The organism is Mesorhizobium erdmanii USDA 3471, assembly GCF_000472705.1.
In the GTDB taxonomy this organism is placed as follows: domain Bacteria; phylum Pseudomonadota; class Alphaproteobacteria; order Rhizobiales; family Rhizobiaceae; genus Mesorhizobium; species Mesorhizobium erdmanii.
Genome location: NZ_AXAE01000017.1, coordinates 1 through 54,880 on the forward strand (window position 1 = coordinate 1; position 54,880 = coordinate 54,880).

At 63.0% G+C, this 54,880-nt stretch carries 58 protein-coding genes, 1 pseudogene and 1 riboswitch (1 of these 60 cut by a window edge); of the genes and pseudogenes, 38 read left to right on the plus strand and 21 right to left on the minus strand.

All coding sequences use genetic code 11. From position 1 onward, the window contains the following. Positions 1-389: 389 nt before the first annotated feature. Both ubiA and A3AU_RS0114085 read right to left on the minus strand, forming a co-directional pair. A complete protein-coding gene (gene ubiA / locus A3AU_RS0114080) occupies positions 390-1,373 on the minus strand; it encodes a 4-hydroxybenzoate octaprenyltransferase (RefSeq protein WP_027053408.1) in 984 nt (327 codons plus the stop codon). A 58-nt stretch (positions 1,374-1,431) separates the two neighbouring features. Continuing rightward, positions 1,432-2,343, minus strand: a complete 912-nt coding sequence (locus A3AU_RS0114085; RefSeq protein ID WP_027053409.1) for a LysR family transcriptional regulator — start codon at positions 2,341-2,343, stop codon at positions 1,432-1,434. 89 nt (positions 2,344-2,432) lie between these two features. Here A3AU_RS0114085 and A3AU_RS0114090 point away from each other — a divergent pair, with 89 nt between their 5' ends. Together A3AU_RS0114090 and purD are read left to right on the plus strand one after the other, a co-directional pair. After that, positions 2,433-3,254: a phytanoyl-CoA dioxygenase family protein gene (locus A3AU_RS0114090; protein ID WP_027053410.1), complete on the plus strand. Its 822-nt coding sequence runs from the start codon at positions 2,433-2,435 to the stop codon at positions 3,252-3,254. Positions 3,255-3,534: 280 nt separating this feature from the next. Continuing rightward, complete coding sequence (purD, locus tag A3AU_RS0114095) at positions 3,535-4,812, plus strand: phosphoribosylamine--glycine ligase (protein WP_027053411.1); 1,278 nt, start codon at positions 3,535-3,537, stop codon at positions 4,810-4,812. Positions 4,813-4,817: 5 nt separating this feature from the next. Here purD and A3AU_RS0114100 read toward each other — a convergent pair whose 3' ends face one another. Continuing rightward, positions 4,818-5,927, minus strand: a complete 1,110-nt coding sequence (locus tag A3AU_RS0114100; protein ID WP_027053412.1) for a glycoside hydrolase family 25 protein — start codon at positions 5,925-5,927, stop codon at positions 4,818-4,820. 138 nt (positions 5,928-6,065) lie between these two features. Beyond that, positions 6,066-6,302 carry a hypothetical protein gene (locus tag A3AU_RS0114105; RefSeq protein WP_027053413.1) on the minus strand — a complete coding sequence of 79 codons (237 nt, stop codon included), beginning with the start codon at positions 6,300-6,302 and terminating at the stop codon, positions 6,066-6,068. A gap of 214 nt (positions 6,303-6,516) precedes the next feature. On the opposite strand from A3AU_RS0114105, the gene A3AU_RS0114110 reads away from it, so the two are divergent. Together A3AU_RS0114110 and A3AU_RS0114115 are read left to right on the plus strand one after the other, a co-directional pair. After that, complete coding sequence (locus tag A3AU_RS0114110; RefSeq protein WP_027053414.1) at positions 6,517-8,286, plus strand: acyl-CoA dehydrogenase family protein; 1,770 nt, start codon at positions 6,517-6,519, stop codon at positions 8,284-8,286. 32 nt (positions 8,287-8,318) lie between these two features. Continuing rightward, positions 8,319-9,071 (plus strand): crotonase/enoyl-CoA hydratase family protein, encoded by a 753-nt coding sequence (locus tag A3AU_RS0114115; protein ID WP_027053415.1) that lies wholly within the window; start codon positions 8,319-8,321, stop codon positions 9,069-9,071. Between the two features lie 12 nt (positions 9,072-9,083). Here the strand turns inward: A3AU_RS0114115 and pdxH are convergent, their stop codons facing one another. Then, positions 9,084-9,701 carry a pyridoxamine 5'-phosphate oxidase gene (pdxH, locus tag A3AU_RS0114120; protein WP_027053416.1) on the minus strand — a complete coding sequence of 206 codons (618 nt, stop codon included), beginning with the start codon at positions 9,699-9,701 and terminating at the stop codon, positions 9,084-9,086. 40 nt (positions 9,702-9,741) lie between these two features. Between pdxH and A3AU_RS0114125 the strand changes: the two genes are divergently transcribed. From A3AU_RS0114125 to A3AU_RS0114145, 5 genes are all read left to right on the plus strand, one after another. After that, positions 9,742-10,203 carry an RT0821/Lpp0805 family surface protein gene (locus A3AU_RS0114125; RefSeq protein ID WP_027053417.1) on the plus strand — a complete coding sequence of 154 codons (462 nt, stop codon included), beginning with the start codon at positions 9,742-9,744 and terminating at the stop codon, positions 10,201-10,203. Positions 10,204-10,310: 107 nt separating this feature from the next. Next, positions 10,311-11,252: a DnaJ C-terminal domain-containing protein gene (locus tag A3AU_RS0114130; RefSeq protein ID WP_027053418.1), complete on the plus strand. Its 942-nt coding sequence runs from the start codon at positions 10,311-10,313 to the stop codon at positions 11,250-11,252. A 104-nt stretch (positions 11,253-11,356) separates the two neighbouring features. Beyond that, complete coding sequence (gene fabI, locus A3AU_RS0114135; protein WP_027053419.1) at positions 11,357-12,175, plus strand: enoyl-ACP reductase FabI; 819 nt, start codon at positions 11,357-11,359, stop codon at positions 12,173-12,175. Between the two features lie 41 nt (positions 12,176-12,216). Then, positions 12,217-12,804, plus strand: a complete 588-nt coding sequence (locus A3AU_RS0114140; RefSeq protein WP_027053420.1) for a histidine phosphatase family protein — start codon at positions 12,217-12,219, stop codon at positions 12,802-12,804. A 73-nt stretch (positions 12,805-12,877) separates the two neighbouring features. Next, entirely contained in the window at positions 12,878-13,870 is a 993-nt protein-coding gene (locus A3AU_RS0114145; RefSeq protein WP_027053421.1) for an IS481 family transposase, read from the plus strand. Here the strand turns inward: A3AU_RS0114145 and A3AU_RS0114150 are convergent. After that, complete coding sequence (locus tag A3AU_RS0114150; RefSeq protein WP_027053422.1) at positions 13,867-14,127, minus strand: DUF1344 domain-containing protein; 261 nt, start codon at positions 14,125-14,127, stop codon at positions 13,867-13,869. The genes A3AU_RS0114145 and A3AU_RS0114150 overlap by 4 nt on opposite strands. Before the next feature lie 183 nt (positions 14,128-14,310). Between A3AU_RS0114150 and aroC the strand changes: the two genes are divergently transcribed. Together aroC and ribB are read left to right on the plus strand one after the other, a co-directional pair. Next, positions 14,311-15,411 (plus strand): chorismate synthase, encoded by a 1,101-nt coding sequence (gene aroC, locus A3AU_RS0114155; protein WP_027053423.1) that lies wholly within the window; start codon positions 14,311-14,313, stop codon positions 15,409-15,411. A gap of 116 nt (positions 15,412-15,527) precedes the next feature. Next, positions 15,528-16,628, plus strand: a complete 1,101-nt coding sequence (ribB, locus tag A3AU_RS0114160; RefSeq protein WP_027053424.1) for a 3,4-dihydroxy-2-butanone-4-phosphate synthase — start codon at positions 15,528-15,530, stop codon at positions 16,626-16,628. Between the two features lie 52 nt (positions 16,629-16,680). Here the strand turns inward: ribB and A3AU_RS0114165 are convergent, their stop codons facing one another. Then, positions 16,681-17,904, minus strand: a complete 1,224-nt coding sequence (locus tag A3AU_RS0114165; RefSeq protein ID WP_027053425.1) for an MFS transporter — start codon at positions 17,902-17,904, stop codon at positions 16,681-16,683. Between the two features lie 116 nt (positions 17,905-18,020). On the opposite strand from A3AU_RS0114165, the gene A3AU_RS0114170 reads away from it, so the two are divergent. Together A3AU_RS0114170 and A3AU_RS1000000138930 are read left to right on the plus strand one after the other, a co-directional pair. Continuing rightward, complete coding sequence (locus A3AU_RS0114170) at positions 18,021-18,629, plus strand: TetR/AcrR family transcriptional regulator (RefSeq protein ID WP_027053426.1); 609 nt, start codon at positions 18,021-18,023, stop codon at positions 18,627-18,629. 90 nt (positions 18,630-18,719) lie between these two features. Beyond that, positions 18,720-19,703, plus strand: coding sequence for a hypothetical protein (locus tag A3AU_RS1000000138930; RefSeq protein ID WP_027053427.1), 984 nt, complete (start codon positions 18,720-18,722; stop codon positions 19,701-19,703). A gap of 119 nt (positions 19,704-19,822) precedes the next feature. Here the strand turns inward: A3AU_RS1000000138930 and bluB are convergent. Further along, positions 19,823-20,494, minus strand: a pseudogene (gene bluB, locus A3AU_RS1000000140330) (5,6-dimethylbenzimidazole synthase); the annotation flags it as partial. A 3-nt stretch (positions 20,495-20,497) separates the two neighbouring features. After that, a riboswitch (cobalamin riboswitch) is annotated at positions 20,498-20,695 on the minus strand. 126 nt (positions 20,696-20,821) lie between these two features. Between bluB and A3AU_RS0114185 the strand changes: the two are divergent. The 6 genes from A3AU_RS0114185 to A3AU_RS0114210 all read left to right on the plus strand — a co-directional run bounded on the left by A3AU_RS0114185 (position 20,822) and on the right by A3AU_RS0114210 (position 25,915). Beyond that, positions 20,822-21,748 carry a histone deacetylase family protein gene (locus tag A3AU_RS0114185; RefSeq protein ID WP_027053428.1) on the plus strand — a complete coding sequence of 309 codons (927 nt, stop codon included), beginning with the start codon at positions 20,822-20,824 and terminating at the stop codon, positions 21,746-21,748. Positions 21,749-21,751: 3 nt separating this feature from the next. Then, on the plus strand, positions 21,752-22,003 hold the full coding sequence (locus A3AU_RS0114190; protein WP_027053429.1) for an exodeoxyribonuclease VII small subunit: 252 nt from the start codon (positions 21,752-21,754) through the stop codon (positions 22,001-22,003). A gap of 43 nt (positions 22,004-22,046) precedes the next feature. Further along, on the plus strand, positions 22,047-22,313 hold the full coding sequence (locus A3AU_RS0114195; protein WP_027053430.1) for a DUF2277 domain-containing protein: 267 nt from the start codon (positions 22,047-22,049) through the stop codon (positions 22,311-22,313). A 9-nt stretch (positions 22,314-22,322) separates the two neighbouring features. Continuing rightward, on the plus strand, positions 22,323-23,243 hold the full coding sequence (locus tag A3AU_RS0114200) for a pirin family protein (protein WP_027053431.1): 921 nt from the start codon (positions 22,323-22,325) through the stop codon (positions 23,241-23,243). Between the two features lie 295 nt (positions 23,244-23,538). Continuing rightward, a complete protein-coding gene (gene dxs, locus A3AU_RS0114205) occupies positions 23,539-25,452 on the plus strand; it encodes a 1-deoxy-D-xylulose-5-phosphate synthase (protein ID WP_027053432.1) in 1,914 nt (637 codons plus the stop codon). Between the two features lie 175 nt (positions 25,453-25,627). Then, a complete protein-coding gene (locus tag A3AU_RS0114210) occupies positions 25,628-25,915 on the plus strand; it encodes a hypothetical protein (RefSeq protein WP_027053433.1) in 288 nt (95 codons plus the stop codon). Here the strand turns inward: A3AU_RS0114210 and A3AU_RS0114215 are convergent. Then, positions 25,912-26,313, minus strand: a complete 402-nt coding sequence (locus tag A3AU_RS0114215; RefSeq protein ID WP_027053434.1) for a GFA family protein — start codon at positions 26,311-26,313, stop codon at positions 25,912-25,914. The two genes, A3AU_RS0114210 and A3AU_RS0114215, sit on opposite strands and share 4 nt — an antisense overlap. A 153-nt stretch (positions 26,314-26,466) precedes the next feature. Between A3AU_RS0114215 and A3AU_RS0114220 the strand changes: the two genes are divergently transcribed. From A3AU_RS0114220 to A3AU_RS0114235, 4 genes are all read left to right on the plus strand, one after another. Continuing rightward, complete coding sequence (locus tag A3AU_RS0114220; RefSeq protein WP_027053435.1) at positions 26,467-27,231, plus strand: TlyA family RNA methyltransferase; 765 nt, start codon at positions 26,467-26,469, stop codon at positions 27,229-27,231. Then, positions 27,228-28,466 (plus strand): class I SAM-dependent RNA methyltransferase, encoded by a 1,239-nt coding sequence (locus tag A3AU_RS0114225; protein ID WP_027053436.1) that lies wholly within the window; start codon positions 27,228-27,230, stop codon positions 28,464-28,466. Before A3AU_RS0114220 ends, A3AU_RS0114225 begins: the two co-directional genes overlap by 4 nt. 140 nt (positions 28,467-28,606) lie before the next feature. Further along, positions 28,607-30,949 carry a caspase family protein gene (locus A3AU_RS0114230; protein WP_027053437.1) on the plus strand — a complete coding sequence of 781 codons (2,343 nt, stop codon included), beginning with the start codon at positions 28,607-28,609 and terminating at the stop codon, positions 30,947-30,949. A 260-nt stretch (positions 30,950-31,209) separates the two neighbouring features. After that, positions 31,210-31,461 carry a hypothetical protein gene (locus tag A3AU_RS0114235; RefSeq protein WP_245235484.1) on the plus strand — a complete coding sequence of 84 codons (252 nt, stop codon included), beginning with the start codon at positions 31,210-31,212 and terminating at the stop codon, positions 31,459-31,461. A gap of 176 nt (positions 31,462-31,637) precedes the next feature. On the opposite strand, the gene A3AU_RS01000000135415 is transcribed toward A3AU_RS0114235, so the two are convergent. Next, a complete protein-coding gene (locus A3AU_RS01000000135415; RefSeq protein ID WP_081709538.1) occupies positions 31,638-32,276 on the minus strand; it encodes a transglutaminase-like cysteine peptidase in 639 nt (212 codons plus the stop codon). Here A3AU_RS01000000135415 and A3AU_RS1000000140335 point away from each other — a divergent pair. Beyond that, the gene (locus A3AU_RS1000000140335) at positions 32,218-32,415 is read left to right on the plus strand and encodes a hypothetical protein (protein WP_245235489.1); all 198 of its coding nucleotides are present in this window, start codon (positions 32,218-32,220) and stop codon (positions 32,413-32,415) included. The two genes, A3AU_RS01000000135415 and A3AU_RS1000000140335, sit on opposite strands and share 59 nt — an antisense overlap. 112 nt (positions 32,416-32,527) lie before the next feature. Here the strand turns inward: A3AU_RS1000000140335 and A3AU_RS0114245 are convergent, their stop codons facing one another. From A3AU_RS0114245 to A3AU_RS0114260, 4 genes are all read right to left on the minus strand, one after another. Next, positions 32,528-32,917 (minus strand): type II toxin-antitoxin system VapC family toxin, encoded by a 390-nt coding sequence (locus tag A3AU_RS0114245; RefSeq protein WP_027053439.1) that lies wholly within the window; start codon positions 32,915-32,917, stop codon positions 32,528-32,530. Next, positions 32,904-33,179: an AbrB/MazE/SpoVT family DNA-binding domain-containing protein gene (locus tag A3AU_RS0114250; protein ID WP_027053440.1), complete on the minus strand. Its 276-nt coding sequence runs from the start codon at positions 33,177-33,179 to the stop codon at positions 32,904-32,906. Before A3AU_RS0114250 ends, A3AU_RS0114245 begins: the two co-directional genes overlap by 14 nt. A 77-nt stretch (positions 33,180-33,256) precedes the next feature. Next, positions 33,257-34,669 carry a metalloprotease TldD gene (gene tldD, locus A3AU_RS0114255; protein ID WP_027053441.1) on the minus strand — a complete coding sequence of 471 codons (1,413 nt, stop codon included), beginning with the start codon at positions 34,667-34,669 and terminating at the stop codon, positions 33,257-33,259. A 144-nt stretch (positions 34,670-34,813) separates the two neighbouring features. Then, on the minus strand, positions 34,814-35,374 hold the full coding sequence (locus A3AU_RS0114260) for an invasion associated locus B family protein (protein ID WP_027053442.1): 561 nt from the start codon (positions 35,372-35,374) through the stop codon (positions 34,814-34,816). A gap of 376 nt (positions 35,375-35,750) precedes the next feature. Between A3AU_RS0114260 and coxB the strand changes: the two genes are divergently transcribed. The 12 genes from coxB to A3AU_RS0114325 all read left to right on the plus strand — a co-directional run bounded on the left by coxB (position 35,751) and on the right by A3AU_RS0114325 (position 45,640). Further along, entirely contained in the window at positions 35,751-36,635 is an 885-nt protein-coding gene (coxB, locus tag A3AU_RS0114265) for a cytochrome c oxidase subunit II (protein WP_027053443.1), read from the plus strand. 38 nt (positions 36,636-36,673) lie between these two features. After that, a complete protein-coding gene (gene ctaD / locus A3AU_RS0114270) occupies positions 36,674-38,326 on the plus strand; it encodes a cytochrome c oxidase subunit I (protein ID WP_027053444.1) in 1,653 nt (550 codons plus the stop codon). 69 nt (positions 38,327-38,395) lie between these two features. Then, positions 38,396-39,340 carry a heme o synthase gene (locus tag A3AU_RS0114275; protein ID WP_027053445.1) on the plus strand — a complete coding sequence of 315 codons (945 nt, stop codon included), beginning with the start codon at positions 38,396-38,398 and terminating at the stop codon, positions 39,338-39,340. Then, positions 39,337-39,501, plus strand: coding sequence for a hypothetical protein (locus tag A3AU_RS1000000139845; protein WP_027053446.1), 165 nt, complete (start codon positions 39,337-39,339; stop codon positions 39,499-39,501). Before A3AU_RS0114275 ends, A3AU_RS1000000139845 begins: the two co-directional genes overlap by 4 nt. After that, entirely contained in the window at positions 39,501-40,133 is a 633-nt protein-coding gene (locus tag A3AU_RS0114285; protein WP_027053447.1) for a cytochrome c oxidase assembly protein, read from the plus strand. The genes A3AU_RS1000000139845 and A3AU_RS0114285 overlap by 1 nt, the downstream gene beginning before the upstream one ends. 1 nt (position 40,134) lies before the next feature. Beyond that, positions 40,135-41,013 carry a cytochrome c oxidase subunit 3 gene (locus tag A3AU_RS0114290; RefSeq protein WP_027053448.1) on the plus strand — a complete coding sequence of 293 codons (879 nt, stop codon included), beginning with the start codon at positions 40,135-40,137 and terminating at the stop codon, positions 41,011-41,013. A 237-nt stretch (positions 41,014-41,250) separates the two neighbouring features. Next, a complete protein-coding gene (locus A3AU_RS0114300) occupies positions 41,251-41,637 on the plus strand; it encodes a DUF983 domain-containing protein (protein WP_027053449.1) in 387 nt (128 codons plus the stop codon). Beyond that, entirely contained in the window at positions 41,634-42,389 is a 756-nt protein-coding gene (locus A3AU_RS0114305) for an SURF1 family protein (protein ID WP_027053450.1), read from the plus strand. The genes A3AU_RS0114300 and A3AU_RS0114305 overlap by 4 nt, the downstream gene beginning before the upstream one ends. A 118-nt stretch (positions 42,390-42,507) precedes the next feature. Beyond that, the gene (ispH, locus tag A3AU_RS0114310) at positions 42,508-43,518 is read left to right on the plus strand and encodes a 4-hydroxy-3-methylbut-2-enyl diphosphate reductase (RefSeq protein WP_027053451.1); all 1,011 of its coding nucleotides are present in this window, start codon (positions 42,508-42,510) and stop codon (positions 43,516-43,518) included. 5 nt (positions 43,519-43,523) lie between these two features. Next, positions 43,524-44,486 carry a homoserine kinase gene (locus A3AU_RS0114315; protein ID WP_027053452.1) on the plus strand — a complete coding sequence of 321 codons (963 nt, stop codon included), beginning with the start codon at positions 43,524-43,526 and terminating at the stop codon, positions 44,484-44,486. Then, entirely contained in the window at positions 44,483-45,016 is a 534-nt protein-coding gene (rnhA, locus tag A3AU_RS0114320) for a ribonuclease HI (RefSeq protein ID WP_027053453.1), read from the plus strand. Before A3AU_RS0114315 ends, rnhA begins: the two co-directional genes overlap by 4 nt. A gap of 39 nt (positions 45,017-45,055) precedes the next feature. Continuing rightward, positions 45,056-45,640, plus strand: coding sequence for a histidine phosphatase family protein (locus A3AU_RS0114325; protein WP_027053454.1), 585 nt, complete (start codon positions 45,056-45,058; stop codon positions 45,638-45,640). 4 nt (positions 45,641-45,644) lie between these two features. On the opposite strand, the gene A3AU_RS0114330 is transcribed toward A3AU_RS0114325, so the two are convergent. The 3 genes from A3AU_RS0114330 to A3AU_RS0114340 all read right to left on the minus strand — a co-directional run bounded on the left by A3AU_RS0114330 (position 45,645) and on the right by A3AU_RS0114340 (position 47,696). Beyond that, positions 45,645-46,124 (minus strand): DUF2938 domain-containing protein, encoded by a 480-nt coding sequence (locus tag A3AU_RS0114330; RefSeq protein ID WP_027053455.1) that lies wholly within the window; start codon positions 46,122-46,124, stop codon positions 45,645-45,647. Positions 46,125-46,220: 96 nt separating this feature from the next. Continuing rightward, positions 46,221-46,703 carry a peroxiredoxin gene (locus A3AU_RS0114335; protein ID WP_027053456.1) on the minus strand — a complete coding sequence of 161 codons (483 nt, stop codon included), beginning with the start codon at positions 46,701-46,703 and terminating at the stop codon, positions 46,221-46,223. A 186-nt stretch (positions 46,704-46,889) separates the two neighbouring features. After that, positions 46,890-47,696 (minus strand): protein-disulfide reductase DsbD domain-containing protein, encoded by an 807-nt coding sequence (locus A3AU_RS0114340; protein ID WP_027053457.1) that lies wholly within the window; start codon positions 47,694-47,696, stop codon positions 46,890-46,892. Between the two features lie 171 nt (positions 47,697-47,867). Between A3AU_RS0114340 and A3AU_RS0114345 the strand changes: the two genes are divergently transcribed. After that, positions 47,868-48,476 (plus strand): YqgE/AlgH family protein, encoded by a 609-nt coding sequence (locus A3AU_RS0114345; RefSeq protein ID WP_027053458.1) that lies wholly within the window; start codon positions 47,868-47,870, stop codon positions 48,474-48,476. A gap of 21 nt (positions 48,477-48,497) precedes the next feature. Here the strand turns inward: A3AU_RS0114345 and A3AU_RS0114350 are convergent, their stop codons facing one another. Genes A3AU_RS0114350 through thrC form a run of 4 tightly spaced genes read right to left on the minus strand, consistent with a single transcriptional unit; the run spans position 48,498 to position 54,707 of the window. Continuing rightward, positions 48,498-51,386: an EAL domain-containing protein gene (locus tag A3AU_RS0114350; RefSeq protein WP_027053459.1), complete on the minus strand. Its 2,889-nt coding sequence runs from the start codon at positions 51,384-51,386 to the stop codon at positions 48,498-48,500. Positions 51,387-51,389: 3 nt separating this feature from the next. Continuing rightward, positions 51,390-51,989, minus strand: a complete 600-nt coding sequence (locus A3AU_RS0114355; RefSeq protein ID WP_027053460.1) for a GNAT family N-acetyltransferase — start codon at positions 51,987-51,989, stop codon at positions 51,390-51,392. 13 nt (positions 51,990-52,002) lie between these two features. Further along, entirely contained in the window at positions 52,003-53,295 is a 1,293-nt protein-coding gene (locus A3AU_RS0114360) for a M16 family metallopeptidase (RefSeq protein ID WP_027053461.1), read from the minus strand. 14 nt (positions 53,296-53,309) lie between these two features. Continuing rightward, a complete protein-coding gene (thrC, locus tag A3AU_RS0114365; protein WP_027053462.1) occupies positions 53,310-54,707 on the minus strand; it encodes a threonine synthase in 1,398 nt (465 codons plus the stop codon). Positions 54,708-54,836: 129 nt separating this feature from the next. Here thrC and A3AU_RS0114370 point away from each other — a divergent pair, with 129 nt between their 5' ends. After that, positions 54,837-54,880 carry the beginning of a hypothetical protein gene (locus A3AU_RS0114370; protein WP_027053463.1) on the plus strand. The gene runs 688 nt beyond the window's last position, so 44 of the gene's 732 nt are visible here — the first part of the coding sequence; its start codon is at positions 54,837-54,839; its stop codon lies beyond the right edge, outside the window.

Here is a 54,880-nt window from a genome sequence, read left to right on the forward strand (position 1 = left end):
ACGCTGGCAGGCGAGCCGATTGCCATCGAAGAGACTGAGAACGGCGAATGGGCGATGCGCTTCTATGCCCATCCGCTCGGCTTCATCGACCACAAGCACATGAAACTGGTTCGCCGAAGCGCCACACCAACCAAACCGCCTGGCGCGGCGGCGAACCCATCATAAGGGGGAGAACTGTTACCCATGTATCCGGTTCAAACTGGTACCCATCTATCGGCTGGACACCGGCAGGGCGATGAGGGGCGGCGCCGGCCTAGGTGTTTAGACACCTCAAAGCCTGATCGGATGCATGCCACAATGCATTTCATTTGCCTCCGAGGTGGGCGCTGCCCCTCATCCGGCTGCCGCCACCTTCTCCCGTATAGTGTGTTTGGACCGGAGAAGGGAGCCTACACCAGCGGCTTCAGCGCCACCCACAATGCACCGCCGATCAGGCCGAGGAAGATCAGCCAGCCGACCTGGTTGTTCGATCGGAACAGCCGCAGGCATTGGTCCGGATCGTTGATGTCCAGGATCGTGATCTGCCGGGCCATATGGGCGCCGGCGGCGATCAATCCCGCCAGCGCCACCACTGGCGCCTGCGCGGAGGCAAAGGCGATGGCGAAGCAGATCAGCGTGCCGCCATAAAGCCCGACCAGCCACGACTTGGTGTTATCGCCGAACAATCGTGCCGTCGAGCGCACGCCGACAATGGCATCGTCTTCCTTGTCCTGATGCGCGTAGATCGTGTCGTAGCCGATCACCCACAGGATCGAGCCGATATAGAGCATGATGGCGGGACCATCGAGATCGCCGAACTCGACCGCCCATCCCATCAGCGCGCCCCAGGAAAAGGCAAGGCCGAGAAACAGTTGCGGCCAGTTGGTTATCCGCTTCATGAATGGATAGATGGCGACGATCGCCAGCGAACAGACGCCGAGCAGAATGGCGAAGCTGTTGAACTGCAGGAGCACGGCAAGGCCGACCAGCGCCTGTAGGACGAGAAACAGCCAGGCCCGCCGGCGCGTCGCCTGGCCGGACGGCAGCGGGCGCGACCGGGTCCGTTCGACCTGGTTGTCGATGTCCTCGTCGACGATGTCGTTGTAGGTGCAGCCGGCGCCACGCATGGCGATGGCGCCGACCAGGAACAGCACGAGATACCATGGCGCCGGCAGCAGCGACAGCAGCGGGTCGCCGGGGCGGGGATAGGCGCTTGCGGCGAGCGCCGCCGACCACCAGCACGGCCATAGAAGCAACTGCCAGCCGATCGGCCTGTCCCACCGCGCAAGCTGCGCGTAGGGCCAGATCGAACGCGGCAGCACGCGGTAGACCCAATGGCCGTTCGGCGCATCGGCGACACGGCCCTGGGTGGCTTTCGACTGGATAGGTTCCATTGCCATGGAGTGGCAGCAGCGGTGGAAACCGTCAAGCGGCAAGCGGACCGTCAACCCGTCAGGCGGTGAAGATGTCGCGCGTGGAAAACCAGGTCTTTGCGGTCTCGACGAAAGCAAGCACTGTCTTCGACACGCGCTGATGCGTGTCGTAGGTGAGGATGATGCGCTGCATCGGCAGCGGATCCGACAGCGGCTTGCAGATCAAGGGCAGCCCGTCATAGCTGCGGTCGCCGCTTGGCCTTGTGTAGCTGACGGCGACACCAAAACCGTTCGCCACCATGCTGCGCTGGAGCTCGAACGAACTTGTCGCCCTGTCGGCGACCGGCGAGAGGCCGCGGCCGCGGAACAGGTCGAGCATATGCTGCCAGCTGTGCGGCTGGTCCGTCGTGATCAGCGGATAGGCAGCCAGATCCGCCAGGCTGACCGATGGTTGGTTCGTCAATGCGTGGCCCGCCGGCAGCAGCGCATGCGGCCGAAGTTCACGCAGCAGGATGCGGGCGAAATGTGTCGGCAGGCTCAGATCATAGGTGAGGCCGAGATCGATGGCGGCATCGCCGAGCCGCCGCCCGAGCGTCTCGAACGTCTCGTCGCGAACGACGACTTTCACCGCGGGATAGCGTTCCGAAAAGGCGCGGATCAGCGCAGGTGCGAAGAACGGCGCCAGGTCCTCGAAGCAACCCAGCACCAGTTCGCCGCCAACAGCCGATTTGCTTGAACCAAGGCCAACGAGTTCGTCCGTTTCGGTGAGAACCTGTCTCGCCTTGGCCACGAAGGCGCGACCGAACGATGTCGGCGATACGCCGCTTCCGCGCTGGCGGACGAACAGCTTCTGGCCGAAATTCTTTTCGACCGCGTCAATCGCAACCGAAATCGAAGGCTGCGAGACGTTCAGCATCTTTGCCGCGCCGGTGACGCTGCCGTGACGTGCCACGGCGACGAGATAACGCAACTGTGTGAGAGTGACATTCATAGGATTGCCCTATGTACCAAATGAAAAGTTATTATTTTACTGAATGAAAGAGGATTGCGATAGTCGGTTCATTCCACGAGGAGAACGCCATGGCTTCCCAAACTGCAGCCCGTGCGATCAAAACCGATATCATCGACGCGGACACAATCGCCGACTACCAGCGTGACGGCGCGGTTTGCATCCGCGGCGCCTTCAAGGGCTGGGTCGATGTGATTGCCGCCGGCATCGAGCGCAACATGCAGAACCGCAGCGCCACCGCATCGGACATCGCCAATGGCAGCGGCAGTTTCTTCGACGACTACTGCAACTGGGAGCGCATCCCGGAATTCGTCAAGGTCGTGCGGGAATCGCCGGCCGCTGAACTTGCGGCGGCGGCGATGCAGTCGCGCACCGCGCAATTCTTCCATGACCACGTGCTGGTCAAGGAGCCCGGTACGCAGAAACCGACTCCCTGGCATCAGGACATCCCCTATTATTTCGTCGACGGCCAGCAGACGGTGAGCTTCTGGATTCCCATCGACCCGGTGAAGGAGGCGACGCTGCGCCTGATCGCCGGCTCGCACAAATGGGACAAGATGATCCTGCCGGTGCGCTGGCTCGACGACAGCAATTTCTATGCCGGCGAAGGCGACTATCTGCCGGTGCCGGATCCCGACAAGGACCCGTCGATGAAGGTGCTCGAATGGGAGATGGAGCCGGGCGACGCCATCCTGTTCGACTTCCGCACCGCGCATGGCGCGCGCGGCAATCCGACCGCGGCACGGCGCCGGGCGCTGTCTCTGCGCTGGGTCGGCGACGATGCCCATTATGTCGAGCGGCCGGGCCGCACCTCGCCGCCCTATCATGGCCACGGCATGCAGCCGGGCCAGAAATTGCGCGAGGACTGGTTCCCCGTGGTCTTTCCCGCCTAAATCGAGTTGCCAGAAAATCGGCGGCGATGGCTGTCGCCGATTTTTGGCCGGGATAACGTTCCCGTGCGCAAATCCGATCAAAACACCCTGATGCCTTGACCCGTCGCCCGGAGCGCAATAGCGGGTTCTCCAAGAGACTGTTTCGAAATTCGCTCTGGCGAGTCATATGGTGGTGGTTTCGAGAACCGTAGCGCAGCGGACATCTGGTCCGTGAGCAACGGAAGCGCAGAAAACGCATCAGATGGCCGCCAGAGTAGAATTTCGGCATCAAGAGGTGGCCATGAACGTTCTTCTTCTGGGCTCCGGCGGCCGCGAACATGCGCTTGCCTGGAAGATCGCCGCTTCGCCGCTGCTGACCAAGCTTTATGCGGCGCCCGGAAACCCAGGCATCGGCGGCGAGGCCGAACTGGTGAAGCTCGATATCGCCGATCATGCCTCCGTCACGGCCTTCTGCCGTGAGAAGAAAATCGACCTCGTCGTGGTCGGTCCGGAAGGGCCGCTGGTCGCCGGCATTGCCGACGATCTGCGTGCCGAAAACATCCGCGTCTTCGGACCTTCCAAGGCCGCCGCGCGGCTGGAGGGTTCGAAGGGTTTCACCAAGGACCTCTGCGCCCGGTATGATATCCCGACCGCCGCCTATGGCCGTTTCGGCGACCTGGCCTCCGCCAAGGCCTATGTCGAAAAGACCGGCGCGCCAATCGTCATCAAGGCCGATGGGCTGGCCGCTGGCAAGGGTGTCACCGTCGCCATGACGCTGGACGAGGCACGGGCGGCGCTAGATGCCTGCTTTGAGGGCTCCTTCGGGGCCGCCGGGGCGGAGGTGGTGATCGAGGAATTCATGACCGGCGAGGAGGCGAGCTTCTTCTGCCTCTGCGACGGCAGCACGGCACTTCCCTTCGGCACGGCACAGGACCACAAGCGCGTCGGCGACGGCGACACCGGCCCAAACACCGGCGGCATGGGCGCCTATTCGCCGGCCCCGGTGATGACGCCGGAGGTGGTCGAGCGCACCATGCGCGAGATCATCGAGCCGACCATGCGCGGCATGACCGAACTTGGCGCGCCTTTCGCCGGCATTCTCTTCGCCGGGTTGATGATCACCGACAAGGGGCCGAAGCTGATCGAATACAACACCCGTTTCGGCGATCCGGAATGCCAGGTGCTGATGATGCGGCTCAAGGATGATCTGCTGGTGCTGCTCAACGCCGCCGTGGACGGTCAGCTGGCGCACACTTCGATACGCTGGCGCGACGAGGCGGCGCTCACCGTGGTGATGGCGGCGAGGGGTTATCCCGGTACGCCAGAAAAGGGGTCTGTCATCCGCGGCGTCGAAGGCGCGGCGGGCGAAGGCGTGCAGATATTCCATGCCGGCACCGCCATCAACGGCGGCGCGCTGGTTGCCAATGGCGGCCGCGTCCTCAATGTCACCGCGACCGGCGCCACCGTCGGCGAGGCGCAGACGCGAGCCTATGCCGCGCTCGACCGGATTGATTGGCCGGATGGCTTCTGCCGCCGCGACATCGGCTGGCAGGCCGTGGCGCGCGAGCGGGCGAGGTAGCAACGCTACCGCTGGCCGCGATCAATCTCGGTCGAAGCGGTGCTGACCGGGTCGGCCGCGGCAAAGGCGGCGTCGAGTTGCTCGGCTGAGCGCTGCCCGGCTCGCTTCCAGGCCACATATTGCACAATGCCGAAGCCCGGCCTGCGGGGCACCGTCTTCACTACCGGCATGCGGAACCCGTCGCTGAATTTGGACCAGCGCGAACCGAGCACCGCGACCATTTCCTCGAAGGTCGGCGGTGTTGCCACATCCGCATAGACGAGGGTGGCCTTGCCGGCGAGCGCCGCTTCGCGCGAGAGCGGCACCGGTACGCTGGCAAGATAGTCGGATGGTACGTCGATCAGCCCGCCAAAGGGCCATTGCTGGCGCAGCGTGGCGGCATCCGTCGGTACGACGTTGACGTCGATATCGTCAGGCGTGCCGGCCACCCTGTAGGGGCAACGGAAGCGGCCGCAATTGGCCTGTGCCGAGAATTGCCAGAGCGCATAGCCCTGCCAGTTGCCCATCGGAAAATGCACGTCGATATCAGGCTTGTAGCGCGCGTACCAAAGTGGCAGCCGCGACAGCAGCCGGTATTTGTAGCGGTTGTCGGCGATGTACTGGGCCGTCTTGCCGTTGGTGTAGAGAACCGGGAAGCGGCCCATGCGCCGATGCACCTGGCGCACGAACTCCTCGGCATCGTCGAGCGACATCCATTGCTGGGGATCGATGCCCTCGATGTCGAGAGCCATGAGATCATCCGGCGCCGGGTCGGCGAAATCGAGGAAATTATTGGCCTGTTCGACCGGATTGCCGGGGCGGGCGAGATGATAGGCACCCCATTTCATGCCAAGTGCCTTGGCCACGACCCGGCGCGTCTGGAACAATTCGCGCGTCACCGCATGGCGCTTCCACAGCGCTTTGCAGAGCTTCATGTCGGTCTCGCCGCCGAAGCAGAAATAAGGCGGCGGCATGCCGTCGGACGCCTTGTTGATGAAGGCGGCGATGCGCTTGTCGGTGGCAAGCTGCGCCCAGTCGATGGAATTGTACTCGTAGGCGTCGACCACCAGCGCGCGGTCGGCGTTCTTCCACGGCTCGGAAAAATCCGAGGCCTTTGCCGCCGTCGACAACGCCATCGTCGCTGCGAAAGCGAGAAGCGCCGTGCGGCGAAAGAGGCGCACCGTCCTTTTCAAACAGGCAATCCCCGTTGATCAAAGGCAGATGCTGAACCGCTATGGTTAAGGAAATGCTTCCCGATGCTCGCGCCGGCCAAGTCAGCGTCGCATGAGCGGTTGAAATTCAAACGGGTCGGGCGCGGGCTCTTGCCGCAGCGTGCCTTCTGCGGCGCGCTTGCGGTGGTGGGCGAGCGAGCATTGCGGCGAGCACAATATGCCGCGATCCGACCAGTAGGCGGCGCCGTGTTCCAGCTGGCCGCCATGATGCCAGAATCCCGTTGCGCGATAGGGCAGGCCGCATTCGATGCAGCGATAGGCGTCGGGTCTGGCGAGCATGGATGGTTCCGTTCGGCTGGTTCTGGTCTTTCGCCGGTCGGCTCGATCCGGCATCGATCGAATTTAATACAGGCTGGCGCGATTGCAAAATCCGCGTGACAAAATTTGACGTTTACGTAAAAAGAAGATGGGAGACCGCCCAAAGGCGGATGGTTTTGCGGCGGCCTCGGCCTTAGGGTCGGGGGAGGCCGATGCATCAGGAGGATCGAGCGGCATGTATCGGGCACCGGTCGAGGATATTGCGTTCACGCTGAAGCATGTGGCGGGCATGAAACCGGCCCTGGATACCGCCGCGTTCGGCGATTTGGGTGAGGATCTGGTCGACGCCGTCCTTGGCGAGGCCGGCCGGTTCGCCACCGAGGAGGTGGCGCCGCTCTACAAGATCGGCGACGAACACGGTTCCGTGCTGAAAGACGCCGCCGTCACCACGCCGCCCGGCTGGAAAGACCTTTATCGCCGCTGGATCGATGGCGGCTGGAACGCGCTTTCCGGTCCTGAAGAGTATGGCGGCCAGGCTTTGCCGACCATGCTCGGCGTCGCCGCGCTCGAAATGTGGAATTCGGCCGCCATGGCCTTCGGCATCGGCCCGACGCTGACCATGGGCGCAGTCGAAGCGCTCGACAAGCATGCCTCTGAAGACCTCAAGGCGAAATATCTCGAGAAGCTCGTCTCCGGCGAATGGATGGGCACGATGAACCTTACCGAGCCGCAGGCCGGCTCCGATCTCGCCGCCCTGCGCGCCCGCGCCGAGCCTGCCGGCGACGGCACTTATCGCATCTTCGGCCAGAAGATCTTCATCACCTATGGCGAGCATGATTTCACCGACAACATCATCCATCTGGTGCTGGCGCGGCTGCCGGATGCGCCTGCCGGCACACGCGGCATCTCGCTGTTCCTTGTGCCGAAGTTTTTCGTCAACGACGATGGCTCGCTCGGTGGCCGCAACGACGTGTTCTGTTCCGGCCTCGAGCACAAGCTCGGCATCCATGCCTCGCCCACCTGCACCATGATTTATGGCGATGGGTTCCAGGGCACCAGGCCCGGCGCCATCGGCTGGCTGATCGGAGAGGAGAACAAGGGCCTCGCCTGTATGTTCACCATGATGAACAACGCACGGCTTTGCGTCGGCATGCAGGGTGTGGCCGTCGCGGAAGCAGCTACCCAGAAGGCGATCGCCTATGCCAATGAACGCCGCCAGGGCAAGGCGGCGGATTACGCGGGTGCCGGCATGGCGCCGATCGTCCATCATCCCGACGTGCAGCGCAATCTCCTGACCATGAAGGCGCTGACGCAGACGGCGCGGGCAATCAGCTATTGCTGTGCCCACGCCATCGACAAGGCACGGATCTCCGATGGTGACGAGGCTGCACATTGGCGCGACCGCGCCAATCTTTTGACGCCGCTCGCCAAGGCGTTTTCGACCGATATCGGCGTCGAAGTCGCCTCGCTCGGCCTCCAGGTGCATGGCGGCATGGGCTTTATCGAAGAGACGGGTGCGGCGGCCTTATACCGCGACGCGCGCATCGCGCCGATCTATGAAGGCACCAATGGCATCCAGGCGATAGACCTGGTGACCCGCAAGCTGCCGCTCGGCGGCGGCGAGCATGTGCATGGCTACATCGCCGAGTTGAAAGCAAGCGCCGATCAGGTGCGGACTTCGAACCGCGACGGTTTCGGCCGCACCGCCGATGCGCTCGACGCCGCGCTCGGCGACCTGACACAAGCGACGCGTTTCCTGCAAAAACTGTCGGCCGACGGCCGCACGGAGCAGGCGCTGGCGGGGGCGACGCCATATCTGCGGCTGATCTCGCTTGCCGCCGGCGGTGCCTATCTGGCGCGCGGCGCTCTTGCCGATCAGGGACGTACCGCTCTTTGCCGCTTCTTTGCCGAGAATCTGCTCGGCGAGGCGCGCGCCTTGAAGGAGCGCGTCATCGACGGCGCGGAGAGCCTCGCTGCCGCTGGCAAGACGCTTATATCAGCCTGAATTCTCACAGCGCTCACCAGGGAAAAATGACCGTGACAGACCATATTCTCGTCGAGCGCCAGGGCGCCATCCAGATCATCCGCATGAACCGCCCGGACAAGAAGAACGCGCTGACGCGCGCCATGTACGCGAAGATGTCGGCGGCTCTTGCCGAAGGGGATGCGGATCCGGCGGTCCGCGTCCATGGTTTCCTCGGCGTGCCGGGCGCGTTCTCTTCCGGCAACGACCTTGCCGATTTCATGGTTGTCGCCACCGGCGGCGATGGCGGCACGGAAGTCTGGGATTTCCTGATGGCGCTGGCCAGGGTCGAAAAACCCATCGTCTCCGGCGTCGATGGCATAGCGGTCGGCATCGGCACGACGATCAACCTGCATTGCGACCTGACCTTCGCCACGCCCCGCACCGTGTTCAGAACGCCTTTCGTCGACCTGGGCCTTGTCCCCGAGGCCGGATCCAGCCTGCTGGCGCCGCGCATCCTGGGCCAGCAGGGCGCGTTCGCCCTGCTTGGCCTTGGAGAAGGCTTCTCGGCCGAGCGCGCGAAGGCAGCCGGCCTGATCTATGACGTGGTCGAGGAGGGCGCGCTGGAGGCCTCGGTACTCGCGGCCGCCGGCCAGATCGCCGCCAAACCGCCGCAGGCGCTGAAGATCGCGCGCGATCTGATGCGCGGCTCGCGCGACGACCTCGTCGCCCGCATCGGCGAGGAAAGCGAGCATTTTCGCGAACGCCTGAAGTCGGACGAGGCGCGTGCGGCGCTGACCGCCTTCATGACCCGGAAGAAGAGCTGAGGCCTCGCCCCGTCAGGGATACAGGCGCGTCTTGTCCCAACCGCCCTTGGCGTTGCGTGAGAAGACCACCCGGTCGTGCAGCCGGAACGGCCTGTCGTGCCAGAATTCGATCGTCTGCGGCATGATGCGGAAGCCCGACCAGTGCTTTGGCCGCGGAATCTCGCCGATCGCGTAACGCGCCGTGTATTCGGCGACGGCTTTCTCCAGCGCGAAGCGGCTTTCCAGCGGCCGTGACTGTTTCGACGCCCAGGCGCCGATGCGGCTGCCACGTGGCCGCGTCGCGTAGTAGGCGTCGGCTTCGGCATCGCCGACGATCTGCACCGGGCCGCGGATGCGCACCTGACGGCGCAGCGATTTCCAGTGGAAACACATCGCCGCCTTCATGCTGCCAAGAATCTCCTTGCCCTTGGCGCTTTCGAAATTCGTGTAGAACACAAAGCCGCTTTCATCGAACCCCTTGAGCAGCACCATCCGCACGTCAGGCATGCCTTCGGCATCGACGGTCGCCAGGGCCACGCCGTTGGCGTCGTTGATTTCGCTCTTGGTGGCGTCGTCCAACCATGCGGCAAAGAGGCGAAACGGCTCGGCCGCTTCGGTAAAGTCACTGCTTGTTAACTCGGTGTCGCTCATAGTTTTTCTCAAATTGTCACGAAATCAGGGAGGTTGCCGATTGTCGCGTATCGCGCAAGCTTTTGACAGCAGGCAATGGAGCGTTATCGCTTCGGCCAGCGCGAAAGCGGCGATCGTGGCGGCCGCCTTGCCGCTTGCCGCCTGCGGCGCGGGCGGCTTCAGCCTGGAGAAGGCCGAAGTCGACCGTTCGATCCTGACCAGCAGCATGCAGGCCCCATCAGCGCCCGCCGATTCGGATCGCGACTCCGACCAGACGACGATCGGCAATGCGGTGTCCTCCGCCGACATAGAACAGCTCGGCGGCCAGGCCGTGCCGTGGGCGAATTCCGGCACAGGCTCACGCGGCTCGATCACCGAACTGGCGGAATTGAAGGACAGGGGCCGGACATGCCGCCGCTTCAAGGCCTCGCGCGAAAGTTTTGACGGCGTTGCCATGTTCGAGGGCGAACTGTGCCTTGCCAGTGCCGGCGGCTGGCGCATGCAGGGCTTCAAGGCGCTCTGAACTCTGATTTTCCACTTTTGATATGACGGTCCGCCACTGGAATTTCTTCCTATGCGGGCGCATATAGGGGGCAAGTATGGACTCAACTCCTTTCCAGGGCAGAACGCATGCGCGACCCGTATGAGGTGCTGGGCGTTGCGAAGAACGCATCGGCCAAGGACATAAAATCGGCGTACCGGAAACTCGCCAAGAAACATCATCCGGACCAGAATCCGAATGATCCCAAGGCGAAGGACCGCTTTGCCCAGGCCAATCAGGCCTATGAGATCGTCGGCGACGAGAAGAACCGCGCCGCTTTCGATCGCGGCGAGATCGACGCCGACGGCAAGCCGCGCTTCCAGGGGTTTGAAGGCGCTGCCGGTGGCGATCCCTTTGGCGGGTTTCGCCGTCAGCAAGGGGCCGGCGGTTCGCGATTCGAATTCCGGTCAGGACGCCCGGGCGGCGATCCTTTCGACGGCAACAGCGATATTTTCAGCCAGATTTTCGGCGACGCCTTTTCCGGCGCGCGCGGCGCGGGCCAAGGCGGGGCAGGAACAGGCGACCGTCGCCAGCCGGCGAAGGCTGCCGATCTCAACGTCACGCTCGACGTCACCATCGAGGAAGCCGCGACCGCCGAAAAGGTGACAGCCATGTTCCCCGATGGCCGCAAGGTTGTGGTCAAACTGCCGGCCTTTGTCGAGGATGGTCAGACCATCCGGTTGAAGGGGCAGGGCGAGCAGGGGCCGGGCCAGCCCGGCGACGCGCTGGTCAAGATCCATATCCGCCGGCATCCGCGCTACCGCATCGAGGGCCGCGACCTGCATGCTGATCTGCCGGTGTCGCTGGCGGATGCCGTGCTGGGCGCCAAGGTGCCAGTCGAGACTCCGACCGGCAAGCTTGCCGTCAATGTTCCTGCCTGGTCGAGTTCGGACAAGATCCTGCGCCTCAAGGGGCGGGGTCTTCCGGAAAAAGCCGGCGGCCATGGCGACCTCTACGCCCATGTGCGCATCATGCTTCCGGACGGCGGCGACAACGCGCTGGAAACGCTGTTGCGCGGCCAAAAAGGCTGATCCCGCGCTTTGTCCCCCGAACTGTCCGGTTTGAGCGCTTGAAGGGGCTGTGTGCCTGTGCGATAGGCACTCCACAAAGCATAAACCTTGCGGAGAGCGCTCACATGGCGGGTGGACAGGGCCTGATGGCCGGCAAGCGCGGCCTCATTCTTGGCGTCGCGAACAACAGATCGATTGCCTACGGCATCGCCAAGGCCTGTGTTGACCACGGTGCCGAGATCGCGCTGACTTATCAGGGCGAGGCGTTCAAGAAGCGCGTCGAGCCGCTGGCGGCGGAACTGGGCGCCTTTGTCGCCGGTCATTGCGACGTCACTGACCCGACGAGCCTCGACGAGGTTTTCGCCAATGTCGCCAAGCATTGGGGCAAGCTCGACTTCCTTGTCCATGCCATCGCTTTTTCCGACAAGGACGAACTGACCGGCCGCTATGTCGAGACGACGCGCGACAACTTCCTGCGCACCATGGACATTTCGGTCTATTCCTTCACCACCATCGCCAAGCGCGCCGAGGCGCTGATGACCGAGGGCGGCTCGCTGCTGACGCTGACCTACTACGGCGCCGAGAAGGTGATGCCGCACTACAACGTGATGGGCGTCGCCAAGGCAGCGCTCGAAGCCAGCGTGCGTTATCTCGCCGTCGATCTCGGCGGCAAGAAGATCCGCGTCAACGCCATCTCAGCCGGCCCGATCAAGACGCTGGCCGCCTCCGGCATCGGCGACTTCCGCTACATATTGAAGTGGAACGAATACAATTCGCCGCTGAAGCAGACGGTCACGCAGGAGGAGGTCGGTGATTCCGGCGTCTATTTCCTGTCCGACCTGTCGCGTGGCGTCACCGGCGAAGTGCACCATGTCGATTCAGGCTACCACGTGGTCGGCATGAAGGCGGTCGACGCGCCTGACATTTCGACGGTCAAGGAATAACTCCCTCCGCCCAGGCCTTGGCCCGACCTTCGGAAGACCTGATGTACCCGCTGGTTTATATCGTGCGCCACGGCCAGACCGCGTGGAACGCCGAGTTGCGGCTTCAGGGTCAGGCCGACACCGATCTCAATGTCCTCGGCCGCGAACAGGCGACTGGAAACGGGCTTCGGCTGGCCGAACTCGTACGCGATCCCGGGGAATTCGACTTCGTCGCCAGCCCGATGCGGCGGACGCGCGAAACGATGGAGCGTATTCGCGCCGCGATGAAGCTCGATCCAGGCGGTTATCGAACCGACCCTCGCCTCGTCGAAGTCAATTTCGGTGATTGGCAAGGATTTACCTTCGCCGAGCTGGAAACACAGTCTCCCGGAGCGAGTCGGACCCGCGCACTCGACAAATGGAATTTTCAGCCGCCCGGCGACGGGGCGGAGAGCTACCAGATGCTGCTCGAACGAGTAAAACCCTGCTTCGATGCGCTCGACCGCAAGACGGTCTGCGTGACGCATGGCGGCGTCATGCGCACTTTGTTCCGCTTCGTGCTTGATATGGCTGAGGACGAGGCCGCAAACCTGGAGATACCGCAGGATCGCGTACTCAAACTCCAAGGCAAGAGCCTGGAGTGGCTTTAGATCGCCTGACCTCTAGATGTTTGATCCCAGGCTTTGATGGGGCATCCTTATCTTCCGAATCAAAGGATGCGCTATGGGCCAGGTTCTGCATGGGAGCGCCACAACGACAGAGGCGGTCCGTCGAGCGATACAGCATAGTCAAGAGAGCCTGAGGACGCTGGCCAAGCGCTATGGGATCAATCAGAAGACGGTTGCTAAGTGGAAGACGCGAACTTCGGTCGCCGATCTGCCGACTGGTCCGAAGGAACCGAGATCGACAGTGCTCTCGATCGAGGAGGAGGCGGTAATCGTCGCCTTCCGGCGCTACACGTTGCTACCGCTCGACGACTGCCTTTATGCCTTGCAGCCAACCATCCCGCACCTGACGCGGTCTTCATTGCATCGGTGCCTGCAACGTCATGGCATCGGCCGGTTGGCGGATGTCGAGGGCGACAAACCGGCGAAGAAGAAATTCAACAGCTACCCGATCGGCTACTTCCACATCGACATTGCCGAGGTCAGGACCGAGCAGGGCAAGCTACACATGTTCGTGGCCATAGACCGCACCTCGAAATTCGCCTTCGTCGAGTTGCACGAGAAGGCCCCCACCGCCGTATCGAGAGACTTTCTACTGCGGCTGATCGCGGCCGTCCCCTACAAGATTCATACAGTGCTTACAGACAACGGCATCCAGTTCACCACCCCCGGTGCCGGTGGGTCGGCGGTGCCGCTGATCAAGGAGGCAATCGCCAATGGCGAGATATTCCGCGCTCACGCCTTCGAGTACACCTGCGCCAGGAATGACATCGAGCACCGCACGACCAAAGCCAGGCATCCGTGGACCAACGGCCAGGTCGAGAGAATGAACCGGACCATCAAGGACGCCACCGTCAAGCGCTTCTACTACGAGAGCCATGACCAATTACGCACCCATCTCGCCGACTTCGTTGCCGCCTACAACTTCGCCCGCAGGCTCAAGACCCTCAAAGGTCTCACGCCCTACGAGTTCATCTGCAAGGCGTGGGCGTCACAACCGGAACGCTTCAAACTAAATCCGCTCCAGCAAATGCCGGGACCAAACCTCTAGTTCGTGTCGCTGTCCGGCAACTGCATATCGGTTACGACGTTTTCGCCATCCGTCACATCGTAGGCGATGACGATATCCATCCCCGGCTTCAGCGCGTCGAGATCGGTCTCGGCGTTCAGCTTGTAGGACTTGCCGTCATCCAGCGTCAGCGTCAGCGCATCCTTGTCGATCTTCTTGATCAGGCCCTCGGTCTGGCCGGCGAAAGCAGCGGTGGAAAACAGCAGCGTGGCGGCAACAGCGCCAATCAGGGTACGCATCATCGTCCTCTTTGGTCATTGCGCCGGCATGTTAGCGGCGGATCCTCAACGGCGAATGGAGCAGAGCAGAAACCAACCGAATGTGTCAAAACTAAATCCGCCAGATCACGGTTTGACCCCTGTGGAAAACGCCAATAGAAGGCAGGCTTGAACCGGCTCCGTTGCCGGGCAGGGCACGTTTCCATGTCTCACAACACGTTCGGCCATCTTTTCCGCGTCACCACCTGGGGCGAAAGCCATGGTGCAGCGCTCGGCTGCGTGGTCGATGGTTGCCCGCCTGGCATCCGCTTCACGCGCGACGAAATCCAGGCCGAACTCGACAAGCGCCGGCCGGGCCAGTCGCGTTTCGTCACGCAGCGCCGGGAGCCGGACGAGGTGAAGGTGCTGTCGGGCTTCGTGCTGGACGAGGACGGCGAGACGATGATCACCACCGGTACGCCGGTCTCGATGCTGATCGAGAATGTCGACCAGCGTTCCAAGGATTATGGCGAGATCGCCCGCCAGTACCGGCCGGGCCATGCCGACTACACCTATGACGTCAAATACGGCATACGCGACTATCGCGGCGGCGGCCGCTCCTCGGCCCGCGAGACGGCCGCCCGCGTTGCAGCCGGCGCCTTGGCGCGCAAGGTGGTGCCCGGCATGGTGGTGCGTGGCGCGCTGGTGTCGATGGGCGAAAAGTCGATCAACCGCGCCAACTGGAACTGGAATTTCATCGGCAATGCCGAGAACCCGTTTTTCACGCCCGATCCCGCCTCCATTCCCGTCTTCACGCAGTATCTCGACGGCATCCGCAAGGCCGGATCCTCGGTCGGAGCGGTGATCGAGATCGTCGCCGACGGCGTTCCGCCGGGGCTCGGCGCGCCGATCTATGCCAAGCTCGACCAGGACATCGCGTCGGGCCTGATGTCGATCAATGCCGTCAAGGGCGTCGAGATCGGCAGCGGCTTCGAGGCCGCCCGCATCACCGGCGAGCAGAATGCCGACGAGATGCGCATCGGCAATGACGGCAATCCGGTGTTCCTGTCCAACAATGCCGGCGGCATCCTCGGCGGCATCTCGACCGGCCAGGCGATCATTGCCCGTTTCGCCGTCAAGCCGACCTCGTCGATCCTGACGCCGCGAAAGTCGATCGACAAGGACGGCCACGACGTCGAGGTGATGACCAAGGGCCGGCACGACCCCTGCGTCGGCATTCGCGCCGTGCCGATTGGCGAGGCGATGGTCGCCTGCGCCATCGCCGACCACTATCTGCGGCATCGCGGACAGACGGGAAGGGTGTAGACCCTGGGCAGCAGGAATATTGCTGCACTGTTCATCGAAACAGCCAAAATTTTCCTTTTCCCTACTCCCTTACTGCCCTATTCCCCTACTGCCCTGCGAGCAAAGCGAGCACTTCCATGCCTTACGACCAGAAGAAGATCGTCGAAGCCATCCGTGCTTTCGAACGCGGTGAGATCGTCGTCGTCATGGATGATGACGGGCGCGAGAACGAAGGCGACCTGATCGTCGCCGCTGTCCATTGCACGCCGGAGAAGATGGCCTTTATCATCCGCAACACTTCCGGCATCGTCTGCACGCCGATGCCGCGCGAGGAAGCCAAGCGGCTCAACCTGCAGCCGATGGTCGCTGACAATGATTCCGCCCACACCACCGCTTTCACCGTCAGCGTCGATTTCAAGCATGGCACGACGACAGGCATTTCGGCCGATGACCGCACGCTGACCGTGCGCAATCTTGCCAATGGCAATGTCGGCGCTTCAGATTTCGTCCGTCCGGGCCACATATTTCCGCTGATCGCGCGCGAAGGCGGCGTGCTGATGCGTTCGGGCCATACAGAGGCGGCGGTCGACCTCTGCAAGCTCGCCGGCCTGCAGCCGATCGGCGTCATTTCCGAACTGGTCAATGATGACGGCACCGTCAAGCGCGGCCCGCAGGTGCAGGCCTTCGCCGAAGAGCATGGCCTCAAGCAGGTGTCGGTCGCCGACCTCATCGCCTACCGCCAGCGCAAGGAAACGCTGGTCGAGCGCGTCGCCTGCTCCGATATCGATACGCTCGGCGGCAAGGCGCAGGTGTTCACCTACACGCTGCCCTGGGACACCATGCATCATGTCGCCGTCGTCTTCGGCGACATCCGCGACGGCGAGGATGTACCGGTGCGGCTGCATTCCGAGGATGTGGTGACCGACGTCTTCGGCACCAGCCATCGGCTGGATGCCATCATGAAAGCGATGGGCGAGCGCAAGCGTGGCGTCATCGTCTACCTGCGCGAGGGCTCGGTCGGCGTGGCCCACCAGGAGCGCAAGCGTCCTCAGTCCGGCGACCGCGAGGATCACGAAGAGGCACGCCGGCGCGAGAATGAATGGCGCGAAATCGGCCTCGGCGCGCAGATACTCAAGGATCTCGGCATTTCCTCGATCAACCTGATCGCCTCGCGCGAGCGCCACTATGTCGGCCTGGAAGGCTTTGGCATCCACATTGCCAAGACCGAGATTATCTAGGCAGGAAGGGGCTGAGCCTTCGGAAGTGTACTTGACGGCTGACTCCTAATCGTTACTCCGCAGGAGCGATGGCTGCTTCGCATCCGTCCAGGTCGCATTTGTGAGTGGCCAGGCTGCGCTGGCCGAGCAGCACCGTCGCCAGCGCGATTGCGCCCGATGCCACAGAGACCCAGAACCCGTTCTGGGCGCCGAACGCGTCAACAGCCGCTCCGGCGGCGAACGAACCGAGCGCCATGCCGATGCCGATGCCGGTGGTGACCCAGGTGATGCCCTCGGTCAGCATCGCTTCCGGCACATGGCGTTCGATCAGGCCGAAAGCCGTGATGAAGGTCGGCGAGATCGCCACGCCGCTTATGAATACGGTCAGCGCCAGAAGCGGCACGCTGTTGGCGGTGAGCGGCATCAGCGTGCCGAGTGCAACCAGGGCTACCGCGATTGCCAGCTGGCGCTGCAATGGTGCCTTCAGGTTCAGCGCGCCGACAATGATGCCGAGCACGAACGACCCCAGCGCATAGACGCCGATGACGAGGCTGGCGGCGCCGGCTTGGCCGAGCTCCTTGGTGATGGCCACGGTGCTCACTTCCGTTGTCGCGAAGGTGGCGCCGATGAAGATCAGGGCGAAGGTGATGATCTGCACCGGGCGCAGCCGGATCGCCGAGCCGCTCGAGCCCTGGTCCACCGGACGCACATGCGGTTCGGTCGATCGCTGCAGGATGAACGCCATCGAGCCGAAGGCAAGGAACAGCGTGCTCGCCAGCATGCCGGCTTCGGGGAACAGGGCGGTACTCAGGCCGACCGAGAGCGATGCTCCGGCGATATAGACCAATTCGTCCGCCGCCGACTCGAAGGCAAACGCAGTGTTCATCTCGGACCGGCCGCGAAAAAGCTCGGTCCAGCGCGCGCGCACCATGGCCGGCATGCTGGGCATGGCCGCTGCCAGCAGCGCAGACAAAAACAACGTCCAAGCCGGCCAGTCCTGATTGGCCGACGCAATCAGCATGAGGAACGCGAGTACGGAGATAATTGTGGTCGGCATGACGATCCGCGTCTGGCCAAGACGGTCCACCAGCCTCGATATTTGCGGCGCCACGAAAGCATTGGCCAGCGCGAATGTCGCCGAGACGGCACCCGCCAGCCAATACTCACCGCGTGTCTGCGACAGCATCGCCACGATGCCGATCGGCGCCATCGCGATCGGCAGGCGCGCCACGAAGCCGGCGGTTGCAAAACCTTTGGCTCCTGGGACGCGGAAGATTTCCGAATAGGGGTTTTGCATGGGTTCCTCGACAAAGGACAATTCGACAACTACATACGAAGCGTATGAAGATTAGATAGAGCATACGCGGCGTATGTCAATTGGCATACGTCGCGTATGTGGATAAGGCCAGAAGCATGCACCGACCCCGCAAGGAGATGATCGCCGAGACGCGCGCCAAGCTGATCGCCGCGGCCCGCCAGGCCTTCGGCACGACAGGCTACGCCGAAGCGTCGATGGACGATTTCACCGCATCGGCCGGACTGACGCGCGGCGCCCTCTATCATCACTTCGGCGACAAGAAGGGGCTTCTGGAGGCGGTTATTGCCGAAATCGATGCCGAAATGGCGGCTCGGGTGAATGAGGTCGCATCGAAGGCGCCGACCCGCTGGCAGCATTTCGTCGACGAATGCACGACCTATATCGAGATGGCGCTGGAGCCGGAAATCCAGCGCATCATGTTCCGGGATGGCCCGGCCGTGCTGGGCGATCCGGCGCAATGGTCGAATGCCAATGCCTGCGTCGGTTCAATGACCGATCATCTGACCGCGCTGCAGGGGGAAGGAGTGGTCGTCCCCAGCGTCGACCCGGAGACCGCCGCGCGGCTGATCAATGGCGCCAGCAGCCAGGCGGCGCAGCGGATCGCCAATTCGAACGACCCTGAAGCGACGTCGAAGATGGTGGTGGCGGCGTTCAAGCAACTGCTCGAAGGCCTGCTCAGAAAACCGGATACCCCGAGGAACTGAAATCCCGTCTGCGGCCTAGTGCGCGCCCCCGATTGACAATCTTCGGGGTGAGCGCATCCTTTGCAGCCATCTCTGAGGGGAGATTCGGGCATGTGGGATTTCGAGATCGGCAGGTCGGTGTCCATCATGATGCGGACCTGGCCCTTCATTGTCTTTCGCATGATCGTCTATTTCGGCATTACGCTGGCCTACATCATCGCGACTGGCACCGGTGCCTCGGTCGGCTTTGGCGTCGGCCATATCTCTACCGATCCCGACGGGCCGATGTCCTTCGCCCTGTGGGGCGGGGTGGTCGGCTTCGGCGTGGTCTCGATCGCCGTCTACTGGATCCGCGAATACATCCTCTACGTCGTCAAGGCCGGCCATATCGCCGTCATGGTCCATCTGATCGATGGCCGGGATGTTCCCGACGGCCAGAACCAGATCGCCTATGCCAGGCAGGTGGTGACAGAGCGTTTCGCCGAGGCCAATATTCTTTTCGTCGTCGACCAGCTGGTCAAGGGTGCCATCCGCGCCATCACCGGCCTGCTCGGCGGCATTGCCGCCTTCCTGCCCATTCCCGGCTTGAGTGGCCTGGTCTCTTTCATCAACACGGTGATCCGCCTGTCGCTGACCTATGTCGACGAGATCATTCTCGGCTACAACATCCGCATCAACTCGTCCTCGCCCTTCGAAACCGCGCGGGAAGGCGTCGTGCTCTACGCCCAGAACGGCAAGACCATGGTGAAAAACGCCGTCTGGCTGGCGGTGATCATGTGGGGCGTGTCGTTCGTCATCTTTCTGCTGATGCTGGCTCCGGCCGCCGCCATTTTGTTCCTGATGCCAGGGCAGCTCGCCGGCTGGGCCTTCGTTCTCGCCATCGTCTTCGCCTGGGCCTTCAAGGCGGCGTTTATCGAGCCGTTCGCCATCGCCTGCCTGATGCAGGTCTATTTCAAGACCATCGCCGGCCAGGTGCCCGATCCGGCCTGGGACGCTAGGCTGGCCGAGGCGTCGTCGAAGTTCCGGGAGTTGAAGGACAAGGCGCTGGCCTCGTTCGGCGGCTCACGCTGGGGCACGGCCGGCGCGACGCGCTGATCAGCGGCGCATGCCCGCTCAACAACAAAGCCGTTGAGCCGAGACGCCGTGGATTTGAGCGGCGCTTCGCCTTGCCCGCCAAAAGTCTCGCTCATGATCAAGTCGGGCAGCGGCAGGCGCCGGCCCCAGCCATGCGTTTCAAGGTCCGGTTTGGGAGCGAACTCGGAAACACGGCCGACGCAGAGATAGGCGATCGGCGTCACATGCTCGGGAATGGACAGCAGGTTCTTCAATGCTTTTGGTTCGATGATGCTGACCCAGCCGACACCCACGCCTTCGGCCCGTGCTGCCAGCCAGAAATTCTGCGCCGCGCAGACGGTGCTGTAGAGATCCATCTCCGGATTGTGCCAGCGTCCAAGGGGTGAACCTTTCGAACGCTCGCGATCGCAGGTGATGCAGATGTTGAGCGCGCTTTCGCAGATGCCTTCGAGCTTCAGCTTGCGGTAAAGCGCCTGCCGCTCTTCCTCGATGGCCGGCAGCTCCTGTTCTCGCGCGGCCAGGAACAGGTCGCGCACTTCCGCCCGCCGCGCCGTTTCGCGAATGACAATGAAATTCCAGGGCTGCATGAAGCCGACCGATGGCGCGTGATGGGCGGCAAGCAGAAGCCGCGCCAGCACCTCGTCTTCAAGCGGGGTCGGCAGGAAATGGCTGCGCACGTCGCGCCGCGTGAACATGGCGCGGTAGACCGCGTCGCGTGCCGCCTGTTCAAATCCATCTTCCGTTGCAGCGGTCATGGCTTCTGGCATCGCTTGTCCCCTTGCGATTGCAATCAATGCCATCCGCCTGACCATGCGGATGACGATGCCTGCCAGGCCGGTCTTCTGGCTCGGGATCAACCCGCGTCCGGTGCCTTCCCGTCATCGACAGTGGCATTTACCGGCGCGGTCCCCCTTACAGCGTTGGGCACGCCACGGAATCAAACCGTGTTCCCGATTCTCCCGCCAGAGCATTTGCGAAAACAAACAGACCGGCGGGCACCAGGCAGTGGCGGCACCTTACGCCGAAGCGCCCGCGGACGCCAATCCCCACAGCGACGCCAATGGACGCAGGTATGATTTTCCCCAGCGATCAAGCTGCAATGCATGGCCATCGCGGCGCCGGGGCACTAGATAGGAAGCATGACAACCCGTCTCTATACCCATCCGATCTTCCTCGAGCACATCACCCCGCCCGGTCACCCCGAACGACCGGATCGCTTGCGCGCCATCGAGCGCGTGCTCGACGACGAGGCCTTTGCCGCGCTTGACCGGGTCAAGGCGCCGGAAGGTGATGAGGCCACCATCCTCTACGCCCATCCCGCCGATTTCGTCGCCCGCGTGCGCGCCGCCATTCCTGACGAGGGCATCGCGCGCATCGATGCCGACACCACCGCCAGTCCGAAGAGCTGGCAGGCGGTGATCACCGCGATCGGCGCCGCCAACGCCGCCGTTGACGACGTCTTTACCGGCCGTGCCGACAATGTTTTTGTTGCCGCGCGCCCACCCGGCCACCACGCCGAAAAGACCACGGCCATGGGTTTCTGCTTCTTCAACACAGCGGCGATCGCGGCCCGCTACGCGCAGAGGAAGCATGGCGCCGAGCGTGTCGCCGTCGTCGATTGGGACGTGCACCACGGCAATGGCACGCAGGATATTTTCTGGGACGATCCATCGGTGCTCTACTGCTCGACGCATCAGATGCCGCTCTATCCCGGCACCGGCGCCAAGAACGAGACCGGCGCCGGCAACATCGTCAACGCGCCGTTGGCGCCGCAGACCGGCAGCGAGGTGTTTCGCGATGCCTTCCTGTCGCGGGTGCTGCCGGCGCTCGACAATTTCGCGCCTGACCTGATCATCATTTCGGCCGGCTTCGACGCGCACCACCGCGACCCGCTGGCCGAAATCAATCTCACCGAGGACGATTTCGATTGGGCGACCGGCCAACTGATGCAGCGCGCCTCGCGCCACAGCGGCAACCGGCTCGTCAGCCTGCTCGAGGGCGGCTACGATCTGCAGGGACTGGCATTTTCGGTCGCCGCCCATGTCGGGCGACTGATGAAAGGATGAATTATGGCTGCTGAGACCAACGAAGACGTCAAGGCGATGAGCTTCGAACAGGCACTCGACGCCCTGGAGAAGATCGTCGATGATCTGGAGCGTGGCGACGTACCGCTCGACCAGTCGATCCGCATCTACGAACGCGGCGAGGCGCTGAAGGCGCATTGCGACCGGCTGCTGAAGGCGGCCGAGGACAAGGTCGAGAAGATCAGGCTGTCGCGCGACGGCAAGCCGGTCGGAGCGGAGCCGCTCGACGCCGAGTGACTGAAAATTGGGGCGGGAAGAAAACAGGTAGGGAGTTCAAGCAATGTGCCGAAACATCAAGACCTTGTTCAACTTCGAGCCGCCGGCCACCAATGACGAGGTGCGCGACGCGGCGCTGCAGTTCGTGCGGAAGCTGAGCGGTTCGACCAAGCCCTCCAAGCGCAACGAACATGCATTCAACCATGCGGTCGAGGCGATTGCCGCGGCGGCGCGCGAGCTCGTCGATTCGCTGGAGACCAGCCAGGAACCGCGCAATCGTGAGGAAGAGGCTGAAAAGGCGAAGGCCAGATCAGCACTCCGATTTGCCTGAGAGCCAGCCATGAGCTTCTTCCCGGGGAAAGACCCTGAAGCCGGCGACGCCTTTGCCAGCGATCAGATCGAGCTGATGGTCATCCCGAACGCCAAGGACATTGGCGGCTTCGAGGTGCGCCGCGCCTTGCCGACCGCCAAGAGGCGGCTGGTCGGGCCGTTCATCTTCTTCGACCGCATGGGGCCGGCGATCCTGCGTCCCGGCCAGGCAATGGATGTCCGCCCGCATCCTCATATCGGCCTGTCGACGGTGACCTATCTGTTCGACGGCAAGATCAGGCATCGGGATTCGCTGGGCACCGAAATGGTGATCCAGCCCGGCGACGTGAATTTGATGACCGCCGGGCGCGGCATCGTCCACTCCGAGCGCACACCTGAAGAACTGCGCGGCGCAGCGATGTCGATCTCCGGCTTGCAGACATGGCTGGCCTTGCCGGACGGCAAGGAAGAAGTCGCCCCGGTGTTCGAGAACACCGCTGCCTTGCGGCTTCCCGACATCGATGCCGAAGGCGTCAGCGGCCGTGTCGTCATTGGCGATTTCCAGGGGCTGCGCTCCCCGGTGAGGGCCGATGCCGAGACGCTTTATGCCGATCTCAGGCTCGCGCCGGGCGCCAGCGTAAAGATACCGGCCGAGGCGGAAGAACGCGCCATCTATACGCTCCAAGGCGAGGTCGCGATTTCTGGCGATGTCTTTCCGGCCGAGCGGCTGTTGGTCTTCCGGCCCGGCGACGAGATCATCATATCGTCGCAAGGCGGCGCGCATTTCATGCTTTTCGGCGGCGCCTCGCTCGGTTCGAAGCGCTACATCTGGTGGAATTTCGTCTCCTCGTCGAAGGAACGCATCGAACAGGCCAAGCAGGAATGGAAGACGGGCCGCTTCGACATCGTTCCTGGAGATGCGGAAGAGTTTATTCCGCTGCCGGAAAACTGATGCATGTCGCCCAAAAGTGGCACGGTTTTGGGATCACGATATGCATAAAAACCGATGCATGTCGCCCAAAAGTGGCACGGTTTTGGGATCACGACATGCACAAAAACAAGTGAATATCGCCCAAAAGCGGCCCGGTTTCGGGACCAGGATGTGCACGAAAGCAAGGACTTGAAAGTGGGTCGCATAGGCTGTTTCGACGCGCTGTCTTTTTGAGAGCAGGCCTGCGTTACCGACACGCATTTACTTTCGCCGGCCGGCGGCTTATCCCGCCGTTGAACAGAAAGCCCGAGCACCCGTGAACGCAACGCCGCATACGCCGCTTCTCGACAAGGTTCGCATTCCGGCGGATCTGCGCGCGCTTGACGAGAGCGAGTTGCCGCAACTGGCGTCCGAGCTTCGCCTCGAACTGGTCGACGCGGTGTCCCGCACCGGCGGTCATCTTGGCGCCGGCCTCGGCGTCGTCGAACTGACGGTGGCGCTGCACTATGTCTTCAACACGCCTGACGATCGCCTGATCTGGGATGTCGGTCACCAGGCCTATCCGCACAAGATCCTGACCGGCCGGCGTGATCGTATCCGCACACTGCGCCAGGAGGGCGGCCTGTCCGGCTTCACCCGCCGCGCCGAGAGCGAATACGACCCCTTCGGCGCCGCTCATTCCTCGACATCGATATCGGCCGGTCTCGGCATGGCCGCCGCGCGCGACCTCGCCGGTGGCCGCAACAACGTTATCGCCGTCATCGGCGACGGCGCCATGTCGGCCGGCATGGCCTATGAGGCGATGAACAATGCCGGCGCGCTCGATGCCCGGCTCATCGTCATCCTCAACGACAACGATATGTCGATCGCGCCGCCGACCGGCGCGATGAGCGCCTATCTGGCGCGGCTGGCCTCCGGTAAGGCCTATGCCGGCCTGCGCGATTTCGGCAAGAAGCTGACCTCTTACCTCGGCAAGCGCGCCGATCGAGCGATCACCAGGGCGGTCGAGCATGCGCGCGGCTATGTCACCGGCGGCACTTTGTTCGAGGAGCTCGGCTTCTATCACATCGGACCGATCGACGGTCATAATCTCGAACATCTGATCCCGGTGTTGAAGAACGTCCGCGACAATGGCGAAGGCCCGGTGCTGATCCATGTCGTCACCCAGAAGGGCAAGGGCTATGCGCCGGCGGAAGCCGCCGCCGACAAATATCACGGCGTCAACAAGTTCGATGTCATCACCGGCGCGCAGGCCAAGGCCCCCGCCAATGCGCCGGCCTACACCAAAGTCTTCGCTGAAAGCCTGATTGGGGAAGCGCGCGAGGACGACCGCATCGTCGCCGTCACCGCCGCAATGCCGAGCGGCACCGGCCTCGACCTGTTCGGCGAGATCTTCCCGTCCAGAACCTTCGATGTCGGCATCGCCGAACAGCATGCGGTGACCTTCGCCGCCGGCCTGGCAACGGAAGGCTACAAGCCGTTCGCCGCGATCTATTCGACGTTCCTGCAGCGCGCCTATGACCAGGTCGTGCACGACGTCGCGATCCAGAAACTGCCGGTGCGTTTCCCGATCGACCGCGCCGGTTTCGTCGGCGCCGACGGCGCCACCCATTGCGGCGCTTTCGACACCACTTTCCTGGCAAGTCTGCCGGGCTTTGTCGTGATGGCGGCTGCCGACGAGGCGGAACTGCGCCACATGGTGCGTACTGCGGCGAGCTATGATGACGGCCCCATCGCCTTCCGCTATCCGCGCGGCAACGGCGTCGGCGTCGACATGCCGGAGCGCGGCTCGGTTCTCGAAATCGGCAAGGGACGCATCGTCCGGGAAGGCTCCAAGGTCGCACTGTTGTCCTTCGGCACGCGCCTGCAGGATTGTCTGATCGCTGCCGAGGAGCTTGGCGCGGCCGGGCTTTCCACCACCGTTGCCGATGCCCGTTTCGCCAAACCGCTCGACGAGGACCTGATCCGGCGGCTTGCCCGCTCGCATGAGGTTCTGGTGACGGTGGAGGAGGGCGCCATTGGCGGCTTCGCCAGCCATGTGCTGCAGTTCCTCGCCCATGAAGGACTGCTGGAAAGCGGCCTGAAGGTGCGTCCGCTGGTGCTGCCCGACGCGTTCACCGACCACGCCAAGCCGGAAAAAATGTATGCCGACGCCGGGCTCGATGCCGCCGGCATCGTGCGCACGGTTTTCACCGCGCTCGGGCATACGGCCCGCGCCCAGCGCGCCTGAGTTGAAATCTCGCCCGCGGCGCGCCTGACTCAAAACCTCAAGCGCTTGAATCGGTTTGCCGGCTTGATTTCGTAACGCCTTGTTAACGTTGCCGTTTGGCGTTTTGCTTACCGTGTCCCTTGGCCGTTTTTCAACGGCGTCCTGCTAGATCGGTGTGAGGCAGGGGGACAAAACAATGAGAACGCTTCTGTGTGGCGCAGTACTTTCAATCGCCATCGCGGCACCGACCGTAGCCGAGACGCGCTATGATCGCAATCTCGAAAAGGCGGCGCTAGGCATCGTTGCCAGCAAGATGGGCGACATCCGTGGCGGCTTTTCCTACAAGCAGGTGCCGCAGCTTGTGGTCCTGCCCGATCCTGCGCCCGCGTCAGCGGCTGAGCCTCCACGTGAACAAGCATCTGGGGATGGGCACGACGGCTTGTCTCCTGCCGTCGAGCGCCAGGCGTCCCGCACCATTTTCTAGAACCACATATCGCGCACGCAGCGGCCATCGCGCGGCAGGTCGTCAAACGTGTCGAGACCGTCGAAATGATCGATGGGAAGATCGGCGACGGCCTCGGGCGGCGCTAGCCTCACATTGACGGCGATGCGGGTTCGGCCGGACGCATCGGCGCGCATGCCGCGCCAGGCGAGCACGCAGGCGCAGGTCGGACAGAACAGGATCTCGAGCGAAGGCGTGTCCTTTCCGGCGCGCGTATAGCTGGCCATCGGTCCTGCAACGCGAATGCGCTCATCGACATAGTCATAGGCCCAGAGCGTGCCATAGCGCCGGCAAAGCGTGCAATTGCAGGCCGTCACCGGCCCGGGGTCGCCTTCCAGGGTCCAGTGGCTTGCGCCACAGTGGCAGGTTCCCATCAGCATCTGTCCTCCTTCGGTATCCGCCACGTAAACCGCTCCCCTTTTCATTGTGCCGCAAGTCGCGTCGCGGCTAAAGCCTTGCATGCCTATCCATCGATAGTCCCCAGCACGCCCAATATCCTTGCGTTCCCGTCCGGCTTTCGCCAGAGAAGGCCGATGAATTCGCCCTTACCAGCCAGCACACGCCAGCGGCTCGACGACCTGCTCGTCCAGCGCGGCCTGTTTGCCAGCCGCTCGCGCGCCCGCGACGCGGTCGAGCGCGGCACGGTGACGGTTGATGGCACCATCGCCCGCAAGCCCGGTCAGAACGTTTCGCCGCAATGCCTCCTTGCCGTCGATGATCCAGCGCAAGGCTATGTCTCCCGCGCGGCGCTGAAGCTGATCGGCGGGCTCGACCATTTCAGCCTCGATCCCTCTGGCCGGGAGGCGCTCGACATCGGTGCCTCGACCGGCGGGTTCACCCAGGTGCTGCTGGAACGTGGCGCCTCCCATGTCACCGCAATCGATGTCGGGCACGGCCAGATGCATCCCGATCTCGGCGGCGATCCGCGCGTAACGGCCATCGAGGGACTGAATGCCCGCGATCTAACTGCCGCGGATCTTGCCGGCCGTCTGCCCGATTTCATCGTCTCCGACGTCAGCTTCATTTCGCTGAGACTGGCGCTGCCGCCGGCGCTGGTCCTGGCGAAGCCCGGTGCCGCCGCGATCCTTCTGGTCAAGCCGCAATTCGAGGCGGGCCGCGAGGCGATCGGCAAGGGTGGTCTGTTGAAGGATCCCTTCGATGCCGCCCGTGTCGCCGGCCAGCTCCAGGAGTGGCTGGATGCCGTTCCCGGCTGGCGCTCGCTCGGCCTGCACCTGTCGCCGATCGAAGGCGGCGACGGCAATCGCGAATTCCTGCTTGGTGGGGTCAAGGATCGATGAGCGCACGCTTCACCATCAAAAGGCTTGGCGCGCAGGGCGACGGCATCGCCGAGACCGAAAGCGGCGACCTGTTCATTCCCTTCACGCTGCCCGGCGAGACCGTTACCGCCGCGCGTGAAAAGGATCGCGCTACATTGATGGCGGTGCTGGAGGCCTCGCCGCTGCGCATCGAACCCGCCTGCCGCCATTTCACCGAATGCGGCGGCTGCGCCCTCCAGCATTTCGAGGCCGAAGCCTATCGTCAGTGGAAACGCGACAAGGTGGTGCACGCCCTCAAGGGCATCGATTGCGAAATTGGCGCGCTGGTCGCCTGCGCACCGCACTCACGCCGCCGTGTCGTGCTTGCCGCTCGGCGCACCGAGACGGGGATGCTGCTCGGCTTCAACCGCCATTTGTCGCCGGAAATCATCTCCATATCCGAATGCCCGATCTCGCTGCCCGAGATCGTCGCCGCATTCGACCGGCTGAGGGGGCTGGCAGACTTGATATGTGCCACCACCAAATCGTTCCGCATGGCGGTCACCGTGACCGGTTCCGGCCTCGATGTCGCGGTGCATGAGTCCGGCAAACTCGGAGAACACCAGCGCCGCATCGCCTCCAATTTTGTCCTTGCGCAAGGCTTTGCCAGACTGTCCATCGATGACGAGATCGTCATCGAGCCAAGGAAGCCTGTGGTCATGTTCGGCAGCGTTGCTGTCGCCGTGCCGCCCGGCGCCTTCCTGCAGGCAACCGAGGCCGCCGAACAGACCATGGCCGGGATCGTTGGCGGACATCTGAAGCGCGCCAAAAAGGTCGCCGATCTTTTCGCCGGTTGCGGCAGCTTTGCGCTCCGGCTTGCCGAGAAGTCGGAAGTCCATGCGGTGGAAGGCGACGCGCCGGCCCTTTCGGCGCTCGACCGGGGGGCACGCTTCGCAACCGGTCTGAAGCGGGTGACGGGCGAACGCCGCGACCTGTTTCGCCGGCCGCTGACGTTCAAGGAATTGAACGCCTTCGACGGCCTTGTCTTCGACCCGCCGCGGGCGGGTGCCGAGGACCAGTCGAAGCAGATCGCCCGGTCCGATGTTCCATTCGTTGCCGCGGTATCCTGCAACCCGGTGACGCTGGCTCGCGACCTGCGCATCCTCCTTGACGGCGGTTATCAACTGAAAAGCGTGACACCGATCGACCAGTTCCTGTGGTCTCACCATGTCGAGGCGGTCGCCCTGCTGGAAAAGCCCAGGAGAAGGCGCGGCTGAGCCGCCGATGATCACTTTTAGTTGAGATCGGGCAATCCAGCCACTCGAAACAGAAAGGCGCCGCAAAGCCGCCCTTTTGCACCGGCCTAGTCGAGTTGTTGGGCGGAAGCATAGTCACTCTCACCGGACGGACGATCGTAATGCGGACGGTCTTGAAATTCCTGGCATTTTTCCTTGCCCTCTCCATGTTCGCCTTCGGGTCGACGGCCGGGGCGCTGGCACAAGGCGAAAAGCGCCTTGCCTTCGTCATCGGCAACGCCGCCTACCCCGCTGGCGCGCTGGCGACGCCCGCCAATGACGCGGGCCTGATCGCTCAGACATTGCAGGCGGCGGGGTTCGACGTGGTCGGTGCGCGCGATGTCGACCAGGAATCGCTGCGTGGCGCCTACCGCGATTTCCTCGCCAAGGTGACGGCAGCCGGTCCCGACGCGGTGGTGTTTGTCTATCTGGCCGGACAGGGTCTGCAGTTCGAGGGTGAGAACTATTTTGCGCCCATCGATGCCCAGATCACCAACGCCGCGGACGTACCGATGGCGGCCGTGCGGGTCTCCGACCTCACCAAGCCGCTCGCCGCGCTGCCGACGAAGGTCAACATCGTCGTGCTCGACGCGGCGCGGCCGAATTCCTTCGCACGCTCGAACCAGCCGCTGGCCGGCGGCCTCGCTTTGGTCGATCCCGACCCGAACATGCTGATCGCTTTCAACGCGGCGCCGGGTACGGTCGCGCCGGAAGGCAAGGGACCGTACGGTGCCTATGCCCAGGCGCTCGCCGAAATGATCAGGGATGGAGGGCTGCAACTTGGCGACGTGTTCGACCGCACGCGGCTGCGCGTCAACGACGTGACACAGGGCGCGGAGGTGCCCTGGAACGCCTCCAAGATCACCGATCCCTTCGTATTCTTCGAGCGCGGTCCGGATGCTCCGGCGCCACAGGTTTCGGCCGACGAGGTGCGGACAAACCGGACCAAGGAGATCCGCGACTTCGATGCGCATGACGCCTACATCGCGGCCCTCGATCGCGATACGATGCGCGGCTATGAGGATTTCATCGTCGCCTATCCGCACGACCCGATGGCCAGGCGCGTGCGCGCCATTCTGGCCGCGCGGCGCGAGGCGATCACCTGGCGCCAGACTTGGCTCAGGGATACGCCCGAAGCCTACTGGTCCTATCTCGATCGCTATCCGCACGGCCCCCATGCCTGGGATGCCCGTCGCCGGCTCGAGCATTTCGACGCTGCCCTAGAGCCGCCGCAGGGTTTTGCCGTCTATGATTATGACGTGCCGCCGCCGCCGCCGGAAGAGATCGTCTACGTCGACCGGCCCGTGCTCTATTTCGACGACCCCGAGTTCGACTTCGATCCGCCTCCGCCGGTAACGGTGATCTTCCTGCAGCCTCGGCCGCGCGACTTCATCGAACTCCCGCCACCACCGCCGCCAGCCGGAATCTTCCTTCTGCCGACGCCTGTCTTCGTGCCGGTCCCGGCCTGGGTGAATCCTCCGCATGACATCTTCCCGCCGCCGAACGACGTCATCTTCAACAACATCCACAACACCACCATCGTCAACAACACGACGATCAACGAGAACAACAACCAAGGCGGTGGTCTCACCACCGGCCAGAAATTGACTGCGGGCGCCGTGGGCTTGGGCGCGGCCGCACTGGCGACGAAGGTGGCACTGCCGGCCTTCCTGCAGAAAAAGGCGACCGTGCTGTCCAAGCAGAATCCGGCCGGCCTGCCGGTGAAGCCTGGGCAGGGTGGCCAGCAGCCGGGCGGTGCCACGCCGCAGTCGAAAACATTGCCTGCCGACAAGCTGACAGGTCATGCCTTGCCCGGTGCCGATGGCAAGGCCCTGCCGCTCGTCAACGGCAAGCCGGTTTTGAATGGACAGAACCTGCCCAACAACTCGCTGCCCAAGAACAAGTCCAGGAAACTCCTGAACAAGCAGGTCACGGCTGGTGGAAATGCCGTGACCGGCAACCCAGTGGTGAACGGGCAAAACGCGGCCAATGGCCAGGGTCAGAACGGTATAGGCAAGACCGGTAAGGACGCCAAGTTCCGCAAGCTCCGGGGCGCCAACGGCACGCCTGCGGCGAATGGAGTGAACAACCCATCGGCGGTCAATGGCCAGAATTCAGGCCAGAACCCGCCCAGCGGAAAGTTCAAGAAGCTTCACAATCAGGACAGCGGCCAGACGAACGGTCAGGCCAATGGGGTCAACGGCAATGGCAACGGGCCGAAATTCCACAAGTTGCCTGCCAACGGAAACAGTGGCGGCAATGTCCAGCAGAAATTCAAGGTCAACAACGGCAATCCGCAGCTAAAGGTGCTGGGGCAGCCCAAGCCGCCGAGGCCGGAGTTCCACGCCCAGCCGAAGCAGCAAATGCAGCAGGTGCAGCGGCAGGCACAGCCGAGGCCACCGCAGCCGCCGGCCGTCAAGAAGCCGTCTTGCGGGCACCCCAATGAGCCGGCGTGCAAGAAATAGCACACGTCTGCCCAGAGGTGGTCCGGCTTGGGTCGGGACATGCATGAGACAGAGGCTTGAAACGCGTCGCCGGTCGCTTTGTGAGGCGACCCGGCTGCGTCGGGCGGCGACAAAACCTCGCGGGCCGCGGCCGCTACCCGCTATCCGATCACAACTGCGTGGTTGGCCACCGCCAAGATTGCGCAGTGACTCGGCTCGCTGATACCCAGTCAGCGCCGGGGGGCCTCAACGGAGTGAGCATAATGAGGATTGCAAGCGTTATGACGTCTATCGCCGTAGCCGGGTTCATTGTGACGGGAGCTGCCGCGGCAGCGACGACAGCAGCGACCACGACCGCGCCGGCCACCACCATGGCCGCTCCCGCGAAGAAGGCAAAGACGACTACCATGACGCCTGAGAAAACTGCGATTTCGAAGCAATGTTCGGCGCTTGCCGATGCCCAGAAGCTGCATGGCAAGGCACGCGAGAAGTTCCGGGCCGACTGCAAGAAGAACGGCGGCAAGCCCACCTGATCAGGAGCTACTATCGCTTATTGTTGCCAGCCTGCCCCGCCGGGGAGGCTGGCGGCAGCATCAGAAATATCACGGGTTTCGGTCTGAAGCCGGTGTCACTTTGGCTCAGTCAAGGGCGGGCGCTGAAACGTCAAGCGTCCACGGTGCCCGACCCGTTACGGTTCTGACAAGGCCCCTCAGTCGACGAGCTTGGCGACATTCGTAAGGGTCTTCGGCGTGCCGCCTCGCCGGTTGATCGACACCCAGATATTCGGGTTCTGCTGTGATTGGCGTTTCACAAAGTAGTAGCCGGTTGCGTTCCAGGGCCTGATCTCGTCGACCAGGTTGTCGAGGACCAGATCCCCCTTGTCGGTTTTCACCGTCAGGATGGTGTGGCCTTCATTGTCAAGGTCGTGCACCACGGTCATCAGCAGCGCCTGCCGGGGGAATCCAGCCTCCTGAAGCAGCTTGCGCTTGTAGAGTGCGTAGATCTTGCAGTCGCCCGTGCCGTCGACAGGGTAATCCCAATGGTCTTCCATCGTGCCCCAATGCTCAAAGTTGCTGACGGGTTTGATGGAGTTGTTTGCCTTGAGGTTTATCCGCTTGAGGATGCGCAGGTTTTGCGCGGTCAGCTTGACGTTCTTGGCCGGCAGGGCGGGCACCTTGCACTCTTTTGGCCGGCGATGGCAGAAATCGACCCAACCGTAGGGGACGCTGGTGGCGCCGCCAACGGCGGCGGAGAGTGACCCATCCCCGGATGATTGCGCCGATATTCGCTTGAACAAGGTCGATTGTGCCGCCGCCGGGCTGACTTGCAGCGATGTCGCGCCAATCAACGAAATGAAGCCAAGCAGGATTGACGAAGTCAGGACGGGGACATGCCGCATTGCCAAAACCACCACCGCAACGAGGAAGCTGGTGCTGCGTTCGTGCGCAAAGGCAGCCCAGGCAGTTAAAGACTTAATGATTTCCTAACGTCGATTGTGTTCACTTCATGGTGCCGACCGGGATTGAGGCTGGAAAATGCCAGCCTCAATCGCGGAGCTGGACTAAGTTCGACCGTCGGAGCGCCGGCCGCGCCTCGTCGTTATGGTTCCCGCACGCTATCATATCCGGCCGCCCTGGCAGCCTTGAGAAAACTACGGTCAAAGGTTGCCAAGCCGGCACAATGAGCTGATTTCCCCAGATGCAGCGCATCCGCGAAATCCATTCCCGCGTCCGACAGGTCTAGCGCGCAGGAGACCAGCGCAGCATCTTCCAGCTCAACTGTAGGCAACCCGCCGAACACTCGCAATGCGCTGGCGACCACCGCCTGGCTGTAACCATAGGCACTGCGCAGCACCCACTCAGTCTCCAGGATTACCGTGACAGCGACAAATACGGGTTGATCATCGATCAGCCGCCGGGCTCGTGGGGACTGCTCAGGATCGTCGTTCGTCAAATATCTAACGACAACGTTGGTATCAATTGCGAGCATCGCGTCGCCGTGCTTCAGCAAGAACGGCCGCGTCCATTTCCTCCATCGCCTTCGGCTTGCCACTGTGCGGCAAGACGCCAAAGACATCTTCTGGTCGAGTCGGGGCGAAGGCCGGAGCCAATTTCAAAAGTACTCCATCCGGAGTGTCTTCGACCAGCAGGCGGGTACCCGCGCCCCAGTCCTTCCGTTTTCGGATCGCGCTGGGCAGGATTACCTGCCCCTTGGTGGAGATGGTCGTTATAGTTTTTTCTGTGGCAGCCATCGCACCATGCCTTCATGTAAGACAAAGGTAAGATAGCCTTGTCTTGGAAGCTATTCAAGCCTGCCGGATTTGCATCCTCATACCCGTGTCCCGCCGACCGTCATCTGGTTCATCCTGAGATGCGGCTGGCCGACGCCGACCGGCACGCCCTGTCCGGCCTTGCCGCACATGCCGATGCCATTGTCGAGCTTCATGTCGTTGCCGACCATCGAGACGCGATGCATGGCATCCGGCCCGTTGCCGATCAGCATCGCGCCCTTGATCGGCTGCGTCACCTTACCGTTTTCGATCATGTAGGCCTCGGTGCAGCCGAACACGAATTTGCCCGACGTGATGTCGACCTGGCCGCCGCCGAAGGACACGGCGTAGATGCCGTTCTTGACCGAGGCGATGATCTCGTCCGGCTCCATGTCGCCCGAAGTCATGTAGGTGTTGGTCATGCGCGGCATCGGCTGGTGCGCGTAGCCTTCGCGCCTGCCGTTGCCGGTGGCCTTCATGCCCATCAATCGGGCGTTTTGGCGGTCCTGCATGTAGCCGACCAGTTTGCCGTCCTCGATCAGCACGTTGCGGGCCGATGGCGTGCCTTCATCATCGACGGTGAGCGAGCCGCGCCGCTCGGGGATGGTGCCGTCGTCGACGACGGTGACGCCCTTGGCGGCGACCTGCTGGCCCAGCAGGCCGGCGAAAGCGGAGGTCTTCTTGCGGTTGAAATCGCCTTCCAGCCCGTGCCCCACGGCTTCATGCAGCATGACGCCCGGCCAGCCACTGGACAGCACGATGTCGAAGGTTCCGGCCGGGGCGGGGATTGCATCGAGATTGACCAGCGCCTGCCGGAGCGCTTCCTTGGCTGCGTGCTTCCAGCTGTCCTCGATCAGGAAGTCGCCGAACGCCTTGCGTCCGCCCATGCCGTAGGAGCCGCTTTCCTGGCGGTCGCCGTCGCCGACCACGACCGAGACGTTGATGCGGACCAGCGGCCTGATGTCACGCACCATTTGGCCGTCGGCGCGCACGATCTCGACATGCTGCCACGAGGCGGCGAGCGAGGCCGTCACCTGGCGCACGCGCGGATCCTCGGCCCGCAGCCAGGCGTCGATTTCCTGCAGCAGCTTTGCCTTGGCCTCGAAGGAAGGCGAGGGGATCGGGTTCTCGTCGCCATAGAGATGGCGGTTGGTGCGGGCGGGTGCGGCGGCAAGCGTACCGGAATAGCCGCCCTTGACGGTCGAGACGGCATTGGCCGCGCGCACCAGCGAGGCCTCCGACAGGTCGCTCGAATGAGCGTAGCCGCTGGCTTCACCGGCCACCGCGCGCAGGCCAAAGCCCTGGTCGGTGTTGAAGTTGGCGGTCTTCAGCCGGCCATTGTCGAACATCAGCGCCTCGCTCTCGCTATATTCGAGGAACAGCTCGCCGTCGTCGGCGCCATTGATGGTGTCGGCGACGATCTGCTTGATGCGGTCGTCTGAAATGTCGAATTGGCCGATCAGGCTGTTCATGGCGCGTCCATCCGTGGAAAGGGAGTTCGTTTCCCACGATGTAGGCGTGAAGGCGCGCCGAGACAATCGCTCGCCGCGATCTCAGCACAAATGCGATGGCCGACAGGCCGCCTGCGTCACATTTGGTGTGCAAGCGCCGGGCTATCAGGGCAGGGCGGCAAAGCCGTCGGCAAAACCCTTGAGATCGACAGGGATGCCGATGCCTTCTTCAGGCGTCTGGAAGACGATGAACGTCGCCGACGTGCCGGTCTTCAGCGTGTCGAGCAGCGGCTTTTCTAGAATGACTTCGGCGTAGCAGCCATCCTGGAAGCAGCGCACGAAATAGGCGCGGCCGATGTCCTTGCCGTCGACATTGAGGCCGAGGCCGTTCGGCAGAAGCACGCCAAGCGGCGCCAGCACGCGCAGGATCTCGGCCTTGCTGTCGGCGGTGCGCAGCACGACCACCGACAGCCCCATCTCCGGACGATCCTCGGCGACGACATTCTGCATCATCACGCATTGTTCGGAGGTGGCACCGGCCGGCGTGTCGCAGATGATCGACCAAGCGCCATGCGTCGAGCGCACCGTGCCGCTTGGCTGGGCGGCATTGGCCTGACTGGCGCCCAGCAGACCGGCAGCCGACAGGGCAACGACAAAAATGGCTTTCGCCAAGGTGGTCGAAAGTCCCAGTCTCGTATGCCTCAGTCTCGAAAGCCAAGAGTTCATGACGGCTCCATTGCGAATCACGGCACTTTAAGCCGCGCCAATGCCAAGTAAAGGACGAGACCGCGGCCGAACTGTCCCGAAACAGGCGATACACCGCTTTTCTCTGCCAATTTCGCCTGAATTGCGACGCTCTGCGGTCCTCGTCGATACGAGCCGGGCGGGCTGCCGGACATACGCGATTCGCCGCCGTGGCCGCGGCCCCGAGAGTGCCATGCCGGCTTGCGCGCAAAAATGCCGCACAGTTTCCTCCGCTCCTTTCTTGCGGAGGGAAAAAGAGTATGGTTTGAACCACCTTGAGACTGTCGGGATTCCCGTCCCGGCATTGTTCGTTATTCTCGTTGGCGCGGCCGCGAGGAACTGGGAGACGAAGAGGGCGATGAGAAAATTCCTAGCAGACGCCAAGTTTCTAGCCAGTGCTGGGGCTGCCACCGCGTTTTTCGCCGGCACATCCGCCCATGCCGATCAGCCCGTGGCGTGGGAGACGACCTTCCAGGCGCCGGCCACCGACATGATGCGGCAGATCGAGGCGTTCGGAAACTACACGATGTGGTTTATTGTCCCGATCACCCTTCTGGTGCTCCTTCTTCTCGCCTATTGCATCGTCCGGTTCCGGGCGAGCGCCAATCCGGTGCCGGCAAAGACCAGCCACAACACGCTGATCGAAGTGATCTGGACGGTGGGACCCGTCGTCGTCCTGCTTTTCATCGCCATTCCTTCCTTCAAGCTCCTGACCGCGCAGTATACGCCCGGCGAAGAGCCGAAGCTGACCGTCAAGGCGACCGGCAACCAGTGGAACTGGGACTACGAGTACCAGACCGACAACACCCTCTCATTCAATTCGGCCATCCTCCAGGATGGCGATCGCGCCAAGGCCGGCAAGGAGGATCGCAAGGTCTATCCGCGCCTGCTCGCCGTCGACAATGAACTGGTGGTGCCGGTCGACACGATGACGCGCGTGCTCGTCACCGCGACCGACGTGATCCATTCCTTCGCCATGCCTTCCTTCGGCATCAAGATGGACGCCGTTCCGGGGCGCACCAACGAAACCTGGTTCAAGGCGGAGAAGGAAGGCCTTTACTACGGCCAGTGCTCGCAGCTCTGCGGCAAGGATCACGCCTTCATGCCGATCGCCATTCGTGTCGTCTCCGACGCGCAGTTCAAGACCTGGCTGGCTGCGGCCAAGACCGATCTGCCCGGCGCCAACAAGACGCTGATGGCCGAGGTCGATGGCCAGAACAAGGTAGCGGCCGCCGGCAATTGATGTCGCTGGTTAGCAAGATTTAGGGAACGGAGCGGAACATGGCAGACGCTGCAGCTCACGACGGGCACGACCACAAGCCTTATCACGGTTGGGTGCGCTGGGTTTATTCGACCAACCACAAGGACATCGGTACGCTCTACCTGATCTTCGCGATCATGGCCGGCATCGTCGGCGGCGCGCTCTCGGTCGCCATACGCATGGAGCTGCAGGAGCCTGGCATCCAGATCTTCAGCGGTCTGGCGCAGATGGTCTACGGGATGAACGGTGACGCCGCGATCGACGGCGGCAAGAGCATGTACAATGCCTTCGCCACCGCGCATGCGCTGATCATGATCTTCTTCATGGTCATGCCGGCCCTGATCGGCGGCTTCGCCAACTGGATGGTACCGATCATGATCGGTGCTCCCGACATGGCGTTCCCGCGCATGAACAACATCTCTTTCTGGCTGCTGCCGCCGGCCTTCATCCTGCTGCTCACCTCGATGTTCATGCCGAGCGCGCCGGGCACCTATGGTGTCGGCGGTGGCTGGACGCTCTATCCGCCGCTGTCGACCTCGGGTCAGCCGGGACCGGCCATGGATCTGGCGATCCTGTCGATCCACATTGCCGGTGCTTCGTCCATCCTCGGCGCCATCAACTTCATCACCACCATCTTCAACATGCGCGCTCCGGGCATGACGCTGCACAAGATGCCGCTGTTTGCCTGGTCGGTGCTGGTCACCGCCTTCCTGCTGCTGTTGTCGCTGCCGGTTCTGGCAGGCGGAATCACCATGCTGCTCACCGACCGCAATTTCGGCACCACCTTCTTTGCTCCCGATGGCGGCGGCGACCCGATCCTGTTCCAGCACCTATTCTGGTTCTTCGGTCACCCGGAAGTCTACATCCTGATCCTGCCGGGCTTCGGCATCATCAGCCACATCGTCTCGACCTTCTCCAAGAAGCCGGTGTTCGGCTATCTCGGTATGGCCTACGCCATGGTCGCGATCGGCGCCGTCGGCTTCATCGTCTGGGCGCACCACATGTACACGACCGGTCTGTCGCTCGACACGCAGCGCTACTTCGTCTTCGCCACCATGGTCATCGCGGTGCCGACGGGCGTGAAGATCTTCTCCTGGATCGCAACGATGTGGGGCGGGTCGATCTCGTTCAAGACGCCGATGCTGTGGGCACTGGGCTTCATCTTCCTGTTCACCATCGGCGGCGTCACCGGCGTTCAGCTGGCCAATGCCGGTCTCGACCGCTCGCTGCATGACACCTATTTCGTCATCGCCCACTTCCACTACGTGCTGTCGCTGGGCGCGGTGTTCGCCATCTTCGCCGGCTGGTATTACTGGTTCCCGAAGATGACCGGCTACATGTATTCGCCCGTTATCGCCAACACCCACTTCTGGGTCACCTTCGTCGGCGTCAACCTGATCTTCTTCCCGCAGCATTTCCTTGGCCTCGCCGGCATGCCGCGCCGCACCATCGACTATCCGGACGCGTTTGCCGGCTGGAACTATGTGTCGTCGATCGGCTCCTATATCTCGGCCGTCGGCGTGGCGATCTTCCTCTACGGCGTGTTCGAAGCCTTCCAGAAGAAGCGGATCGCCGGTGCCAACCCATGGGGTGAGGGCGCCACCACGCTCGAATGGCAGCTGCCTTCGCCGCCGCCATTCCACCAGTGGGAGCAGCTGCCGAAGATCAAGTAAGGCGGCAGCCAGGAATCGAAACCGCCGGTCCGCCGGCGGTTTTGGCCAAACGGATGGAACCGAGTACGCATGGCCCTAGTCGACGAAACCAGCATTGACGAAGCGGGCTTCCGCATGTCGGAAGCGACGGCGGGCGATTTCTTCGCCCTGCTGAAGCCGCGCGTCATGTCGCTGGTGGTGTTCACGGCCTTTGTCGGCCTGGTCGCCGCACCCGTGACCATCAATCCGCTGCTGGCGGTGATCGCCATCCTGTCGATCGCGATCGGCGCCGGCGCCTCGGGCGCGCTCAACATGTGGTACGACGCCGACATCGACGCGGTGATGACCAGGACCGCCGGCCGTCCGGTGCCTTCGGGCCGCATTCAGCCGCATGAGGCGCTGAGCTTCGGCCTGGTGCTGTCGGTGCTGTCGGTGATGACGCTCGGCGTGCTGGTCAACTGGCTGTCGGCGACGCTGCTGGCCTTCACCATCTTCTTCTACGCCGTCGTCTACACGATGTGGCTGAAGCGTTCGACGCCGCAGAACATCGTCATCGGCGGCGCGGCCGGCGCTTTTCCGCCGGTCATCGGCTGGGCCGCGGTGACCGGGTCGGTCAGCCTCGAAAGCATCGTCCTGTTCCTCATCATCTTCCTGTGGACGCCGCCGCATTTTTGGGCGCTGGCGCTGTTCAAGTCCGAGGACTATGGGCGCGCCGGCATCCCGATGATGCCCAATGTCGCCGGCCAGGCGTCGACCCGCCGCCAGATTTTCGCCTATGCGCTGGTGCTCGCCCCGGTCGGCGTGCTGCCTTGGCTTCTGGGCTACACCACGCCTTTCTATGGCGTCGCCGCCGTGCTGTTGGGCGTCGGCTTCGTCTGGTATGCGTGGAGAGTGCTCGGCATGGCCGATGACGACCGCGCCATGAAACCGGCCAAGGCGCTGTTTGCCTATTCGCTGCTCTATCTCTTCGCCATCTTCGCGGCCTACCTGGCCGACAGCGTTGTCGAACGCGCGCTTGCCATGGGTGGGGCATGATCATGGTCGAGGAAAAGCTCGAGACGGTCACCTTGACCGATCGTCAGAAGAAGGCCCAGCGCAGCCGGTCGATCGCCATAGGCGTGGCGCTTGCGGTGCTGGTGGTCATTTTCTACATCGCCACGATCATCAAGTTCGGCCACAATCTGGGCACGATGTGATGAGCATCGAGACGCCCAGAAAGCCGGCCGGCAAGAACAGCAACGCCATCGTGGCGGCCGTCTGCCTTGCCTTCTTCACCGGCATGATCGGCATGGCCTATGCCGCAGTCCCGCTCTACAAGATGTTCTGCCAGGCGACCGGCTATGGCGGCACGACGCAACGTGCCGAGAAGCAGTATGCCGGCCGCGTGCTCGACCGCGAGATTACCGTGCGCTTCGACGCCAACATCGCCGGCGTGCCGTGGGAGTTCCAGCCAGTCCAGCGCTCGATGACCATGAAGATCGGCGAGACGGTGCAGGCGCACTATCAGGCGACCAACAAGTTCGATCGCCCCGTTACCGGCCGAGCCACCTTCAACGTGCAGCCGGAACTGGCAGGCCCGTACTTCAACAAGGTCGAGTGTTTCTGCTTCACCGATACGTCGCTGAAGCCCGGCGAGACGCTGGACATGCCGGTCCTCTTTTATGTGGATCCCGATATCGTGAATGTGCCGGAACTGAAGGACGTGAAGACGATCACGCTGTCCTATACGATGTTCCCGGTCGAGAAGAACAAGCCGGTCGCCTCCTCGGGGCCGGCCCAGGGCACCAGCAAGACAATTTCAGATACCGAAGCAAATCTCGGGGGTTGATATGGCAGACGCGCACGCAAAACATCACGACTATCATCTCGTCGACCCGAGCCCGTGGCCTTTCCTGGGCTCGATCGGCGCGCTCGTCATGGCCTTTGGCGGTGTCGCCCTAATGGAATATCTGAAGGGCGGAACGTTCCCGATCTTCGGCTTCAACATCGCCAATCCCTGGCTGTTCTTCATCGGCCTCGTGATCGTGCTCTACACCATGTTCGCCTGGTGGTCGGACACGATCAAGGAAGCGCATGAGGGCCATCATACGCGGGTCGTCTCGCTTCATCTGCGCTACGGCATGATCATGTTCATCGCCTCCGAGGTGATGTTCTTCGTTGCCTGGTTCTGGGCTTATTTCGACGCCAGCCTTTTTGCCGGTGAGGCGCAGAACTACGCGCGCCACACGTTCACCGGTGGTGTCTGGCCGCCCAAGGGCATGGAAGTTCTCGATCCCTTCCATCTGCCGCTCTACAACACCATCATCCTGCTGCTGTCGGGCACCACGGTCACCTGGGCGCACCATTCGCTCATTCATGGCGATCGCAAGGGGCTGATCAACGGGCTGGTGCTGACCGTCGGCCTCGGCATGCTGTTCACCATGGTGCAGGCCTACGAGTACATGCACGCTCCGTTCGGCTTCAAGGATTCCATCTACGGCGCCACCTTCTTCATGGCGACCGGCTTCCACGGCTTCCATGTCATCATCGGCACCATCTTCCTGCTGGTTTGCCTGGTCAGGGCGATGAAGGGCGACTTCACCCCCAAGCAGCATTTTGGCTTTGAGGCGGCGGCCTGGTACTGGCACTTCGTCGACGTGGTTTGGCTGTTCCTGTTCGCCTCCATCTACGTCTGGGGATCGGTCGGCGCGGTCATCGAAGGCCACTGATCCCGGTCGGGATTTCGACGTTGAGAAGGCGGCCGCGGCGACGTGGCCGCCTTCTTCTTTTCGGAGCAATGATCGCCGATCGATCGCCGATGCGGCTGATAATTCCCTTTGCTGGTGCGGCTGGCTGCTTCAATTGGTCGACTGGACCGACGGCCGCATTGCGGTTACGGACTCCGACAGGGACGAAATCTGGGCAATGGTGGCCGATGGGACACCGATCAAGATCGAGCAATAGCGATGAATGACGACAAAGCGATCTGGCCTCCGATCGATCCGATTTCGGCTGGCCTTCACGGCCGTTGCCCGCGCTGCGGCGAGGGGAGGCTGTTTTCCGGCTTCCTCACCGTCGGCAAACGTTGCGTCAATTGTGGCCTCGACTATTCCTACGCCGATGCCGGTGACGGACCGGCGGTCTTCGTCATCCTGATCATCGGCTTCATCATCGTCGGCCTGGCGCTCTGGGTTGACGTGACGCTGAGCCCGCCGCTGTGGCTGCATCTGCTGGTCTGGGTTCCGCTCACCCTGGTGCTGTGCCTGACGGCTCTGCGGCTGATCAAGGGCGTGCTGCTCACCCTGCAATATGCCAACAAGGCAGCCGAAGGCAGGTTGGACCGCGGCGAATGAGCGGGGCATCGGTAAACAGTGACGGCCGTTCGCGGCCACGATCGGCATTGCTGCTCGGCCTTGGTCTGATGCTGCTCTTGATCCTGCTGGCGCTCGGCACCTGGCAGGTCCAGCGCCTGCACTGGAAGGAAGGCCTGCTGCAGACCATCGACCAGCGCACCCATTCGGCGCCGCTGCCGCTGGCCGAGGTCGAGAAGCAATTCGCCTCGACCGGCGACGTCGACTACACGCCGGTCACGGTCTCTGGCACCTTCCTGCATGCCGGTGAGCGGCATTTCTACGCGACCTGGGAAGGTGACGCCGGCTTCAACGTCTACACGCCGCTGGCGCTGGACGATGGCCGCTTCGTGCTGATCAATCGCGGCTTCATCCCATACGACCTCAAGGATGCCGCCAAGCGCGCCAAGGGGCAGGTGGCGGGGAGGGTCACGATCACCGGACTTGCCCGCAATCCACTGCCGGCAAAGCCGTCGATGATGCTCCCCGACAATGATGTGGCCAAGAACATCTTCTACTGGAAGGACCGCGACGTGATGGCGGCGAGCGCCGGCCTGCCGGCAGGCTTCACGCTGGCGCCGATCTTCATCGATGCCGACAAGACGCCGAATCCGGGCGGCTTGCCGATCGGCGGCGTCACCATCATCGACCTGCCGAACAGCCACCTGCAATATGCAATGACTTGGTACGGGCTTGCCGCAGCACTCGCCGCCGTGCTCGTGCTGCGGCTTCGCCGTCCTGCGAAAGAGGAATGAAGGCAAGCAGCCCTCTTTCTATCGACACCCTTGACAGGGCCCGCTCTTGACAGAGCCCGCTCTTGACAGAACAGGGGTAGGCACCTCATTTCGGCGCTGACGAACCGGCCAGGATTCAATGCTTCAGACAATCGCCAAGCCTCCTCTGACGATCCGGCTCTGCCAGCCGCGCGGTTTTTGCGCCGGCGTCGACCGTGCCATCCAGATCGTCGTGCTGGCGCTGAAGAAATACGGCGCACCGGTTTATGTCCGCCACGAGATCGTTCACAATCGCTACGTCGTCGAGGGTCTGCAAAGCCTTGGCGCCGTCTTCATCGAGGAGCTTTCCGAGATTCCGGCCGAGCACAGGCAGTCGCCGGTCGTTTTCTCGGCCCACGGCGTGCCGAAATCGGTGCCGGCGGACGCGCAGGCGCGCAACCTGTTCTACCTCGACGCCACCTGTCCGCTGGTTTCGAAGGTGCACAAGCAGGCGATGCGCCACCAGCGGCTCGGCCGCCATGTGCTGTTGATCGGCCATGCCGGACACCCCGAGGTGATCGGCACGATGGGGCAATTGCCGGAGGGCGCGGTGACGCTGATCGAGACCGAAGCCGACGCCGCGACGCTGGTGCCCGCCGACCCGAAGGCGCTTGGCTTCGTCACCCAGACCACGCTGTCGGTCGAGGACACAGCCGGCATCATCCGTGCGCTGCAGGACCGCTTTCCCGACCTGCAGGCGCCGGCGGCGGAATCGATCTGCTACGCCACCACCAACCGCCAGGAAGCGGTCAAGGACACTGCCCCAGGCGCTGATCTCTATCTGATCGTCGGCGCTCCCAATTCCTCCAATTCGCGTCGCCTTGTCGAAGTGGCTGAGCGTGCCGGCGCCACCATGTCGCTTCTCGTACAGCGCGCCGCCGAGATTCCGTGGAATGACATCGGCAACATTTCGACGCTCGGCCTGTCGGCAGGGGCATCGGCGCCGGAGATCATCGTCGACGAGATCATCGACGCGTTCCGCCAGCGCTTCGATGTCACCATCGACCTGGCCATAACGGCCACCGAAACAGAGGATTTTCCGGTCATGCGGGTATTGCGCGATGTCGAACTGACGCCGGCCGACATGGCCTTCGTCAACGGGGCCGCGTAAGACACATGGCGGTCTATACCGACGTTGCGGAGGGCGAACTCGGCGCTTTCCTGACACACTACCCGGTCGGCGATCTCCTGTCCTACAAGGGCATTGCCGAGGGCACAGAGAACTCAAACTTCCTGCTGCACACCTCCTGCGGCTCCTACATACTGACGCTCTATGAAAAGCGCGTCGAGAAAGCCGATCTGCCGTTTTTCCTCGGACTGATGGGCCATCTCGCCAACAAGGGTGTGTCCTGCCCGCTGCCGGTGACCGCGCATGACGGCAGTGTGATCGGCACGCTGGCCGGCCGGCCGGCGGTCATCATCACCTTCCTCGAAGGGTTGTCGCTGCGGCGGCCGACGGCGACGCACTGCGCCGAGGTCGGCAAGGCGCTGGCCGCCCTGCACCTTGCTGGTGCCGATTTTCCGATGACCCGCCCGAACGCTCTGGCCATCGACGGCTGGCGCAAGCTTTGGGATGCGGCCCGTGACCGAGCCGACGAGGTCGAGCCGGGCCTGGCGGCCGAGGTCGACGCCGATTTCGCCGATTTCGAGCGCAATTGGCCGAAAGACCTTCCCGAGGGCATCATCCATGCCGATCTTTTTCCGGACAACGTCTTCTTCTTGGGCGAAAAACTCTCCGGCCTGATAGACTTCTATTTCGCCTGCGACGACCTCTACGCCTACGACGTCGCCACCTGCCTCAATGCCTGGTGTTTCGAGAAGGATTTTTCCTTCAACCTCACCAAGGGCAAGGCGCTGCTCGCTGGCTATCAGAGTGTGCGTCCGCTGAGCGGCGAGGAAAAGGCGGCATTGCCGATGCTGGCACGCGGTTCGGCATTGCGCTTCATGCTGACCCGGCTCTACGACTGGCTGACCGTTCCCGATGGCGGGCTGGTCATGAAACGCGACCCCACCGAATACATCCGCCGCATGCGCTTCCACCGCGCAATCAGGTCTCCTTCGGAATACGGACTGACATGACCAAAGAGGTTGAAATCTTCACCGACGGCGCCTGTTCGGGCAATCCAGGCCCCGGCGGCTGGGGCGCCATACTGCGCTTCAACGGCAAGACCAAGGAATTATCGGGCGGCGAGGCCGAGACGACCAACAACCGCATGGAGTTGCTGGCCGCCATCTCGGCGCTGAACGCGTTGAAGGAGCCTTGCACGGTCGAGCTTCACACCGACAGCAAATATGTAATGGACGGCATTTCCAAGTGGATCCATGGCTGGAAGAAGAACGGCTGGAAGACCGCCGACAAGAAACCGGTCAAGAATGGTGAACTGTGGCAGGCGCTCGACGAAGCCAACCGCCGTCACAAAGTGACCTGGAACTGGGTCAAGGGCCATGCCGGCCACGCCGAGAACGAACGCGCCGACGAATTGGCCAGGGAAGGCATGGCGCCGTTCAAGAAAGGCTCCTTCAAGCCGGTGGTGTCCGCTCCGAAGCCGGATCTCCAGGCAAAGCAGCCGACGGTCACGAAGGCGCGTCGATCGACCCAAAGCTATTAGGCCCGGCTCCGCGGCCCTCGACTGATGGGAGATCCTGTCGTGCCGATCGCCTACTACATCACCCATCCTCAGGTTCAGATCGACGCCAGCGTTCCCGTGCCGGATTGGGGCTTGTCCGACGTCGGGCGTGCGAGGGCGCAGGCGATGCTGAGCCAGCCATGGGTCGGATCGATCATGCGTCTGGTATCCTCGGGCGAACGCAAGGCGGTTGAAACCGCCGAGGTGCTCGCGCGGCACCTCGATCTTGCCGTCGAGGTGAGGGAACGCATGCATGAGAACGACCGGTCGGCGACGGGCTTCCTGCCGCCGCCGGAGTTTGAAGCGGTCGCCGATCAGTTCTTCGCCAGTCCGCACGAGAGCATTCGTGGCTGGGAGCGGGCGATCGATGCGCAGCAGCGCATTGTGAGCGAGGTCGAGGCCGTGCTTCATGGGGCCGGGGCCGGCGACATTGCATTCACCGGCCATGGAGGTGTTGGAACGCTCCTGCTGTTGTCTTTCAGCGGGCGGGAGATTAGCCGTGAAGCGGATCAGCCAGCGCGCGGCGGCAACTATTTTGCCTACGATATCGGTGCGCGTCACCTCATCCACGGATGGCGGCCGATCGACAGACTGGAACAGCCCTGAACCCTCAGCGGATCAGCAGCGCGGTGCCCCAAAGCCCGAGCGCGAACACCGTGTGCGACACCAGGTTGAGCGCGCGGACCCGCATCGGATTGGGCCGCTTCGAGGCCGCCCATCCGGCGCCCATGCCGGGCGCCAGCAGGAACCAGCCGGCGCCTACGGTGACAATGCCGAGGATGAAGGCCGGCAGGAAAGTCGGCGCGGCTAGCCAGGCCGCGCCAGTCAACGCGACGAGGATGATGCCGTAGACGATGCCGGTGAAGTAATGGAAGGCCCAACCCAGCGCTACTTCATGGGCGTAAGGTGTCGCGTTGGCGATATCGTCGTGGAAGACCTTGCCGTCCTTGAGGTGCCACACCCAGCGGCCGGGCGGCCCCCAGTTCGGTCGCGGCTGGCCGAATGCCCAGTGAAGAAAGAAGGCCCAGATATCCATCAGCACCGTGGCGCCGATGCCGATCGCGATAGCGCGCCACAAGATATCAAACATCGCTGAAATCCCCCCGAAAGCCGGCCGTTCTGGAGTCCAACCGGTTGTCGGGCGAGGCCGGCAGTTGCGGTCCTCGCCCGACGTGGTCGCTGAAGCTCAGAGCTGCCCCAGAATATGGGCCGCGCCGGACTCGTCGACGCCAGGCTTGGTCTCGACATTGAGCGCGGTGACCTTGCCGTCGTCGACGATCATTGAAAACCGCTTCGAGCGCAGGCCCATGCCGCCACCGGAATAATCGGCATCGAGACCGACCGCCTTGGCGAAATCGCCATTGCCGTCGGCGAGGAACAGGATCTTGCCTTCCCCCCCGGTGAAACGTGCCCAGGCGCCCATGACGTGGGCGTCGTTGACCGAAACGACGGCGATGGTGTCGACGCCGCGCGCCAGGATGGCGTCATGGTTTTCGAGATAGCCGGGCAGGTGGTTGTTGCTGCAGGTCGGCGTGAAGGCGCCGGGAACGCCGAACAGAACCACCTTCTTGCCGGTGAAAATCTCGGCCGACGTGATCGCTTTCGCGCCGTCGGTGGTCATCGTCTTGAAAGTTGCCTCGGGCAGCTTGTCGCCAACGGAAATGGTCATGAGTTCCTCGCTTGGGAATGGGGAAGGACGCGTGCTTGCGTAGCGAACTCGGCGGCCTCCTGCAACCGTTTGGGCAGGCTGGATCAGTACATGTCGCCTAAAGTGCGCAGCGGTTTTGGAGCAACGACATGTTCAAGGAGACGACCTCGAAGCGCATCGCATGAGTTCGTTTCAATACAGCGCGCTTCAAGGAAAAGGCAAAAGCCCCTCGACCGCGCCCGCCGAACTCGTCAGCGTGTAGTGAAGTCCGCCATCCGTGGGTGTCGTCGAAGGCCGGTCGAGGATCGGCACGGTGAAGATCAGCTTGCCGTCCTCTTCGCTGCGGGAAGGGGTTCCGAACATGTAGTCCCGCTCGCCGGCGACGAAGAAATCCGCTGCCTCCGGGGCACCGGGAAAACTCGCCTCGACAACCAGCGTCTCGTGATCGCCCGGCAGCACATTGACACCGAAATCGGGCTTTGCCGGTGCCGGCAAAGCCATGAAACTTGCCTTAACCAGGGCCGCGTCGTCGGCATTGTCAGGCTCGGAAGTCGGGTCGACGGTCAGCCGTGTCTGCACGGGGATGCAGATCGTTTCACAAATGCCGAGGAAGATATCGGCATCGATCACCGCCGGCTGGTCCGGCGTCGCCAGCTTGAAGGTCACAGGCAGCGAAATCGGATAGTTGTAGCCGGCCCATTTGCCATAACCATCGTCGTGGCGTTGAGGTGCCGGGAACGCGAGCGTGGCACCGGCTATGTTGGTGCTGGCCGAAACGTCGAGTTGGGGCGGCACGCCGGCGTCGCCCGGGTCGCGCCAATAGGTCTTCCAGCCTGGCTTGAGCGCGATGTCGAGAACGCCGAGGATACGGCCGGCCTCGTCGGGTTTGCCCGATGTCACCAGCCGCACTTTGCCGCCTTCGCTGTTGTACCAGGCCGACGACGAGGCAGAAGCGGGCAGGACAGTCGCCGATCCGATGGCGGCGCCGAGCAGCAGGATTTTCAAGCTTTGCATGGCGGTGATTTGATCGTCCATTCATGGCCGCGCAATGTTTTCACGGCGTTGTTGATATCATATTTGCGTGACCTTCGCTGACAAGCCATGGCGGCCTGGCATCATGGGCTTTGGTCGAATCCGGCGTGGCCCATCTTTTCGGCGCCAGGGAAACACGGTACCCTCCCAGACATGGATTTGCTGCGCCACAAGAAGACGGCTGCTGAACGCGGCTTTCTCGACGATCAGTTCCTCATCGCCATGCCCGGCATGAAGGACGACCGTTTCACGCGCTCGGTCATTTACATCTGCGCGCACAGCGATGAAGGCGCGATGGGCCTGATCATCAACCAGACACAGCAGATGTTATTTCCGGATCTGTTGGTGCAGCTCGGCATCATGAACGAGCAGGAAGCGATCCGACTGCCGGCGCAGGCGCGCGATTTCGTCGTGCGCAATGGCGGGCCTGTCGATCGCAGCCGGGGCTTCGTCCTGCATTCGGGCGACTACCGCGTGGAATCCTCGCTGACCGTTTCCGACGATATCTGCCTGACCGCGACGGTCGACATTCTGCGTGCCATATCGTCGGGCCGCGGCCCGCGTCACGCGCTGATGGCGCTGGGTTATTCCGGCTGGGGCGCTGGCCAACTGGAAACCGAGATCGCCGAGAATGGCTGGCTGACCTGTCCGGCCAGCCCCGAGCTCCTGTTCGACGCCGACATCGAGCGCAAATACGATCGCATCCTCGCCTCGATCGGGATCGATCTCGCGCATTTGAGCCTAGCCGCAGGGCACGCCTGACCTCCCAGACCCACGCAGCCTCTAAGCCTGCGTCAGCGGATACTGTTCCTTCAGCGTCTTCAGCACCTGGTCGCCCGGCATAGGCGCCCCGAACATGAAGCTCTGCACATATTCGCAGCCCATCTGGCGCAGTTCCAACGCGTCGCGTTCGTCCGAGATGCCCTCGGCGACCACCGACAGGCCGAGCTCATGCGCCATGTTGACCATCGACTTGAGCAGGACGGCACGTTTGGGCGTGTTGTCGTCGACGAAACTCTTGTCGATCTTGATGGTGTCGAACGGGAACCGCGTCAGATAGGCGAGCGAGGAATAGCCGGTGCCAAAATCGTCCAGCGACAGGCCGATGCCTAGCTGCTTCAGCTTGGTCAGCACATGAGCGGTCTGCTCGGGGTTGTCCATGACCAGTGACTCGGTGAGTTCGAGCCGGAAACAGCGCGGCTTCAGATTGGCCCGCGCGATGACCGAGCGGACATCGCTGACTAGGTCGCGGCGGATGAGCTGGCGGCTGGACAGATTGACCGACACCGACAGCGGCGCGTCGCCGATCTGCTTTTGCCATCCGGCGAGATCCTCGGCCGCCTGCTGCATGGCGAACAGGCCGAGTTGCACGATCAGTCCACAGCTTTCGGCGACCGGGATGAAATCCGCCGGCGGGATCATGCCGCGGCGCGGGTGATCCCAGCGCAACAAGGCCTCGAAGCCGGCGACGCTGCCGTCCTCGAGCCGCACGATCGGCTGGTAGGCAAGGGTGAATTCGCGCCGCTCGATGGCGCGCCGCAGGTCGGATTCGAACTGCAGCCGGTCCGTGCCGACGGTGCGGAAAGCCGGGCGGAACGGCTCGATCCTGTCGCCGCCAAACCGCTTGGCCTGATGCATGGCAAGCTCGGCGTCCTTGACCATGTCCTCGGCCGAGGTCTGCGCCGACGTCCAGGTGATCAGCCCGATCGAGGCGGTCAGCACGATTTCGCGCTTGGCGAAAGTGATGGGGTTGTTGATGGCATGCTTGATGGCGTCCGCCACGCCGGCGATGCGGGCAGGGTCTTGTTCGGACAAAAGCATCAGCGCGAACTGGTCGCCAGCGAAGCGCGACAACGAATCCTTCGGCTTCAACAGCCGGTGCAGGCGGCGCGCTATGGTGAGCAGGATGGTGTCGCCGGCCGAGATGCCGAGCCCGTCATTGACCTGCTTGAAGCGGTCGATATCGATGACGAAGACGGTCGGGCGCACCTTCTCCTCGGTGCGGGCGATCGAGATGATCGCTTCCAGCCGGTTCATGAACAATTCGCGGTTCGGCAGACCGGTCAGATTGTCGTGCACGGCGTCGTGCAGCAGCCGCTCCTCGGACTTCTTCTGCTCGGTGACGTCGACCATGGTGCCGACGCAGCGGATGACCTCGCCGTCCGATCCTATCACTGGCCGCGCCCGCAAGGCGAACCAATGATAATGCCCGTCGGCGCCACGCAGGCGGAAATTCTGCGCCACCCGGCCACGCCGGTGCTCCAGCACCACGTCGAGGGTCGTGCGGAACGTGTCGCGGTCGTCGGCATGCAGCACCGGCAGCCAGTTGCGCGCGGCACCCCCAAGGCTGTTCGGGGCGAGGCCGAGTTGGATGCTGACATCGGGCTTGGTCACGACCCGGTCGCGCAGAACATCCCAGTCCCAGACCGTGTCGCCAGATCCGGCAACCGCCAGCGCCTGGCGTTCGAGGTCGGAGAACAGTCCCTGATGCAGCGCGCCACCGGCAAAGGCGTGCTGCATCACGGTGAAACCGATCAGCAGGATGATCAGGATCAGCCCGCCGCCGAGCGCCGGCTGGGCGATGTCATTGTCGAGCATGCCGGTGATCGCCATCCACGACCCGCACAGCCACAACAGCACCATGACCCAACTGGGCACCAGCATGATCGCTCGATCATAACCACGAATACCGAGGAAGATGATCAGGCCGAGCCCGGTCAACGCGGTGGCGGCAAAGGATATGCGGGCGATGCCGGCGGCGACCGCCGGATCGACGATGGCGACACCGGCGATCAGCAGCAGGCCCAGAATCCAGACCAGGGCGCCATAGCTGAAATGGCCATGCCATCGGTTGAGGTTGAGATAGGCGAACAGGAACACCACGAACGTCGCCGCAAGCGCCACCTCCGTTCCCGCTCGCCACATCTGCTCATTGCCGGGCGATATCTCGATGACCTTGTTGAGGAAGCCGAAATCGACGCAGATATAGGCAAGCACCGCCCACGCAAGGGCCGCGGTCGCCGGGAACATCGAGGTCCCCTTGACGACGAACAGGATGGTCAGGAACAGCGCCAAAAGTCCGGCGATGCCGATGACGATGCCGCGAAACAGCGTGTAGGAATTGACCGAGTCCTTGTAGGATTCCGGGTCCCACAGATAGACTTGCGGCAGCTTCGGCGAGGCGAGTTCGGCGATGAAGGTGATCACCGTTCCCGGGTTCAGCGTCACCCGGAACACGTCGGCGTCGGGGCTGGTCTGCCGGTCGAGCGCGAAGCCTTCACTGGGCGTGATGGCGGCGATGCGCGTCGAGCCGAGATCGGGCCAGAAGATGCCGGAATTCACCAGCCGGAAATGCGGCGCGACAATCAGCCTGTCGAGCTGCTGATCGGTGGTGTTGGCGAGCGCGAACACCGCCCAGTCACCGGTCGAGCGCGCGTCGTTGGCCTCGACCTCGATGCGCCGCACGATGCCGTCCGGCCCGGGCGCGGTCGATACCTGAAAATTCTCACCCTGGTTGCGGTAGATTTCGACGGCGCCCGAAAGATCCAGCGCGACGTCGTCGCGGGCAATCTTGATCGGTTCGACGGCAAAGGCCGACGAAGCCGCGCACAGCGTCACGATTGCCGCGAGGACAAAGGCGAAGAACGGCCCGTTTCGCAGGAAATTCGTCAAAAATCAGTCCTTCGTTCCTGCGCTGCCCAGCGGATCGTCCGCGATTCGGGCGTAGAGGTAGTGGTCGTGCCAGACGCCGTTGATCCTGAGATAGGATCGTAAGAGTCCTTCGCGCCGGAATCCGGCTTTTTCAAGCACGCGGATCGACCTGATATTGTCGGGAATACAGGCCGCTTCGATCCGGTGCAACCTAAGCGTATCGAAGGCGAAGCGGGCCACGACCTTGACCGCGTCGGTCATAAGCCCGCGCCCGCCGAAGCGCTCGCCGATCCAGTAGCCGACATGGCCGCTTTGCGAGACACCATGGCGTATGTTGCCGAGCGTGATGCCGCCGGCCAGCTTGCCGCTCGTCTTCTCGAAGATGAAGAAGGCAATCGCCGTCCCTTGCGCATAGTCCTCGCGGTAGCGGCTGATGCGCAGGCGCCATGCCGTGCGGTCGAGCTCGTCGGGAGTCCAGCGCGGCTCCCACGGCTCCAGGAAGGCACGGCTTTCGCCGCGCAGCGTCGACCATTCCCGATAGTCATTGGTGAATGGCACGCGCAACGTGACGAGGTTGCCCTTCAGTGCCGGCAGGTCACGGCGAAAGAAAGGGAGCGCGAACACGGCGTTTGAGGGCTTAGACGGCGAGCCTGCGGGCCGTGGTCTGCGTGCCCGGAAGCGAATCGAGGATCGCCTCATATGGTGCCAGCGTACCCACGGGCCCGACAGCGGTAAGCGTCGGCTTGGTCGAGAACATCCGCGACGACAGATCGGTCAGCCGCTCGACTGTCAGCGCCGACAGGCGCTCCATCAACTCCTCCTTGGCGATCGGCCTGCCGAACAAAAGAAGCTGCCTGGCGATCTGCGAGGCGCGACTGGCTGGGCTTTCGGCGGACATGATCAGCCCGGCGCGATACTGGGCGCGCGCGCGGTCGAGTTCCTCCTGCAGGATGTTCTCGCCGGCCTTCTGCAGTTCGTCGATGATGACGGGAACCAGTTCCGCAATGTCACTCTGGCCGGTCGCGGCATGGACGCCAAAAATGCCGGTGTCGGAAAAGCCCCAGTGGAAGGCATAGACGGAGTAACACAGGCCGCGCTTTTCGCGGACCTCCTGGAACAGGCGCGATGACATGCCGCCGCCGAGGATCATCGACAGCACCTGCGAGGCGTAGAAGTCGCGCACATGGTAGGCGCGGCCCTCGAAGCCCAGCACGATCTGCGCGTCCATCAGGTCGCGGTCCTCGCGGAAGTCGCCGCCGACATATTGCGCATATTGCGGAATGGTGCTGTCGGCCTTGCTGCGGAAGCCGCCGAGCTGCTTCTCGACCTCGCGCACGAAATTGTCGTGCTTGATGTCACCGGCAGCCACGATCACCATCCGCTCGGCGCCATACTGGCGTTCGATGAAGTCATGCAATTGCTTGGAAGTGAAGGATTTGACGGTCTCCGGCGTGCCAAGGATAGAGCGGCCGATGGTCTGATGGCGAAACGCGGTCTCGGTGAAGCGGTCGAAGACGATATCGTCCGGCGTGTCGTGCGCGGCGCCGATCTCCTGCAGGATGACGTGCTGCTCGCGTTCGAGTTCCTGCGGGTCGAATTCGGATTCCTGCAGGATATCGGCAAGAATGTCGACGGCTAGCGGCACGTCGCCGGAGAGCACCCTGGCGTAGTAGGAGGTGGTCTCGACGCTGGTGGCGGCATTGATCTCGCCGCCGACATCCTCGATTTCGGAGGCGATTTCGAAGGCCGTCCGCCGCTTCGTGCCCTTGAACGCCATGTGCTCGAGCAGATGGGCCATGCCATGCTCTTCGTCACGTTCATTGCGAGCGCCCGACTTGACCCAGGCACCCAAGGCAACCGATTCGATACTTGGAAGGGTTTCGGTGGCGACTGTCAGGCCGTTCGACAGACGGCTTACCTCAACACCCATATGGCTCGTACTCCCTAACGCGCCGCCCGCGCGCGGCGACTGACGTAATCTTCCACCATTTTCAGGTCGGATGGAAGTACCGTGTATTTTTCCTCAAATGTCATCAATCCACCTAGCCATGCGGGCAGGGCGGGCGAGATACCGCAGGCGGCCTCGACGGCGGCCGGGAATTTTGCCGGATGGGCGGTGCCCAGCACCACCATCGGCACAGTGCCAGCCGCCTTGCCCGCCGCGACGTGCATGGCTGCGGCCGTGTGCGGATCGAGCAGGTAATTGCTGGCCGCAAGCGTCGAGCGGATGGTGGCGGCGACCTCGTCCATGGTGGCGCGGCCGGCGTCGAACTCGGACCGCATCCCATTGATTTCGCGGGCTTCTATGGTGAAGGCGCCGGACTGCTTCAGGCTGTCCATGTAGCGCCGCACGGTCGCCGCGTCACGGTTGGAGGCCTCGAACAGCAGGCGTTCGAAATTCGACGACACCTGGATGTCCATCGACGGCGACGTGGTCGCGAAAACGCCCTTGGTGCGGTATTCGCCGGTAGCGAAAGTGCGCGCCAGTATGTCGTTGTCGTTGGTGGCGATGACCAGCCTTTCGATCGGCAGGCCCATTTTCTTGGCGGCATAGCCGGCGAAGATATCGCCGAAATTGCCGGTCGGCACCGTGAACGACACCGGCCTGTCGGGCGCGCCGAGCGACAGTGCCGAGGAGAAATAATAGACGATCTGGGCCATGATGCGCGCCCAGTTGATCGAATTGACCCCCGACAGCGCTACCCGGTCACGGAAGGCGTGATCGTTGAACATGTCCTTGAGCATCCCCTGGCAGTCGTCGAAATTGCCTTCGATCGCCAACGCATGGACGTTCTCGGCTTTCGAGGTCGTCATCTGCCGCTGCTGCACCGGCGAGACACGGCCATGCGGGAAAAGGATGAAGATGTCGGTGCGGTTGCGACCCGCAAAGGCGTCGATCGCCGCACCGCCGGTGTCGCCCGAGGTGGCGCCGACGATGGTGGCATGCTGGTCGCGTTCGGCAAGCACATGGTCCATCAGCCGGGCGAGCAACTGCATCGCCACGTCCTTGAACGCCAAAGTCGGTCCATGAAAGAGTTCGAGGACAAACGTATTGGGGCCGGTCTGGACCAGCGGGCAGACGGCCTCGTGGCGGAAGGTGGCATAGGCTTCGCGCACCAGGCGCTCGAAGACCGGCGCGGGAATCTCGCCGTCAAGGAACGGCGACAGCACGCGGATGGCAAGGTCAGGATAGGCAAGGCCGCGCATGGCGCGGATCTCGGATGGCGAAAACCGCGGCCACTCGCGCGGCACGTAAAGCCCTCCATCGCGGGCCAGGCCCGCCAGCACGGCATCGGAGAATCCAAGCGCGGGTGCTTCCCCGCGCGTACTCACATATTGCATGTCTCAGTCCCGTTGCCGCTTGGCTCTTGCGTTCACCACAAGGTGGTTAATTTCTGTGCCGGCTCCAGTCGCATTTTTGCCGCGCCGTTGATATACGTCACCAGCTTTACGAGAGGGAAGTGCAGTTTCATGGCGTTTCGTACATCAAGTGGTCGCTTTTTGGCGGGTCTTGC

What these genes read in the sequence shown, in the direction of transcription:
- ubiA (WP_027053408.1), bottom strand. Translation starts at nt 1,373, where the DNA reads ATGGAACCTATCCAGTCGAAAGCCACCCAGGGCCGTGTCGCCGATGCG.
- A3AU_RS0114085 (WP_027053409.1), bottom strand. Translation starts at nt 2,343, where the DNA reads ATGAATGTCACTCTCACACAGTTGCGTTATCTCGTCGCCGTGGCACGT.
- A3AU_RS0114090 (WP_027053410.1), top strand. Translation starts at nt 2,433, where the DNA reads ATGGCTTCCCAAACTGCAGCCCGTGCGATCAAAACCGATATCATCGAC.
- purD (WP_027053411.1), top strand. Translation starts at nt 3,535, where the DNA reads ATGAACGTTCTTCTTCTGGGCTCCGGCGGCCGCGAACATGCGCTTGCC.
- A3AU_RS0114100 (WP_027053412.1), bottom strand. Translation starts at nt 5,927, where the DNA reads ATGGCGTTGTCGACGGCGGCAAAGGCCTCGGATTTTTCCGAGCCGTGG.
- A3AU_RS0114105 (WP_027053413.1), bottom strand. Translation starts at nt 6,302, where the DNA reads ATGCTCGCCAGACCCGACGCCTATCGCTGCATCGAATGCGGCCTGCCC.
- A3AU_RS0114110 (WP_027053414.1), top strand. Translation starts at nt 6,517, where the DNA reads ATGTATCGGGCACCGGTCGAGGATATTGCGTTCACGCTGAAGCATGTG.
- pdxH (WP_027053416.1), bottom strand. Translation starts at nt 9,701, where the DNA reads ATGAGCGACACCGAGTTAACAAGCAGTGACTTTACCGAAGCGGCCGAG.
- A3AU_RS0114130 (WP_027053418.1), top strand. Translation starts at nt 10,311, where the DNA reads ATGCGCGACCCGTATGAGGTGCTGGGCGTTGCGAAGAACGCATCGGCC.
- fabI (WP_027053419.1), top strand. Translation starts at nt 11,357, where the DNA reads ATGGCGGGTGGACAGGGCCTGATGGCCGGCAAGCGCGGCCTCATTCTT.
- A3AU_RS0114140 (WP_027053420.1), top strand. Translation starts at nt 12,217, where the DNA reads ATGTACCCGCTGGTTTATATCGTGCGCCACGGCCAGACCGCGTGGAAC.
- A3AU_RS0114145 (WP_027053421.1), top strand. Translation starts at nt 12,878, where the DNA reads ATGGGCCAGGTTCTGCATGGGAGCGCCACAACGACAGAGGCGGTCCGT.
- A3AU_RS0114150 (WP_027053422.1), bottom strand. Translation starts at nt 14,127, where the DNA reads ATGCGTACCCTGATTGGCGCTGTTGCCGCCACGCTGCTGTTTTCCACC.
- aroC (WP_027053423.1), top strand. Translation starts at nt 14,311, where the DNA reads ATGTCTCACAACACGTTCGGCCATCTTTTCCGCGTCACCACCTGGGGC.
- ribB (WP_027053424.1), top strand. Translation starts at nt 15,528, where the DNA reads ATGCCTTACGACCAGAAGAAGATCGTCGAAGCCATCCGTGCTTTCGAA.
- A3AU_RS0114165 (WP_027053425.1), bottom strand. Translation starts at nt 17,904, where the DNA reads ATGCAAAACCCCTATTCGGAAATCTTCCGCGTCCCAGGAGCCAAAGGT.
- A3AU_RS0114170 (WP_027053426.1), top strand. Translation starts at nt 18,021, where the DNA reads ATGCACCGACCCCGCAAGGAGATGATCGCCGAGACGCGCGCCAAGCTG.
- A3AU_RS1000000138930 (WP_027053427.1), top strand. Translation starts at nt 18,720, where the DNA reads ATGTGGGATTTCGAGATCGGCAGGTCGGTGTCCATCATGATGCGGACC.
- A3AU_RS0114185 (WP_027053428.1), top strand. Translation starts at nt 20,822, where the DNA reads ATGACAACCCGTCTCTATACCCATCCGATCTTCCTCGAGCACATCACC.
- A3AU_RS0114190 (WP_027053429.1), top strand. Translation starts at nt 21,752, where the DNA reads ATGGCTGCTGAGACCAACGAAGACGTCAAGGCGATGAGCTTCGAACAG.
- A3AU_RS0114195 (WP_027053430.1), top strand. Translation starts at nt 22,047, where the DNA reads ATGTGCCGAAACATCAAGACCTTGTTCAACTTCGAGCCGCCGGCCACC.
- A3AU_RS0114200 (WP_027053431.1), top strand. Translation starts at nt 22,323, where the DNA reads ATGAGCTTCTTCCCGGGGAAAGACCCTGAAGCCGGCGACGCCTTTGCC.
- A3AU_RS0114210 (WP_027053433.1), top strand. Translation starts at nt 25,628, where the DNA reads ATGAGAACGCTTCTGTGTGGCGCAGTACTTTCAATCGCCATCGCGGCA.
- A3AU_RS0114215 (WP_027053434.1), bottom strand. Translation starts at nt 26,313, where the DNA reads ATGCTGATGGGAACCTGCCACTGTGGCGCAAGCCACTGGACCCTGGAA.
- A3AU_RS0114220 (WP_027053435.1), top strand. Translation starts at nt 26,467, where the DNA reads ATGAATTCGCCCTTACCAGCCAGCACACGCCAGCGGCTCGACGACCTG.
- A3AU_RS0114225 (WP_027053436.1), top strand. Translation starts at nt 27,228, where the DNA reads ATGAGCGCACGCTTCACCATCAAAAGGCTTGGCGCGCAGGGCGACGGC.
- A3AU_RS0114230 (WP_027053437.1), top strand. Translation starts at nt 28,607, where the DNA reads ATGCGGACGGTCTTGAAATTCCTGGCATTTTTCCTTGCCCTCTCCATG.
- A3AU_RS0114235 (WP_245235484.1), top strand. Translation starts at nt 31,210, where the DNA reads ATGACGTCTATCGCCGTAGCCGGGTTCATTGTGACGGGAGCTGCCGCG.
- A3AU_RS0114245 (WP_027053439.1), bottom strand. Translation starts at nt 32,917, where the DNA reads ATGCTCGCAATTGATACCAACGTTGTCGTTAGATATTTGACGAACGAC.
- A3AU_RS0114250 (WP_027053440.1), bottom strand. Translation starts at nt 33,179, where the DNA reads ATGGCTGCCACAGAAAAAACTATAACGACCATCTCCACCAAGGGGCAG.
- tldD (WP_027053441.1), bottom strand. Translation starts at nt 34,669, where the DNA reads ATGAACAGCCTGATCGGCCAATTCGACATTTCAGACGACCGCATCAAG.
- A3AU_RS0114260 (WP_027053442.1), bottom strand. Translation starts at nt 35,374, where the DNA reads ATGAACTCTTGGCTTTCGAGACTGAGGCATACGAGACTGGGACTTTCG.
- coxB (WP_027053443.1), top strand. Translation starts at nt 35,751, where the DNA reads ATGAGAAAATTCCTAGCAGACGCCAAGTTTCTAGCCAGTGCTGGGGCT.
- ctaD (WP_027053444.1), top strand. Translation starts at nt 36,674, where the DNA reads ATGGCAGACGCTGCAGCTCACGACGGGCACGACCACAAGCCTTATCAC.
- A3AU_RS0114275 (WP_027053445.1), top strand. Translation starts at nt 38,396, where the DNA reads ATGGCCCTAGTCGACGAAACCAGCATTGACGAAGCGGGCTTCCGCATG.
- A3AU_RS1000000139845 (WP_027053446.1), top strand. Translation starts at nt 39,337, where the DNA reads ATGATCATGGTCGAGGAAAAGCTCGAGACGGTCACCTTGACCGATCGT.
- A3AU_RS0114285 (WP_027053447.1), top strand. Translation starts at nt 39,501, where the DNA reads ATGAGCATCGAGACGCCCAGAAAGCCGGCCGGCAAGAACAGCAACGCC.
- A3AU_RS0114290 (WP_027053448.1), top strand. Translation starts at nt 40,135, where the DNA reads ATGGCAGACGCGCACGCAAAACATCACGACTATCATCTCGTCGACCCG.
- A3AU_RS0114300 (WP_027053449.1), top strand. Translation starts at nt 41,251, where the DNA reads ATGAATGACGACAAAGCGATCTGGCCTCCGATCGATCCGATTTCGGCT.
- A3AU_RS0114305 (WP_027053450.1), top strand. Translation starts at nt 41,634, where the DNA reads ATGAGCGGGGCATCGGTAAACAGTGACGGCCGTTCGCGGCCACGATCG.
- ispH (WP_027053451.1), top strand. Translation starts at nt 42,508, where the DNA reads ATGCTTCAGACAATCGCCAAGCCTCCTCTGACGATCCGGCTCTGCCAG.
- A3AU_RS0114315 (WP_027053452.1), top strand. Translation starts at nt 43,524, where the DNA reads ATGGCGGTCTATACCGACGTTGCGGAGGGCGAACTCGGCGCTTTCCTG.
- rnhA (WP_027053453.1), top strand. Translation starts at nt 44,483, where the DNA reads ATGACCAAAGAGGTTGAAATCTTCACCGACGGCGCCTGTTCGGGCAAT.
- A3AU_RS0114330 (WP_027053455.1), bottom strand. Translation starts at nt 46,124, where the DNA reads ATGTTTGATATCTTGTGGCGCGCTATCGCGATCGGCATCGGCGCCACG.
- A3AU_RS0114335 (WP_027053456.1), bottom strand. Translation starts at nt 46,703, where the DNA reads ATGACCATTTCCGTTGGCGACAAGCTGCCCGAGGCAACTTTCAAGACG.
- A3AU_RS0114340 (WP_027053457.1), bottom strand. Translation starts at nt 47,696, where the DNA reads ATGCAAAGCTTGAAAATCCTGCTGCTCGGCGCCGCCATCGGATCGGCG.
- A3AU_RS0114345 (WP_027053458.1), top strand. Translation starts at nt 47,868, where the DNA reads ATGGATTTGCTGCGCCACAAGAAGACGGCTGCTGAACGCGGCTTTCTC.
- A3AU_RS0114360 (WP_027053461.1), bottom strand. Translation starts at nt 53,295, where the DNA reads ATGGGTGTTGAGGTAAGCCGTCTGTCGAACGGCCTGACAGTCGCCACC.
- thrC (WP_027053462.1), bottom strand. Translation starts at nt 54,707, where the DNA reads ATGCAATATGTGAGTACGCGCGGGGAAGCACCCGCGCTTGGATTCTCC.